Origin of the sequence: Pseudomonas sp. GM80 (assembly GCF_000282515.1) — a bacterium.
GTDB lineage: Bacteria > Pseudomonadota > Gammaproteobacteria > Pseudomonadales > Pseudomonadaceae > Aquipseudomonas.
In genome coordinates, this window is the sequence record NZ_AKJD01000043.1 from 57,672 (window position 1) to 113,466 (window position 55,795).

The 55,795-nt window shown below is 52.3% G+C and carries 55 protein-coding genes (2 of these 55 only partly in view); 29 read left to right on the forward strand and 26 right to left on the reverse strand.

What is annotated here, in order from left to right; all coding sequences use genetic code 11:
* Both PMI37_RS05720 and PMI37_RS05725 read right to left on the reverse strand, forming a co-directional pair.
* Nucleotides 1–90, reverse strand: partial view of a carbonic anhydrase gene (locus tag PMI37_RS05720; RefSeq protein ID WP_008078968.1) — the 5' portion only. The gene continues 561 nt to the left of window position 1, outside the view; 90 of the gene's 651 nt are visible here — the first part of the coding sequence; it begins with the start codon at nt 88–90; the stop codon falls past the left edge of the window.
* A complete protein-coding gene (locus PMI37_RS05725; protein ID WP_008078969.1) occupies nt 56–856 on the reverse strand; it encodes an SDR family NAD(P)-dependent oxidoreductase in 801 nt (266 codons plus the stop codon). The genes PMI37_RS05720 and PMI37_RS05725 overlap by 35 nt, the downstream gene beginning before the upstream one ends.
* A gap of 719 nt (nt 857–1,575) precedes the next feature.
* Between PMI37_RS05725 and PMI37_RS05730 the strand changes: the two genes are divergently transcribed.
* On the forward strand, nt 1,576–2,130 hold the full coding sequence (locus PMI37_RS05730) for a TetR/AcrR family transcriptional regulator (protein WP_008078970.1): 555 nt from the start codon (nt 1,576–1,578) through the stop codon (nt 2,128–2,130).
* Nucleotides 2,131–2,363: 233 nt separating this feature from the next.
* On the opposite strand, the gene PMI37_RS05735 is transcribed toward PMI37_RS05730, so the two are convergent.
* Entirely contained in the window at nt 2,364–2,918 is a 555-nt protein-coding gene (locus PMI37_RS05735; RefSeq protein WP_008078971.1) for a TetR/AcrR family transcriptional regulator, read from the reverse strand.
* Nucleotides 2,919–3,069: 151 nt separating this feature from the next.
* Between PMI37_RS05735 and PMI37_RS05740 the strand changes: the two genes are divergently transcribed.
* From PMI37_RS05740 to PMI37_RS05765, 7 genes are all read left to right on the forward strand, one after another.
* Nucleotides 3,070–3,933, forward strand: a complete 864-nt coding sequence (locus tag PMI37_RS05740; protein WP_008078972.1) for an NmrA family NAD(P)-binding protein — start codon at nt 3,070–3,072, stop codon at nt 3,931–3,933.
* 153 nt (nt 3,934–4,086) lie between these two features.
* Nucleotides 4,087–4,656, forward strand: a complete 570-nt coding sequence (locus tag PMI37_RS31160) for an RBBP9/YdeN family alpha/beta hydrolase (RefSeq protein ID WP_008078973.1) — start codon at nt 4,087–4,089, stop codon at nt 4,654–4,656.
* A 272-nt stretch (nt 4,657–4,928) separates the two neighbouring features.
* Nucleotides 4,929–5,699 (forward strand): SDR family oxidoreductase, encoded by a 771-nt coding sequence (locus PMI37_RS05745; RefSeq protein WP_238552686.1) that lies wholly within the window; start codon nt 4,929–4,931, stop codon nt 5,697–5,699.
* Nucleotides 5,700–5,835: 136 nt separating this feature from the next.
* A complete protein-coding gene (locus PMI37_RS05750; RefSeq protein ID WP_008078975.1) occupies nt 5,836–6,633 on the forward strand; it encodes a carbon-nitrogen hydrolase family protein in 798 nt (265 codons plus the stop codon).
* Between the two features lie 250 nt (nt 6,634–6,883).
* A complete protein-coding gene (locus tag PMI37_RS05755) occupies nt 6,884–7,321 on the forward strand; it encodes a hypothetical protein (protein WP_008078976.1) in 438 nt (145 codons plus the stop codon).
* Nucleotides 7,322–7,362: 41 nt separating this feature from the next.
* On the forward strand, nt 7,363–8,202 hold the full coding sequence (locus tag PMI37_RS05760) for a class I SAM-dependent methyltransferase (protein WP_008078977.1): 840 nt from the start codon (nt 7,363–7,365) through the stop codon (nt 8,200–8,202).
* 80 nt (nt 8,203–8,282) lie between these two features.
* Nucleotides 8,283–8,882, forward strand: a complete 600-nt coding sequence (locus PMI37_RS05765) for a glutathione S-transferase family protein (RefSeq protein ID WP_008078978.1) — start codon at nt 8,283–8,285, stop codon at nt 8,880–8,882.
* A gap of 79 nt (nt 8,883–8,961) precedes the next feature.
* On the opposite strand, the gene PMI37_RS05770 is transcribed toward PMI37_RS05765, so the two are convergent.
* Nucleotides 8,962–10,140: a DUF5710 domain-containing protein gene (locus PMI37_RS05770; protein ID WP_045122999.1), complete on the reverse strand. Its 1,179-nt coding sequence runs from the start codon at nt 10,138–10,140 to the stop codon at nt 8,962–8,964.
* A gap of 278 nt (nt 10,141–10,418) precedes the next feature.
* Nucleotides 10,419–11,339 (reverse strand): PhzF family phenazine biosynthesis protein, encoded by a 921-nt coding sequence (locus PMI37_RS05775; RefSeq protein WP_008078980.1) that lies wholly within the window; start codon nt 11,337–11,339, stop codon nt 10,419–10,421.
* A 374-nt stretch (nt 11,340–11,713) separates the two neighbouring features.
* On the opposite strand from PMI37_RS05775, the gene PMI37_RS05780 reads away from it, so the two are divergent.
* The 5 genes from PMI37_RS05780 to PMI37_RS05800 all read left to right on the forward strand — a co-directional run bounded on the left by PMI37_RS05780 (nt 11,714) and on the right by PMI37_RS05800 (nt 17,203).
* Nucleotides 11,714–12,757 carry a cupin domain-containing protein gene (locus PMI37_RS05780; RefSeq protein ID WP_008078981.1) on the forward strand — a complete coding sequence of 348 codons (1,044 nt, stop codon included), beginning with the start codon at nt 11,714–11,716 and terminating at the stop codon, nt 12,755–12,757.
* A gap of 290 nt (nt 12,758–13,047) precedes the next feature.
* The gene (locus tag PMI37_RS05785; protein WP_008078982.1) at nt 13,048–13,473 is read left to right on the forward strand and encodes a LexA family protein; all 426 of its coding nucleotides are present in this window, start codon (nt 13,048–13,050) and stop codon (nt 13,471–13,473) included.
* Nucleotides 13,466–14,746, forward strand: a complete 1,281-nt coding sequence (umuC, locus tag PMI37_RS05790) for a translesion error-prone DNA polymerase V subunit UmuC (RefSeq protein WP_008078983.1) — start codon at nt 13,466–13,468, stop codon at nt 14,744–14,746. Before PMI37_RS05785 ends, umuC begins: the two co-directional genes overlap by 8 nt.
* A 365-nt stretch (nt 14,747–15,111) precedes the next feature.
* Nucleotides 15,112–15,450 carry a hypothetical protein gene (locus tag PMI37_RS32435; protein ID WP_045123001.1) on the forward strand — a complete coding sequence of 113 codons (339 nt, stop codon included), beginning with the start codon at nt 15,112–15,114 and terminating at the stop codon, nt 15,448–15,450.
* A 130-nt stretch (nt 15,451–15,580) separates the two neighbouring features.
* Nucleotides 15,581–17,203, forward strand: a complete 1,623-nt coding sequence (locus PMI37_RS05800) for an SIR2 family NAD-dependent protein deacylase (protein WP_045123002.1) — start codon at nt 15,581–15,583, stop codon at nt 17,201–17,203.
* 121 nt (nt 17,204–17,324) lie between these two features.
* On the opposite strand, the gene PMI37_RS05805 is transcribed toward PMI37_RS05800, so the two are convergent.
* On the reverse strand, nt 17,325–17,666 hold the full coding sequence (locus PMI37_RS05805) for a carboxymuconolactone decarboxylase family protein (protein ID WP_008078985.1): 342 nt from the start codon (nt 17,664–17,666) through the stop codon (nt 17,325–17,327).
* Nucleotides 17,667–17,776: 110 nt separating this feature from the next.
* Here PMI37_RS05805 and PMI37_RS05810 point away from each other — a divergent pair, with 110 nt between their 5' ends.
* A complete protein-coding gene (locus PMI37_RS05810) occupies nt 17,777–18,682 on the forward strand; it encodes an AraC family transcriptional regulator (RefSeq protein ID WP_008078986.1) in 906 nt (301 codons plus the stop codon).
* A 727-nt stretch (nt 18,683–19,409) separates the two neighbouring features.
* Here PMI37_RS05810 and PMI37_RS30900 read toward each other — a convergent pair.
* The 7 genes from PMI37_RS30900 to PMI37_RS05845 all read right to left on the reverse strand — a co-directional run bounded on the left by PMI37_RS30900 (nt 19,410) and on the right by PMI37_RS05845 (nt 29,851).
* Nucleotides 19,410–20,006 carry a hypothetical protein gene (locus PMI37_RS30900; RefSeq protein WP_008078987.1) on the reverse strand — a complete coding sequence of 199 codons (597 nt, stop codon included), beginning with the start codon at nt 20,004–20,006 and terminating at the stop codon, nt 19,410–19,412.
* 336 nt (nt 20,007–20,342) lie between these two features.
* A complete protein-coding gene (locus PMI37_RS05820) occupies nt 20,343–21,173 on the reverse strand; it encodes an alpha/beta fold hydrolase (RefSeq protein ID WP_008078988.1) in 831 nt (276 codons plus the stop codon).
* A 576-nt stretch (nt 21,174–21,749) separates the two neighbouring features.
* Nucleotides 21,750–22,964, reverse strand: coding sequence for a phospholipase D-like domain-containing protein (locus tag PMI37_RS05825; protein ID WP_008078989.1), 1,215 nt, complete (start codon nt 22,962–22,964; stop codon nt 21,750–21,752).
* Nucleotides 22,965–23,370: 406 nt separating this feature from the next.
* On the reverse strand, nt 23,371–23,799 hold the full coding sequence (locus PMI37_RS05830; protein ID WP_008078990.1) for an RrF2 family transcriptional regulator: 429 nt from the start codon (nt 23,797–23,799) through the stop codon (nt 23,371–23,373).
* A gap of 120 nt (nt 23,800–23,919) precedes the next feature.
* Nucleotides 23,920–25,425 (reverse strand): efflux transporter outer membrane subunit, encoded by a 1,506-nt coding sequence (locus PMI37_RS05835; RefSeq protein ID WP_008078991.1) that lies wholly within the window; start codon nt 25,423–25,425, stop codon nt 23,920–23,922.
* Nucleotide 25,426: 1 nt separating this feature from the next.
* Nucleotides 25,427–28,612, reverse strand: coding sequence for an efflux RND transporter permease subunit (locus tag PMI37_RS05840; RefSeq protein ID WP_008078992.1), 3,186 nt, complete (start codon nt 28,610–28,612; stop codon nt 25,427–25,429).
* Nucleotides 28,613–28,618: 6 nt separating this feature from the next.
* Nucleotides 28,619–29,851, reverse strand: a complete 1,233-nt coding sequence (locus PMI37_RS05845; protein ID WP_008078993.1) for an efflux RND transporter periplasmic adaptor subunit — start codon at nt 29,849–29,851, stop codon at nt 28,619–28,621.
* Between the two features lie 519 nt (nt 29,852–30,370).
* Between PMI37_RS05845 and PMI37_RS05850 the strand changes: the two genes are divergently transcribed.
* Entirely contained in the window at nt 30,371–30,658 is a 288-nt protein-coding gene (locus PMI37_RS05850) for a LysR family transcriptional regulator (protein ID WP_008078994.1), read from the forward strand.
* Between the two features lie 171 nt (nt 30,659–30,829).
* The gene (locus PMI37_RS05855; RefSeq protein WP_008078995.1) at nt 30,830–32,041 is read left to right on the forward strand and encodes a YeeE/YedE family protein; all 1,212 of its coding nucleotides are present in this window, start codon (nt 30,830–30,832) and stop codon (nt 32,039–32,041) included.
* A 219-nt stretch (nt 32,042–32,260) separates the two neighbouring features.
* Here the strand turns inward: PMI37_RS05855 and ahr are convergent, their stop codons facing one another.
* Nucleotides 32,261–33,292: an NADPH-dependent aldehyde reductase Ahr gene (ahr, locus tag PMI37_RS05860; RefSeq protein WP_008078996.1), complete on the reverse strand. Its 1,032-nt coding sequence runs from the start codon at nt 33,290–33,292 to the stop codon at nt 32,261–32,263.
* Between the two features lie 376 nt (nt 33,293–33,668).
* On the opposite strand from ahr, the gene PMI37_RS05865 reads away from it, so the two are divergent.
* Nucleotides 33,669–34,673, forward strand: a complete 1,005-nt coding sequence (locus tag PMI37_RS05865) for a GTPase family protein (RefSeq protein WP_157173072.1) — start codon at nt 33,669–33,671, stop codon at nt 34,671–34,673.
* A 15-nt stretch (nt 34,674–34,688) separates the two neighbouring features.
* Nucleotides 34,689–35,393 carry a GTPase family protein gene (locus PMI37_RS05870; RefSeq protein WP_008078998.1) on the forward strand — a complete coding sequence of 235 codons (705 nt, stop codon included), beginning with the start codon at nt 34,689–34,691 and terminating at the stop codon, nt 35,391–35,393.
* Between the two features lie 80 nt (nt 35,394–35,473).
* On the opposite strand, the gene PMI37_RS05875 is transcribed toward PMI37_RS05870, so the two are convergent.
* Complete coding sequence (locus PMI37_RS05875) at nt 35,474–35,848, reverse strand: hypothetical protein (protein WP_045123003.1); 375 nt, start codon at nt 35,846–35,848, stop codon at nt 35,474–35,476.
* Nucleotides 35,849–35,974: 126 nt separating this feature from the next.
* The gene (locus PMI37_RS05880; protein WP_008079000.1) at nt 35,975–36,889 is read right to left on the reverse strand and encodes a LysR family transcriptional regulator; all 915 of its coding nucleotides are present in this window, start codon (nt 36,887–36,889) and stop codon (nt 35,975–35,977) included.
* A 328-nt stretch (nt 36,890–37,217) separates the two neighbouring features.
* On the opposite strand from PMI37_RS05880, the gene PMI37_RS05885 reads away from it, so the two are divergent.
* Together PMI37_RS05885 and PMI37_RS05890 are read left to right on the forward strand one after the other, a co-directional pair.
* Nucleotides 37,218–38,096 (forward strand): NmrA family NAD(P)-binding protein, encoded by an 879-nt coding sequence (locus tag PMI37_RS05885; protein ID WP_008079001.1) that lies wholly within the window; start codon nt 37,218–37,220, stop codon nt 38,094–38,096.
* Nucleotides 38,097–38,172: 76 nt separating this feature from the next.
* A complete protein-coding gene (locus tag PMI37_RS05890) occupies nt 38,173–38,916 on the forward strand; it encodes an SDR family NAD(P)-dependent oxidoreductase (protein WP_008079002.1) in 744 nt (247 codons plus the stop codon).
* A gap of 81 nt (nt 38,917–38,997) precedes the next feature.
* On the opposite strand, the gene PMI37_RS05895 is transcribed toward PMI37_RS05890, so the two are convergent.
* Nucleotides 38,998–39,588: a TetR/AcrR family transcriptional regulator gene (locus tag PMI37_RS05895; protein ID WP_008079003.1), complete on the reverse strand. Its 591-nt coding sequence runs from the start codon at nt 39,586–39,588 to the stop codon at nt 38,998–39,000.
* Nucleotides 39,589–39,790: 202 nt separating this feature from the next.
* Here PMI37_RS05895 and PMI37_RS05900 point away from each other — a divergent pair, with 202 nt between their 5' ends.
* Nucleotides 39,791–40,609, forward strand: coding sequence for an enoyl-CoA hydratase/isomerase family protein (locus PMI37_RS05900; RefSeq protein ID WP_008079004.1), 819 nt, complete (start codon nt 39,791–39,793; stop codon nt 40,607–40,609).
* 101 nt (nt 40,610–40,710) lie between these two features.
* On the opposite strand, the gene PMI37_RS05905 is transcribed toward PMI37_RS05900, so the two are convergent.
* The gene (locus PMI37_RS05905) at nt 40,711–41,574 is read right to left on the reverse strand and encodes an NmrA family NAD(P)-binding protein (protein ID WP_008079005.1); all 864 of its coding nucleotides are present in this window, start codon (nt 41,572–41,574) and stop codon (nt 40,711–40,713) included.
* Between the two features lie 121 nt (nt 41,575–41,695).
* On the opposite strand from PMI37_RS05905, the gene PMI37_RS05910 reads away from it, so the two are divergent.
* From PMI37_RS05910 to PMI37_RS05920, 3 genes are all read left to right on the forward strand, one after another.
* A complete protein-coding gene (locus PMI37_RS05910; RefSeq protein ID WP_238552687.1) occupies nt 41,696–42,310 on the forward strand; it encodes a TetR/AcrR family transcriptional regulator in 615 nt (204 codons plus the stop codon).
* A 217-nt stretch (nt 42,311–42,527) separates the two neighbouring features.
* Nucleotides 42,528–43,898 carry a pyridoxal phosphate-dependent decarboxylase family protein gene (locus PMI37_RS05915; protein ID WP_008079007.1) on the forward strand — a complete coding sequence of 457 codons (1,371 nt, stop codon included), beginning with the start codon at nt 42,528–42,530 and terminating at the stop codon, nt 43,896–43,898.
* Between the two features lie 148 nt (nt 43,899–44,046).
* Complete coding sequence (locus PMI37_RS05920; protein ID WP_008079009.1) at nt 44,047–44,553, forward strand: cupin domain-containing protein; 507 nt, start codon at nt 44,047–44,049, stop codon at nt 44,551–44,553.
* Between the two features lie 102 nt (nt 44,554–44,655).
* On the opposite strand, the gene PMI37_RS05925 is transcribed toward PMI37_RS05920, so the two are convergent.
* From PMI37_RS05925 to PMI37_RS05940, 5 genes are all read right to left on the reverse strand, one after another.
* Nucleotides 44,656–45,567 (reverse strand): NAD(P)H-binding protein, encoded by a 912-nt coding sequence (locus tag PMI37_RS05925; protein ID WP_008079010.1) that lies wholly within the window; start codon nt 45,565–45,567, stop codon nt 44,656–44,658.
* Nucleotides 45,568–45,694: 127 nt separating this feature from the next.
* The gene (locus PMI37_RS05930) at nt 45,695–46,360 is read right to left on the reverse strand and encodes a glutathione S-transferase family protein (RefSeq protein WP_008079011.1); all 666 of its coding nucleotides are present in this window, start codon (nt 46,358–46,360) and stop codon (nt 45,695–45,697) included.
* 112 nt (nt 46,361–46,472) lie between these two features.
* A complete protein-coding gene (locus PMI37_RS05935; RefSeq protein WP_008079012.1) occupies nt 46,473–47,090 on the reverse strand; it encodes a glutathione S-transferase family protein in 618 nt (205 codons plus the stop codon).
* A gap of 119 nt (nt 47,091–47,209) precedes the next feature.
* Entirely contained in the window at nt 47,210–47,407 is a 198-nt protein-coding gene (locus tag PMI37_RS31805) for a hypothetical protein (protein WP_008079013.1), read from the reverse strand.
* Nucleotides 47,408–47,681: 274 nt separating this feature from the next.
* Nucleotides 47,682–48,452, reverse strand: a complete 771-nt coding sequence (locus tag PMI37_RS05940) for an alpha/beta fold hydrolase (protein WP_008079015.1) — start codon at nt 48,450–48,452, stop codon at nt 47,682–47,684.
* A 166-nt stretch (nt 48,453–48,618) separates the two neighbouring features.
* On the opposite strand from PMI37_RS05940, the gene PMI37_RS05945 reads away from it, so the two are divergent.
* On the forward strand, nt 48,619–49,083 hold the full coding sequence (locus PMI37_RS05945) for a MarR family winged helix-turn-helix transcriptional regulator (RefSeq protein ID WP_008079016.1): 465 nt from the start codon (nt 48,619–48,621) through the stop codon (nt 49,081–49,083).
* Between the two features lie 79 nt (nt 49,084–49,162).
* Here PMI37_RS05945 and PMI37_RS05950 read toward each other — a convergent pair whose 3' ends face one another.
* On the reverse strand, nt 49,163–50,131 hold the full coding sequence (locus PMI37_RS05950) for an AraC family transcriptional regulator (RefSeq protein WP_008079017.1): 969 nt from the start codon (nt 50,129–50,131) through the stop codon (nt 49,163–49,165).
* A gap of 47 nt (nt 50,132–50,178) precedes the next feature.
* Between PMI37_RS05950 and PMI37_RS05955 the strand changes: the two genes are divergently transcribed.
* From PMI37_RS05955 to PMI37_RS05970, 4 genes are all read left to right on the forward strand, one after another.
* On the forward strand, nt 50,179–50,973 hold the full coding sequence (locus tag PMI37_RS05955) for an alpha/beta fold hydrolase (RefSeq protein WP_008079018.1): 795 nt from the start codon (nt 50,179–50,181) through the stop codon (nt 50,971–50,973).
* Between the two features lie 307 nt (nt 50,974–51,280).
* Nucleotides 51,281–52,843, forward strand: a complete 1,563-nt coding sequence (locus PMI37_RS05960) for an MFS transporter (RefSeq protein ID WP_008079019.1) — start codon at nt 51,281–51,283, stop codon at nt 52,841–52,843.
* A 145-nt stretch (nt 52,844–52,988) separates the two neighbouring features.
* Nucleotides 52,989–53,372, forward strand: coding sequence for a MarR family transcriptional regulator (locus tag PMI37_RS05965; protein WP_238552688.1), 384 nt, complete (start codon nt 52,989–52,991; stop codon nt 53,370–53,372).
* Between the two features lie 143 nt (nt 53,373–53,515).
* A complete protein-coding gene (locus PMI37_RS05970; RefSeq protein ID WP_008079021.1) occupies nt 53,516–54,961 on the forward strand; it encodes an aldehyde dehydrogenase family protein in 1,446 nt (481 codons plus the stop codon).
* 57 nt (nt 54,962–55,018) lie between these two features.
* Here PMI37_RS05970 and PMI37_RS05975 read toward each other — a convergent pair whose 3' ends face one another.
* A complete protein-coding gene (locus tag PMI37_RS05975; RefSeq protein ID WP_008079022.1) occupies nt 55,019–55,288 on the reverse strand; it encodes a hypothetical protein in 270 nt (89 codons plus the stop codon).
* Between the two features lie 114 nt (nt 55,289–55,402).
* Nucleotides 55,403–55,795: the 3' portion of an antitoxin Xre/MbcA/ParS toxin-binding domain-containing protein gene (locus PMI37_RS30905; RefSeq protein ID WP_008079029.1), read on the reverse strand. 57 nt of this gene lie beyond the right edge of the window; 393 of the gene's 450 nt are visible here — the last part of the coding sequence; its start codon lies beyond the right edge, outside the window; the stop codon is at nt 55,403–55,405.

Consider the following 55,795-nt stretch of genomic DNA (forward strand, 5'->3'; position numbering starts at 1 on the left):
GAATGGGACTCCAATTTCGCCAGGCACCGCTGGGAAATTGCTCCAAGTTGTGACTTCAACCCTTCGTGTAACGCTCGGCAGGCGTGCCATTCATCATGCTCTTCACAAGCTCTGTACGGGCACTCTGGAAGGCTTCCCACACGGAAACGTCTCCAAGGGATGGCAGCACCCAGCTTTCACCATTGTCTAGACCCACGAGCGCCGCACTGACGAGATCCTCACTTTTCATGACTGCTTTAGCAGGCAGATTCTCAACGTTAAAACCGGCATTCGCCCAGAAAGGGGTGGCGGTCGCTGGTGGGGCGACAACCTGCACCAACACTCCTTTTTCCCCTAAGTCAGCCTGAAGCGATTGAGAAAGCATGACCACATAGGCCTTGGTTGCGTTGTAGACGTTGAATTCAGCCCAAGGCCTGAATGCGAGCACGGAAGCAAAATTGACAATGGTGCCTTTGCCGCGCTCAACAAATCCTGGAGCAACCGCGTGGCTGAGTTGGGTTAAAGCTGTGACGTTGATGGCAATAGTTTGAGCGATGTCATCTGAGCCAAGCTTGATGAAAGGACTGAAGGAAGAGGTGCCGGCAATATTTGCCAAAAGGGAAACACTGCTATCACCACTAAGGCGGGAGGCAAGGGTATTCAGTTCGCCAGCATTCGACAGGTCATGCGCTGCGATATTGACGGTCCGTCCGGAAGACTTACTGATTTTTTCAGCCAGTTCCTTGAGCGCCTTTTCCTGCCTACCAACAAGCAGTAGATCGTATCCTCGGTCAGCCAAACCTTGGGCATAAAGCGCGCCTACGCCGCCAGTAGCTCCAGTTACAACTGCCGTACCGAGATTCGTTGCGTCATTCATCACGTGCTCCTTCCGGAAGGTTAATCGATTGTGTTTTTAAGCCTTTCTTCTAGCTGCTAAGCGATTTGCTTTCAGATAACGCCGACGTTGTGAGCCGGAGTCGTGCTAAGGATCGATTCGCACGGACCTACTATCATCGTCAGTAACTCACCAGCATCTGGTGTGCCCGCTTTTGCTGAGAAAAACCTGCGCCTCTTGAAGGGTTCTTTCTGTTGGCCCATTCATCGATACCGTCGCGTCTGCCGACGGGCGTCGCAAAAATGTGCAATTAGTGCGGTTACAAGAGACCGCATAAGCTGCAACGGCGCCTCATTTATGACGGAGGTGGATAGCCAGGCAGAGGCATATCAATGCGAAAAAAATCAGAGGAGAAGGAGCAGCAGGAGGAGGGTCGAGCGGATAGGACAATAGCCGAAAAGTATGTGTCTTCAGTAATAGCCGCAACGCGGCTTTTTAGACACTTTTCATCGATAAAATCAGCGTTCACTTACGGTGCTCCTCACAGATGTAGGGACCATACGCTGGAAGCTGGAGACAATCGTTTAGGGTAAAAAGCCGGATCCATCGGAGAAAGGATGGTCGCGAATGGAATCTCTTTACCCGCGTTTTCGCCTCGTTAATCTTCCACCGGGCACAACCATTGGTTTTGCCCTGCTTGCGATTTAAGCATGATGGGTGTCATGCTACCTGTCAAGTCCGTCATCAATTGAGTTACCGCTATGAGATATCCAAAATCCGAGACAGCGGAAAAGCACCAACGGATTCTTATTGAGGCTAGTCGACTATTTCGTGAGAAAGGCTTCAATGGTGTGACCGTTAGTCAAATTATGCAGGCCACAGGACTAACGCATGGTCCTTTTTATAACCATTTCAAATCGAAAGAATCCTTGATGGCAGCCTGCATCGAATATGCGGCAAAGGAATCGTTGCAGGAAATGGGCGAGCATTCCGACTCACCTGAGTCGATGGTCGAATATGTTCAACGGTTCCTCAGCATCGAGCATAGAGATTCACCAGGCACGGGCTGCTTGATGAGTGCACTGGGAGGGGAGGTGAGGAACGAAGTGTCAACTCAAAAACACTTCTCACATTATTTGCTAGGTGTCATCGAAATGATGTCCAACCATTTCCCCTGGGCCGCAGAACAAGATGCCCGAGGAGACTCCATCAGAATGCTTTCTTCGATGGTTGGAGCAATGGTCCTTGCCAGGGCAGTTGACGACGATGAACTGTCAGAAGAAATTTTGGGGGAGGTACGATCTGCTTACCGATAACGCGATGACTGCCGGCTTGGTCGAGCAGTAACGTGTAGCAATCCAAGGTAAGGGATTGGAGGTAATGGTACCTCACCACAAATTTTTCAACGGTCACAATTGAGATTATATGTCGGATGACATATCAGCTCGTGATCAGGAAGGAGGACATCAAGGTATCTGGCGGAAGGCGCCTTGCTTCACCTTCCGGGCGAGAAATCCAGTAACGAGTTCAACTCGCTTGAGTGGAAGACTCAGCTCAGTTCAGTACGCACTTCTCGCAGGATCTCTTCAGATAGCTCTGGATCATCTACCGCTCTAGCCAAGATGATCGCGCCGACCATGCTAGAAATCTGATGAATTGCGTGGCGCCGTGAGTTGCGCTTTTTGGCTTTCACAAATGGAGCTGCCATGCTCTCGATTACGCCCTTAAAATGACGCGTGAAGGTAGGGCGCACAGAGGGCTCTCTCGCGACCTCTGAACCCAACGCCGTCATCAGGCAACCGTTCCCCGTATCGTCTCGATGCGACTCGGTAAGGTATTCCTGAATGTACTGCTCCATCAGCTCTATCGACTCTCCAGCATCTTTCAGCGTCGCCAGTGCTTTTGACGATGCATCGCCTAAACTCTTAGCAATCAAGTCGTCCTTCGATTCGAAGTGGTTGTAGAACGCACCGTGAGTCAGGCCTGTTGCTTTCATGACTTCACTGACGCTGACGCCAGAGAAGCCACGCTCACGAAATAAGATGGAAGCCTGCTCCAAAATTCGTCGGTGCTTTTCTGCTGTTTCCTCAGCCGGATAGCGCATAACGGTTCTCAAGATCCAATGAAAAAAATATTTGACGTAGGGGAGTGTACCCATCAAGCTCGGGCAACGGAAGCATGATGATCGTACTGCTTGGACGGATTCACTCCTAATATTCTATTCCTTTTGGTGGTTTTTACTCAGGACTAATCTTGTGAAAACATTTCTAGTAACAGGCTCGACCGGTGCGACAGGTGGTCCAACCGTTCAATTTCTGCTGGAAAAAGGCCACCGTGTACATGCGCTCGTTCACAGGGAAGATGAACGCTCTCAAAAACCCAAAGACATGGGAGCGGAAATCTTCGTCGGCGATTTGCTGAGCCTTAAGCAAGTCCGGCTTGCGATGGCAGGTGTGGACGGTGCGTACTTCGTTTATCCCCTGAGTAGCGGCTTGGTCGAAGCTGCCGCGATTTTCGCGCAAGCAGCACTAGAAAATAACGTTAAGCACGTCGTCAACATGTCGCATAAGCAAGCCCGGCCTGACGCTCATAGCCAAGCTACTTTGAACCACTGGATGGCCGAGCAGGTGTTCACTTGGTCAGGTGTACCCACCACTCATTTGAGAATTACCTTCTTCCAAGAATGGATGCTCTACATAGCCGCGGAGATACGACAAGGTCGCTATTTAACTCCCTTCGACAGAGACAGCCGGTTTGCTCCAATCGCTGCGATAGATATTGCTCGGATTGTCGCCGGAATTCTCGATAAACCTGATGGCCATGCCAATCAGTTTTACCCTTTGCATGGCCCAATTGAATATAGCCACGAAGAACTTGCTGACGTGCTGACGGAGACGTTGGGTCGACCCATTCGATATGAGCAAGTCGATGCTGACACGTTCGTTAAGACGCTTGGCTGGGATGGAGACCCCTCGTTCGCAGTTCACTTCAAAGCAGTGAAAATTGATCAGCAAGAGCGACGGCTTGAGGGGCTTGACACCACAGGGGCTGAAATCATCGGTGGCCCTTTGATGACTCCTGCACAGTTCATTCATAAGCATCGAGACATACTGAGCTAATGCGCGAGGTTGGATGTGCTAGGTGCTCACCCATCTAGCCTTTGAGATCACTCGCGGGTGATGCGCAACGGATATCCAAAACGATTTTAGGAGGCTTGGACAATAGGATAATTCCCACGTGCAACGATGCGGTGCGTCGTTGGAGATGTAGAAATGACTGAGTTGATCATGGTGCCGGGTTTTGGTGGTTCTGGCCAAGCACATTGGCAATCTCGCTGGGAAAAAAACGATCCTTCGATAAGGCGTTTCAAACCGCGCAGTTGGGATGATCCAGAGTTGAGTGATTGGATTGAGGCCCTTGAGCTTATAGTAAGCAAAGCCAGCTCACCTCCTGTGCTGGTTGCCCATAGCCTTGGCTGCCTTCTTGTTGCCTCTTGGCAACAGGTTTCATCTCTCCCCGTGTCGGCAGCGATGTTGGTGGCGGTTCCTGATCCACATACCCCAGGCTTTTCCGATACAGCCCCAAGCTTCAACACCGTCCCAGCAGAACCACTGCGCTTCCCCTCTCTAATCGTGTCGAGCACTAACGATCCGTATGACGCACTCGGCTATTCGAAGGTAAAAGCTCGTCACTGGAAAAGTGACTTTCACTCGCTGGGCCCGCTTGGGCACATCAACGGTGATAGCGGATTAGGCGATTGGCCAGAAGGGATGCATCTGCTGAAAGAACTCGTAAATAGGAAAACCGCTCGGAGTTATAGCATCAATGGACACTCCACCTAGCCTGACCTTGCGGTAGTTGGCATTTTAAAAAATCGGTTTCTCACCCATAGATCCGCAGTACCAGGAGCGCCCAGCCAAGCCTAAGGCGGCTCGACAGCTGAGCCGATGCTCAAGGGATGTTTGTGTAGTTCAGGGGAGAGTGGTTGACTTGAAGCATTATGATCATCATGCTTGGTCGGCAGGAGAAATACCAACAGCGAGGGGCTCAGAGATTGGGCGACTAAATGCGAGGAGCTGAGGCTTCGGCGGCTCGTATTGAAGAAACAGCTGTCATGCAGTGCGAAGAAAACTTAATACAACCGAAGGGCATACAACTGCCCAACAAAACCGCCGGAGGGTGTATGGAAATTCGCGGGCAAGTCGTATTTGTAAGTGGTGCCAATAGAGGGTTAGGCAAGGCTTTTGTTTCCGCAGCTTTGAAGGCAGGGGCTTCGAAGGTCTACGCTGCCGCCCGGAACTTAGCTGACCTGAAAATTTCCGGTTGCCATCCAATTGAACTCGATATCACCGATCCTGAGAGCGTCTTGAAGGCTGCTCAATCGTGTCCTGACGTAGGCATATTGATCAATAACGCGGGCTACCTCAAATACGGTTCTCTGTTAGCTGACGATGCTGTTGATAGCTTGCGAGAGCATTTTGAAGTCAACTCAATCGGCACCTTGCTCATGACACGCGCATTTGCACCTGTATTAGCTAATCAGGGTGGCGGTGCGATCATCAATATCTTGTCCGTTTTGAGCTGGCTCAACATTCAGGAGTCGGGCCCGTACAGTGCATCGAAAGCAGCGCAGTGGTCGCTTACGAATGGTCTAAGAAACGAGCTGCGTGGTCAGAACACCTTCGTGGTAGGCGTGCATCCTGGGTACATCGATACCGACATGGCTGCTGGAGTTGAAGCGCAGAAAACCAGTCCTGAAATGGTCGTTGAGCTTGCCTTCGATGGTCTTGTAGATGGTGTTGAGGAAGTCATCATCGATGATGCGGGTCGCTGGGTTAAATCATCTTTGTCGAGTGAAGAAGCCGCATACCTCTCGCCTAAATGACGTGTATTTCGAGAAGTGCACTCGCTCGATTTGAGCGAGGCGCACTTAGTACATCTCACTTTGATACGGGAACGACACCGCAAATCGGGCAGTAAAACAGTCTCCCCGGCGATTGGTAAATTGAGGGTGCGTCACAATGGGTTCGCTAAGGGTTTCATTCGCACAGTGGCCGGAAGGTTTACGGCCAGGTGATGCGAATTGGGAGGAGATCGTTCGCCTCCTAGGTGAAGATAAACCAGACATTTTGGTAACCAATGAGATGCCGTTCGGTGCGTGGGTTTCGGAGGCTGACACTTATGACCATCAGCTGGCCCAGATGACCATTGCCGATCATGAGCGTGGACTGGATGCGCTGAAGGATTTGCAACTGCCGGCGATTATTTCTTCACGGCCCGTCAGTGCCCATGATCGCTTGGCGAATGAAGCGTTTGCGTTGATTCATGGAGATTACCAATTCCTGCATCAGAAACATTTCTTTCCCAATGAGCCAGGCTTTTATGAGGCGGCATGGTTTGTAACTGCGAAACCTGGCTTCAACGTAATAGACGTCAATGGCGTAAAGGTTGCCGCTCTTTTGTGTACTGAGTTGATGTTCAACGAACACGCGCGGCATTACGGCCGTGCAGGTGCCGAACTGATAGTCGTGCCACGTGCATCTGATCCCGATGTTCATTATTGGGAGATTGCTGCCTCTATGGCCGCTATGGTTTCTGGCGCTTTTGTAGCGACCGCAAACAGGATGGGTAGGGCGCAAGGGGGTGTGGTCTTCGGCGGCCGCGGTATGTTGTTTTCGCCTCACGCTAAGGAGATTGGCTCTCTTGGACCTGTTGACGATCAATCGTTGATTACAACCCTGGACATCGACATCGGGATGGCACAACGAGCGAAGGGCGATTATCCCTGTTATGTCGAGGACCTGGTGGGAGACGGATAAGGTGTCGGGGATTGAATAGTCGCCAGCTGTATGGTCTGCGCAAATAACAAAGAATTTTGCAGGGGAAGGAATCCGATCACTTGGCGTATTAGCCGGCTCTGCCGGAAATTGGCCATGGGAGAAGGTGCGATCTGTGGGGGCAAGCGGTCGTCAGCGTTATTGCTTCTGGTTCCAAAAATTGAACACTCCAGGGGAACGGCCTGAGTGTTCGGATAATTTCTTCACTCATAACGATGCAGGATCTTTTGAAATGACATTCCAACGCAGATCCAACTCAAAACCACGCTTTACAGTAATGCGCTCTTTCGCGATCGCCCTGACTGCGACGCTCACTTTCTCTCTCGCGAACGCAGCGTTTGCGGCACAGCAACTCCCGAAGGTTCCGACGACCAAAATAATTGCTATCGGATCACTCACACCTACCGCCACGCCTGATGCGGTGAGTGCCGTTTTACCAGAAGAGGTGCGTGAGACGGTAAAGCTCAGCCTGGCTGGGAAAATCGAGCAGTGGAACGTACGCACTGACAAGAGTGGCGTGGTGTTTGTTCTTAACGTAACTGACGTGTCAGAGGCGCGCGATATGTTCGCGAAAATGCCTTTGGACAAGGCTGGGCTAATGACGTTTGAGTTCATCCCCGTAGGCCCGCTATCTCCACTCGCACTTTTGCTGGACCAACCTGCGCACTGATATCAGGACATCCTGATACACGCGGCTATTGAGGATATGACGTGAGCGACAAATCAGAAGTAATACGAAAGCATTATGAGGGTGGCTCTGAGGACGTAGACCTTGTCACCCGGGTGAAGCGTTTGCTTGAAGACATTGGTGAGGGTCAAATCACCAGCGAGCAGCTCGCGGGTCTCGATCAATTTCACAGTGGTGGTTTGAAAACTACAGCTGACTTCATTGAGCTTTTGGAGATCCAGCCAGAGTCAAAAGTCCTCGATGCAGGTTCGGGACTGGGAGGTCCATCGCGATACACAGCTGAGGGTTTTGGCTGTCATGTAACCGGTGTTGATCTCACAGAATCGTTCGTCGACGTCGCTAAGCTGCTCGCTGACAGAACGGGACTGAACGGCGCCGTTCAATATCAAGTCGGCAATCTATTGGACTTGGATTTTGCGGACGAGCATTTCGATGTCGTTTACACCCAGCATGTGGTGATGAACATCCGCGATAGGGCTCAGGTGTACAAAGAGATCCACCGCGTCCTTAAACCCGGCGGCGTATTTGGCTCATTCGACGTGCTCGCCGTAGACGGTCAGCAGGATGTCCTCTACCCGGTACCTTGGGCAGAAAGTAGCGAGAACAGTGTGCTACTCACTGAGGCTGAAACGCGCTCGGTGATGGAAAACGCGGGCTTGCAGATCAACCTGTGGGAAGACGTCACGCAGGACATTATCGAATGGTTTGATCGCTTCCAGCTGGCAGCAGTGCAGAGTGGTGCGCAGGGCCCCACGCTTAAGCTTGTGATGGGCGACCGGTTTGGCAAGATGGCTGAAAACTTTGCGCGCAATCTGCGGGAAAACAAGGTTCGCCTAGTGATGGCTCGTAGCGTGCGTAGATAAGCGCCTGCGTGTCCTGTGACATTCGAGGAGGCCGGTGCTTATGAGCCTTCACGATTCCGAAGTTCGCCTGGAGAAATGGGATGCAGCTTTTCATCAATGATTCTTCTCCTTACTCACGGGTAGTGAGAGTCGCCGTTTTAGAAAAAGGACTGCACGATGACATCCAGCTTTTTTGGGCGGATCCTTGGGCTCATAACTCACCGACGATCGAGTTCAATCCAGCAAGTCGGCTACCCGTCCTTGTCACGCCCGAAGGTATTGGTATCAGTGAATCGTTGCTGATCGTTCAGTACCTCGATTCTATGTCTGCGCAGCAACCACTGATGCCAAAGGAGAACCTAGCCCACGCTTTACATTTTGCTGGGTTGGGGCAGGGATTGATGGAGGCTGCCTTCACCTCGGTGATCACCAAGAAGTTCGAACGAAACGTATCGGCAGACTCGTTCCTCGCGCTCCGACGAGACAACGTTATTAAGAGAACGCTGTCGGCCCTGGATGGAGAGGTTGGATCACGCGAGAAGGACCGCTTCACAATTGGTGAAATCATCGTCTGGGTTGCCTTGGCCTACATCGAGTTTCGTCTTCCGGACATCAATTGGAAGGAAAAATGTCCCTCTTTGCATGAGTTTTTCGAGCGCTTTTCCGCGCGGGACAGTTTCACATCGACACCGTTTAAGTGAGTTTGGCCGGAGGCATCATCTCCGGGTTTTCGCCCGTTAGCCTAAAGCTGAGCCTGCCCCAATAGGGGCGTTCTCATGGTCATTTTTTTATCAATTCGGTTTGCAGTGTACGGGAGACCTTTCTGATCCAGCGCTCACGGTTGAATTCCGCCCATACCCACGCCTGCACGATTTTCTTCACTTCCGATTCAACACTGCCGCCTTCAAGCGATAGCTTGATCAGATTCTGAAAAAAAGGCTCAGTCAGTAGCTCAGGTGTTTCTTCCTCTGCCGCTGTTGCCAGCGCTGCATATCTGTCGATCGTCAATTTCGTTTTCACACCGTACTGCTGTGCAATTACCTCCCAAGGCATCCCTTCCGAAAGCATCGCCCGAGCTGAGGACCATTTGACGTAATTATTGACCTTCTTCACCAGGGGCCAACCTTCCTGCTCAAGTTGTCTCGCGATCGCACGGTACATTGTGAAGTCAGCTTTATGTGCATCGATGAATGCTGCGCAAGCTGCTCGATTTGAACGCTCCAGCCTAGAAATGGGGAGGTGCATTTTTTTTGACATTTCTTCAGCACGATCTAACTGTTCGGGAAGCGGGTATTTCACATTATCGGGGGTGTTCTGATCCAGGTAGTCGAGCACCTCAAAAGCCAAGTGGCTATCTTTTGATAATGGTGCATTTGATTCGAGATGTTCGACCAGCTCCTCGCAGGCTAGCGGAAGGTGTATCTCTATCGTCCTACCTGCGATCGTGAGGTGTCCAACGCAGTGGGCGTTATCAGCGGCGGAGTAGACATCGTCATCTTCACCCTTCATCCAAGTGCTCTCTTCAGACCGGAGCGGTCCGTTGTACATCCGGTTTTCCCGCATGTATGCGAAAGCCTCGTTTTGCAGTGACGAGACAAAGCGACAACCTTCTAAATAATTTCCTGCTGCCACGGCTGTTGCTGCTGGAGTGTCCAAATCTGCTCGCCAAAAAGCTCCCCATTTCCCGTCCGGGAGCATCAAAAGCATCCATTCACGAAACTCACAGCTCTGGGCCAATTTTTGTAAATGGATTTTGTCAGATTCACTGGAGGTGAAGGCGGGAAGGGCATGTAATTGATGTAGTTGGGTTGGTTCATAGGGGAGCCAACGAGTAAGACCGTCGCACATTTTGCTCTCTGTGGTCCACCACACTCGTTTTTCGTCGTCCCACTCAACGTCGAACATTTTTGCCTCTTCTTTTTCATCGAAGGGCACCGCGAGATCTATACGCTTGGACATTTTATTAGCTGTCTCGAATTGTATTGGCAGTTGAATAAAAAATAGTGATGTTTTCGGACCAGTCTTTATGAGGCAGCGAGACGAGGGGGCACCGTCACCACGCTTGGGGATTTTCGGCACAGCCGGTCTTGTTCTTGTAAATGTGCTTTCAATTTCGACGTGATTTGAGGACAACCAAATGCAGTGCCTCACAAGAACTGCCGGAGTAGATTGCTCGCATCACCGTTTTCTGGAGGAAGTATTTTTAATAAGCATGAGATTAAAAATGGATCTTCGGACTAAAGATGAAGGGTGCCTTCCATAACGCTAACGCAATGTCCGCCGAGGCGAACGAATACTCCGTGTGTCGTGGTTTGTACGTCTGTGTAAATCAAGCCTGGCCTTCCCATATCTGCTCCTTGACCTACCAAAAGAGAGAGATCAGCTACTCCATCGGCATTTGCAATTAGGGCGCTGGCGGCAGCAGCAGCGCTTCCTGTGGCTGGATCTTCAGTCATTCGCTTGGTAAACATTCGCGCTTCGATGTCGCATGGAGAGGTAGAGCTGCCTACGTCTCTGGTGTACGCGTATACAGACGCTGCTCCATCAAGAGGTAGCAACGCACCGAATCCGACAGGATTAGGTTTACACCGGCGTAAGGCGTCTCTTGTCGTCAGTTCAACAATCAAAAAAGGCAATCCTACGGACGCAATCTGTGGCTCATGGGAGACGGTCCGGACATCGTTGGAATCAACAGAGAGACAGAGCGCAGCGGACGACGCTGAAACTTTTGAATAAATGGAAAAGCTTTCTGGTGTAACCAACTCAGCACCAGTTACGACCGATTTGTCTTTCAGAAAACTAATCGAAACCGGCCCCGCTATTTGCTCAAGCACGATGGTGTCGGGGATGGAAGCGCCACGCCTTGCTACTTCCTTGGCAAGCACAAATGCAGTGCCGATATTTGGATGGCCTGCAAATGGGATTTCGCGTTCAGGCGTGAAAATTCTGACCCTCGCAGTGCTTTCTTGAGCAGACGGCGGAAGCACGAAAGTCGTCTCTGCAAAGCCGAATTCGACTGCAATTTTCTGCATCTGAAGGGAGGAGAGGTCTTCAGCGTCCAGTACGACCGCCAGTGGATTACCCTCAAACCGGGTGTCTGTAAACACGTCTACGGCGGCGTATCGAAGATTCACTTGAATCCCTTCTTGTATTTGCATGATGGCCGTAATCTTATTGGCTTTGCAGTATCCAAATCAATATGAAGCATGATGAGTTGTTAGTTTGGATGAGGCCGAGAATCGCTGGCTCGTACACAAATAACCTTGGATAATTACATCGAAAAACGCCTTGGAAACCGCTGCAATCAAGGGTTGTTCGGAGCTTTGGCATTCTTCGAGCGATGCTGCCACATCATGCGAGAGCGGTGCTCCATCTGACCAGTGGTCATGCCTCGCGCGGGGAAATTTGGCACGCAACGTCACTTCCTTGCGCGCCACGGGTACGTCTTCCCCTGACGATTTCTCCATTGGATCCTGGAAAACAGTTCTAATTCATTTGAGTAATAGTATGATGATCGTCAGGTTTAATTCGAATGTCGCGTCATTACGAAGCTGAACATGGTAACGGCCGCTACCACATGTCTAAACGGTGCAGCAGTCCAGATTTAGCTGGCGCTAATAAATGTGTTCATTGCCGGGGTACGATGATGGATGTGTTAGACGCTTTGCTGAAAATAGCTGCCCCAGAAATTCGATTTGAGGCCTTCCTAGCGTTTGAAGGGGAGTACTCATCGACGCGCAAGATACGTACGAATGACTGCTGCTCGTTCATCTTCGTTTTAGACGGGGGATGTGATGTGGTGTTTGAGGATGACGATTCTGTTTGGATGAGCCCAGGTGATTTTCTGCTCATAAATAATAACGATGAATACTGCGTCGTTTCTCCAGCGCCTGAGCATCAAGCCCAACCTTCAGCAGCAGAAAAACCTGATGATATCGGTATGGTGAAAAGGCCATCAGCTGGCAAGATTTTATGTGCAAGTGTGGTCGGAGGAAATGGCGCAGTCACCGCTTTTTTTAAGCTGCTTCCCGATCGATTGCTGCTGCCCTCCAGCGCGCAATCTTCGGCCTCTCCTTTGATTCGAATGGTGAAAACGCTGCATTCGGAAGTCATTAAAAAAGGAGGGGGGGCGAATCCTATTATGGAGTCTTTCCTGAAATGCGGGTTGGTCCTGGCGTTGCGAGAAATGATCCAGCTTAATTACTCACGTTGCGGGCTTTTGTCCCTGTGTGCACATCCCATGCTTAACCGTTACCTAGGTTCGATAGTGGCAGACCCACGTAGAGGGTGGTCCCTGGGTGCTACCGAAGCAAGCGACCATGAGTTTTCGGAGGTAGAAGTCATAGAGGTTTCGGGATTTTCCGCAGCAACCATCTTATCGTTAATGCGTGTGCTGATTTCCTTCCCATTATTAACCGCAAGCAAAAAAACAATACTGCAAATCGGAGCGATGGTTGGTTACAGCTCAGCTGCGGAGTACAGCAGAATATTCGCCGATTGCATTGGTGGTCCGCCTGAAAACTATCGCATGTCTCGATTCAGCTCCTTTCCCTCTGGCTTTTCACCTGGCGAGTGATCTCCATCAGGTTCTTCAGCTGGATTGGTGTATGTGGCAAACGCTTCGATGCCCATAGCCAGCTCCATTAGGGTCACTTGCCAGCTAGTGCCCACTAGATTTTTGGTGCTGGCCAGGCAAATTCGGTGGTACTCCGCTTCCTGGTCGAGTTGAGTCGGTTGGGCACTGCCAGATTACGTTGGCAGTGTTGATTTCGCCTCCACCGGTCGCAAACTCTGATGTGAAAATTGACCGAAGCGAGACTTCGTCGTTTACTGTACAAAAATACAGTGTTCGCAGAAGGCGTTGATATGAGTTTCACGGTGATAGGCCCTATTGCAGAAGGCGGCGCAAAGCTCCCCAAGGGTTCGTTTCGCGTCCCCGCAGGCTTCCCATCGCCCGCGGCTGATCACATTGAGAAGCACATTTCTCTTGATGAGGTCCTCAATATCCGGGCTCCCCACGTGTACCTTATATCTATCGCAGGCGACAGTATGCAGAGTGCTGGGATCTTTGATGGCGACCTGGCCATCGTCGACCGCGCACTTGAGGCCGGCCATAACGATGTGGTTGTTGCACTGCTGAATAACGAACCCACGTGCAAAAGGCTGTGTGTACGAGGGAAGCAGATGATTCTGCTTTCGGACAACCCCAAATACCCACCGAGATACATTCTTGAGGGTGACGAGCTGGCTATTTGGGGAGTGGTCACGAATACCGTGCGCAGTCATGTTTAATAAGCACGAGCCAGTGTTCGCATTGATTGATTGCAACAGCTTCTATGCCAGTTGCGAGAGGGTGTTTCGCCCCGATCTAGCCAAGGTTCCAATCGTGGTTCTTTCGAACAACGATGGTTGCGTCATTGCGCGCAGCTACGACGCCAAGCCCTTCGTTAAAATGGGCGAGCCGTATTTCCAAATCAAGCACAAGCTGAGGCAGTACGGCATTGTCGCCTTTTCTTCGAACTACGCGTTGTATGGCGACATAAGTGAGCGGGTCATGACCGTGATCGAAGGAATGGTGCCGACGGTCGAGGTGTACAGCATCGACGAAGCATTTGCGGATCTAACGGGTATCGACGGTCTGGACGAGCTTGGTAGACAGATCCGAAGCCAAGTTCTGCGCTTTACCGGCATTCCGGTCGGAGTTGGAATCGCGCGTACCAAGACGTTGGCTAAGCTGGCAAATTTCACCGCGAAGCGTTTGCTAGCCCAGACCGGTGGGGTGGTAAATATTTGCGATCAGGTAAAACGCGACTGGGTGCTGCGCAACACAGATGTGGCTGAGGTTTGGGGTGTCGGGCGCCGCATGAAGGGGCATTTGGATTCGCTCGGAATCAAGACAGCGATGGACTTAGCGAAAGCTGATCCCACGATGTTGCGTAAGAAATTTAGCGTCGTCATTGAGAAAACGGCTAGGGAATTAGCGGGTACTCCTTGTCTTGAGTTGGACGAACCCGATCCTCCGAAGCAAGAAATCTGTTGCAGTAGAATGTTCGGGAGACGTCTAACCGAGCTACCTCTCATCAAGGAAGCTGTCGCAACGTATGTAATGAGAGCCTCTGAAAAGCTCCGTGCGCAAGGTTCACTTTGCAAGAAAATTCGCGTAACCATCCGTACGGGAATGTTTAATCCTGATGAAGCAAAATACGCGAACGGGGTGATCGTTGATCTCCCATATCCGACAGATGATCTTAGGTTACTGACTCAAGCAGCAGTGAATGCTCTCGATTCCCTGTATCGCGCAGGTTTCCGGTATAGCAAGGCCGAGGTTTTACTCCTGAGTTTGTGTAAGCCAGGTGAGTTCACGGAAGATCTTTTTGCTCGCTCGCAGTCGCTAGAGGCAACGAAATTGATGGGCGTGTTAGACAAGATCAATGGTCGTTGGGGTAGGGGAACACTGCGATCTGCAAGTGTGCCGGCGAATCCAGATTGGGCTATGCGGCGGGAGATGATGAGTCAGAGCTACACTACAAAGATCAACGAGCTTTGGACTGTCGGCAGCAGATAGCCAGTAGAACAACGGTTGAAGCCTAGGTCGGAGTTGCCTGCTGGTAGTACATTTCAGGTTCTGATGATATCGCCCCTCTCACGAGGGAAATCGGCCAGCGGTAAGCGCTGTACTGGAGCAGGAGTGTGTAGTTAATCCAAACGTTACGCAGGTGGCGACCACCAAAATTTCGTTTTCCATCGAAGCGGGTGACGAAATTGCTTCCGTAAATTTTTACTGGTTGAAATATGATGTCATCTCCCTACGAAAACGAATGTGATCATGCGCGGCCCGCGTGACAAATATGACTGTACGTCTTACTTCTGCCAACGCAGATGTAGATCGTCGTTCGGGATTCCAAATGTTAGACACAAGGGTGACAATCAATGGCAGTGGAGCTAAGTGAGGAGGAGATGCGCCAAGCGCTATTTGGCCCATCGAAACATGCAGAGTCAGAGCCCACGGTGACGACGCCTCTAGCTGAGCCGCGTCCTGAGTCTGAGGTTCAATTTCGCCCGCCTAGGCGACCTGCATCGAAACCTCTTTCTCCGAAGCTTCGAGTGACACTGCACGTAACGAGAGAGTTCGAAGGGGCGGTGGAAGTCTTGGTCTTTGATGCAAACACACTCAGTACTTTAACCGCTGAGCAAGAAGCCAAAGCTGAGGCGAAGAAGCGCAAGTATAAATATATCGACGTGGTCTCCGTGCTGCCCATTCAGCCCTGATGATCCACGCAGAGCTGCGTGTTAAGTCTGCACATACTTTTTATCCGAACTGAAACGGTTTAACGGAAGCGAAAAATCTATTTTGCGCGCCACATTCTGTTAATTGACGTTTTCCACTGGGGGCGCAAGGATGGCCACGAAGTACCTACAGTTTTTCCCGAAGCCGGTTCTAGACGATCTCGTCTCCGGCCGTTGGCTACCCATTGTAGGGGCCGGGATGTCGTTGAACGCGCATGTGCCTTCCGGCGCGCGGCCCCCACTTTGGGGGGAGCTTGGAAAAATTCTAGAGTCGGATCTCGCGGACTTCAGCTCTACGGGACCGCTTGATGCAATTTCTGCCTATGAGCATGAATTTGGTCGGGCCCGACTGATGGATCGGTTGTCAGAGGTATTACTGCTGCACGAGGCGCAGCCGGGTGAGGCACATCGCAGCTTCTGTTCTATACCGTTCGATATCGTGTGCACCACGAATTTTGATTTTCTTTTGGAACATCAGTATCGATTGGAGCCTCGGGTCGTGTATCCGATTTTGGAGGAAGAGCAACTGTCGCTTAACGCTTCAAAGGCGGGGACCGTTCTTTTAAAGCTGCATGGCGATCTGCATCACCCAAATAGGATGGTGGTCACAGAATCTGACTACGACGGCTTCTTGGCAAATTACCCACTTTTCGCAACATACCTCTCAAATCTACTGATCACGAAAACAGCCGTATTGATTGGCTACAGCCTGGAGGATCCTGACTTTCGCCAGATGTGGCACGTTGTATCCCAGCGCTTGGGACGCATGCGCAGAATGGCTTACACGATCGTCGTAGGAGCCAAGCCGTCCGATGTTGCTAGGTTTGAGCGGCGCGGCGTTAAGGTGATAAATCTTCCGGGGACTCGGGAGCGATATGGTGCCGTATTAGCCGACGCATTTGCCGAGCTGCGAGAGCTTGTCATGGAGAAGGTGATCAGCGTCAGCAAAGTCACAGAAGAAAAGCCGCTCAGAGAGCTTTCGCTGCCTAGAAGCGCAGCAACACGCCTCTGTTTTTTTTCCGTCCAGCTGGACTTGTTACCTTTTTACCGTGAGCGTGTATTTCCTGCGGTAGAAGCCATCGGACTTGTGCCTGTCACTGCGGATGACGTGGTGGCGCCCGGTGACAACATCAGCGCAAAAATCGAAGCACTGATCGATCGCGCCGTAGTCATGGTTATAGAGCTGTCATCGTCATGGACCTTTGCCGAGCTGCGGATGGCACTGGCGCGGCGCAAAAGCAAAGACTCCAAACCATTCACATTGATCCTGGTTGTCAAAGACTATCAACAGATTCCAGCAGACGCTGCCGGGTTGCAGGTACTTCTTCGTCAAGAATCATGGCTAGGCGATTCGGATGAGTTTGTAGATCAGTTGATTCAGGGTTTGCGACGCATCTCTCCTGATGGAGAGCATTCCAGAGGATCAGAAGCGCGGAGATTATTGGAGGCTAAGGAATATAGAGCGGCCGTAATTGCGGCGATGACGCACCTCGAAGCGATGCTGAGGGAGCGAATGCAAAAAAATGCATGGTCCGACGTTCGAAGGCCCATGAGCTTGAAAAATTTGGTCGACCAAGCTGCTGAGCAAAGGCTGATTCCTATCAGTTCAACATCTGAAATCATGAGCTGGGCCCATACGCGCAACGATGTTGTCCATACCCAGGCGCCGGTGACGCCGAAGGTAGCTAAAGCCATCGTGTCAGGGGTTGAGAGGGTAATTCGGGAAGGCGAATAGGAAGCGCTTGGCGATGTGCGCTCTCCACTGGATTGGTGGTTTAAAGCGCGGATAGCACAACATTTAGAGGTAAAAATTCAGGCACATTCGATGTGCCTGAATTAGTGTAAGTGGCGGAATATCATTTCTTCAGCGCGTCGTGAGCTTCCAGTGCTCTCAATGAATAAACGTAGGCAGCGCCAGCATTCAGTGAAATGGCAGTCGCCAGGGCGGCAGCGATTTCTTCACGACTTGCGCCGGCTTTGATCGCCGCGTCCGTGTGAGATGCGATACAGCCGTCACAACGAGTAGTAATGGAAACGGCGAGTGAAATCAGCTCACGGGTTTTTGCATCGAGGACGTTGTTTTCCGCGGATGCTTCTCCAAGAGCCATATAAGCCTTGACCATCTTGGGGTTGGTCTTGCTGAGAGCACCAAAGGCTTTTTGAACGGTAGGCAGCAATTCGGACCAGTTATTGAACATAGCGTTAACTCCCGTACAGGTTAGGTGTAATGTTTCGACAGGGATATTTTTGCTTTTTCTGAGGAGGTGGTTTTGTTCGATCCGCTCAGCTTTTTCAGCGATAAGCTCAAATGAATTCCATCGACAAACTGATCTCACTGGCCAACGTGCGAGGCAGCCTGGATATACGTTGCCAGTTCCAAGGTGATTGGGCGCTAGACCATCAGCAAGAAACTCTGGGGGTGGCGCCATATCACATAGTCCTGGCGGGAGAGTGTCGGGTCGAATTTCCAGACGGGCAGCGATTGCCAATGCGCGCGGGCGACATTTTGTTGCTGCCGTCTGGAGCTGCCCACGTAATTCACAGCCCCGGCAAAACGGTCGAATCAACCAAGCCGCAGGTCATTACAGGTGGTGTGTTGCCGGTACATCGTATCGGTGGAGCCAGCCCCGACCTGGATTTACTATGCGGAAGCTTCCACTACAACAGAGCTTCACTGCTGTTCTCCGCGTTGCCGGCGTATCTGGTGATCCCAAGTGGAGCTTTGCCCGCTAATGGCCCTATAACGGCGCTCGTGGCACTACTGCGTACAGAAGCCAATGATGAGCAGGCGGGAGCGAAGATGATGCTCAACGCGCTTTCGCAGGCTCTATTTACTTTGATACTGCGCGCGCATTTAGCAACTCAAGGCCAGGACAGCGGCACGCTTGCATTACTCGCGGATAAAAGACTGAGCAAAGCCTGGCAAGCGATGCTTGCAGACCCGGCCTTTGAGTGGACCATCGACAGCCTTGCTGAGGTCGCGAGCATGTCCAGGGCCAGTTTTACTCGATCCTTTGTGAGGGTGGCCGGCGCATCGCCTTGGGTCCTGCTAACGCAAGTTCGTATGGAGCAGGCTTTCAGTCTGCTGAATCATTCACACTTGGGACTTAGCGATATTGCCGCGGCGGTGGGATATCAGTCCCAAGCTGCATTTAGCAAAAAATTCAAGGAGGTGTTCGGAGAGGCGCCGGGGAGGGTTCGCAAGGGAATCTGATCTGATAATTTTTTGCGACCCTGCATGTAGTCAGAATAGGGAGCAAATTGTCTGGTTGGTGAAGGGGGCATGACGAGAATGCAGGTGCACTCCATTGTCTCTGTTTTTGAGAGGCATTCGTTGGGGTGACTGCCACAACATCTGGCAGTCGGATCTGGCCAATCTTTGGCTGAGAGCAGGATCAATTACGTGGGTTCTCCGAACGATGAAGTTCTAAGCCTCGTCAGATGGAGTTGATTGGCGGCCCAGGGAAGGCTCGGAGAGATCGAGGCGGGATGGGAAATTGGCGTCTGTGGCGATGGAGCCATACAGAGCAGAGCCTACCCAGACGGGCTTCAAAAAAATGGATCTGAGAACGCTTTATTTGTTTTCAAAAACACTTCAAAAGCATACCCGACGCTTCGCTGTCGGAAGTAGACCAAGAGGGAGGCTGGGTTGACCTCAGGGGCATTGTATTAAGAGTATAGAAATGATGTCAAGTGAAATATGATTAGCTGGCATGATTTATGCTAAAGAAAAAATTGTTAATTAATTCAGAGGTCATTCAGCTTTCAAGATTAAGCGATCGCTCTCGGGATTTTTGTGAATTTCGAGATTATGTGTGCGTCACGGCATAGCCGTTGGACATCCTCGTATCGACTGTTCGTACAGCTTGTTGTTATCAATTTCGCTCCGATCCGAGGCAGAAAAAATGGGCCTCCTGCCCGGATCGAAGCGATCAATCAGCTCAGGCGAGTTCAGCCTTGGCCATCGCAATTTTCGCCCTGACCACCTGTTGCTCGATTTTCGCTTGTTCCTTCGTCAGCTCCGCAACCTTCTTATCGATTGAAGCCTGCTCTTCAGGAGTCATTTTCTCATATTCCTCCTTGCTGACGCCGGTCAGTTGCTCCCTGGCCTTTTCCGCATCAGATTGGTTCATGTAATCCATAAAATTTTCTGTAGCGGACTTTTCAGCTGATGCGGAGTTTTGATAAGGGCTCAAACTCAGGTGATCGTCTGAATTTTCCAGAATTTTATCGTCAGCTATGGTCTCCTTACTATTATCCATATTGATAATTTTTGTGGTCGCTTGAGGACTAACTTCGCCCTCGATCGTATTAGATGTAGCTAATTTTAGATTGACCATCATCTTGGCGAACGCTTCATCGAAGTTCTGGTTGCTGTCGGAGCCAGAACTAGTTGATGTCTCGCTTTTGCTGGACAAAGCTTGGGAGGGAAGGGCTGGCGCTGTTGAGCTGAACAGTGATGCCTCTTTTGCAGCATCCGTATTCACTACGGGCTTATGCCACGTTGCGAGTGGAATCTCGCGGCTACCAATGATCATGTTTCATTCCTTTTGTTGGGGTACCAGAACACTCTAGCAATTACAGTGCCATCTGCGTTTGTTGAGTTAGCATGCCCGTTTTATAAGTGCTTTTGAAAAGTGCTTAGAGTTCTGGAAGGCACGTTTTAACCCTTGAAGGAATAAAGCGGCAAAGTTTGGCCGCTAACATCGGTATACTATCAATGCGATCAATAGATAGATCGTTCGCCGCGTACTGCCCGGGATTAGCGACTGAGGAGTACTACAACATCGGTATCTGATTTTTCCTCTGTTCTCTATGAGTATCAGCAAATGTAGATGCCGCGACGGCACGAAGCTACCGTCACGGCGCTGAGGTCAGCTGCGGATGAATGCCAGCAAATCAGCGTTGATCTGATCGGCGTTGATCGTAGGCATCCCGTGAGGAAAGCCCGGATAGGTTTTGAGCGTGGGATGCTTTAGCAATTTGGCTGAAAGCGGCGCAGAGTCGGCGAACGGCACGATTTGATCATCCTCTCCATGCATGACTAACGTCGGAACCTGAATGGCTTTCAGATCCTCCGTGAAGTCGGTTTCTGAGAATGCCTTGATGCAGTCGTAATGAGCTTTTGCACCACCCATCATTCCTTGTCTCCACCAATTATCGATTACGCCTTGGAGGACCTTGGCGCCAGGTCGATTAAATCCGTAGAAAGGTCCTGAGGGTACATCCTTATAAAACTGGGCACGGTTGGCGACCAATGCTGTTCTCAATCCATCGAATACCTCCAGCGGCAAGCCGCCAGGGTTCTTTTCCGACTTCACCATAATTGGCGGGACCGCGCTGATGAGTACTGCTTTTGCCACGCGTCCAGGTTTAGCCCGGGCTGCATACCTTGCCACTTCACCACCACCGGTCGAATGCCCCACATGGATCGCACCTTTGAGGTCTAGCGCATCAGTCAGTTCGATAACGTCGGCGGTATAGGTATCCATTTCGTTGCCTGACCAGGTTTGTGTCGATCGCCCGTGGCCACGCCGGTCGTGCGCGATCACGCGATAGCCTTTGAGCAAAAAGAACATCATTTGTCCGTCCCAATCGTCCGCACTCAATGGCCAGCCATGATGGAATACTATCGGAGTAGCATTCTTTGGACCCCAATCCTTGTAGAAAATCTGGGTTCCATCTTTTGTCGTAATCGAGTTCATGGCGTTTGCCTCAGCGTGTTCGGGTTTCTGTTGAGATGTAGGCGACTTCTCAGCGGCGTACGTCAACAGAGAAACGCTTGAGAGCGGCACAAGCAAACCTACGGCCAGTACTGCTGAACTTCCCAATACTGCCCGACGCTGGAGATCTATTTCGTGATTGGAGTCTTTCATTGGCGTTCTCTTCGATCATTCAGGTTGCTCGAAGGTTGGAATCTCGAAGCTAATGAGGTTCCACCGATTGATTTCATCTCACCTTTGTCGCTAACAACAGCAGTCAAGGGGAGAGCCAGATTGGCGACAATCATCCGTTTTCCCCTGTGCTGTACCACCTGAGTGCTACAGGAATCCTTACGGGGAACCTCTGGATCGATCACCAGAAAATCACCCAAACGCGTTCTGATTGGCCCATTCCATCAACCTTTATGTTTGCATGTGCAATATCAGGCTGGCTGGAGGCCGAAAATTTAGATTAGTTGAGCGACGTTTAGTCCGCTAGAAATCCCTGATGAGGAATTTCGCGTATGGGGTGTAAGGCGGGACCCTCTCACCATGTCTCGGAAAGAGGTTACGAATGGGTCAATCGTCGTTGCTTTCTTCAGGTAGATCACGCCAGTACAAATAATTGAACAACGCATCCAGCTCAGTGAAATTTGCCAGGGCCAAAGCATCCCTCACATGGCCGGCATGCTGACAATAACGAGCATAGGTCAGGCCATTCACGTTCGTTTTGAAGGGTTGGAGTGGGTAGTCAAGAATTCCCGCCATCCTCATTCCGAAGATTGCGTTCTGGTTCATTACTGGAAAGCGCTTGTTATCGAGAGCGTGCAATATTTCAGTCAGCAGGTTTATACCCGCGCCAGTGATAAGTCTGAAATGGTCGCGGAGCAGTTCAAAGGCATCTTCCGCGGGCAATTCAGGATGGGCGATGATGTCATCTACCGCGGCCACGAATCTGCCTGAAGCATCCGAAATGCGGTTTTTGTGTCGGTGCAGGCCACCTGAATGGAAGAGGGCGATGAGCGATTCGTACTGCGTCTGGAAGGCCCGCCTATCTAGCCCTCGGAATTGGACGGGATTACGTAGCATCCTCCTCGCGTCTTTTCTGTTTCTGTCACGTAGAAGTTGTTGAGATTCAAAGCACTGATCCGTTCGATCTTGCTTCATTAGCTCAAGGATGTGGCGTAGCAAAGCCAGATCCTGAGGAGCCTGAGCGAGATTTTGAGCGCGTCTCTTTGCGACTCTCCGATATCCATCATGGATTACGAATTCGGCGGAGTATTCATCGATCCGCTTTTTGGTTGCGGGTATTAACTCGTTATCTGCCACCATCTCATCAAAGTGCTGACGAATCGATTTTGTCATCTCACCATCCTGGTCAGCTATCAGGGTTGACGCTTCGTAGTTCCCGTAGAAACCTCCATGGGTGAGGTTCGCTGATCCGACTAAAACTGAGTATTCACTGCCGCGCTGAAACGCGTAAATTTTGGGATGGAATGCAGAATCTGAATTACTTAAATAGAGTTCAAGCTCATATTTTCGTGTCAGCTTGAGCAGTTCGGCCAACACCGACGGTTCCGTGATGTGGAAATCCAAACCAATAGCCATCTTAGCGGTTAGCCCTTTCTTCAGCGCATCGGTCAACAGGTCTTTGATGAGCTTGTAAGCAGATTTTTTCGCGAACGCGACCATGCAGATGAGGTGATCCGCTTCGAGCATCAGTCGCTCTATGACATCTCCGTGACCACTCTCGACTTCATTAAGCACCAACTGAACAGCCTTTCCCTTCATCATATTTCTGCACTCCATGCCATATCTGGCATTGGACGTTCCAAGGTTGGGGGATCCCGCACGACTAAACTGGCGATCGCTACAGTAGAGAAATCAGCAAGGTAATCCAAATGGATCTGGTTTGTTTAACCCGTTTTGCTGTGAGATTGGCAGACTAAGAATTGCTTGGAGATGCGTGCAGATTGAAGCCTTGCATAAGGTGTCTCAGTAGGCAGATAAGGTTGCTGAGCTTCCTCCATGCAGCGCAAATGCCACTGGAATTCGCGTCCAATTGCTTTGAGCTAAAGCGTGACTCTCGATGAGCATTTTTTTAGTCAGCTGGATTACTTTGCTAAGGAAGGGGCGGGCACAGGTAATTCAATTCTTGATAGCAATGGTGAACTGATAGCGTGTTGGCTTACAGATATACCTAGGCATCTGCCAGCGAAACGCTAGGCATCAGATCGCGAAGCGTCAACATCTCAAGCTTTTCCTCCACACCCGCCTGCGCCACCTTTAGCACATCATCCATGCGTGTTTTCATGTTGACGCTAACTTCGCAAGCGTCCTCAACAGGGTAGCTGTGAAGCGAAAACACGGGAGAAGCCTCACTCGCGCGATAAATTTCCAGCAAAGTAATTTGCTCCGCTGGCCGTGCAAGCGTGCAAGCGCCGGTAGCTCCACGCGTGGTATTGAGTAGACCGGCTTTCCCTAGTTTTGCGACCGTTTTTCTGACAAAAGTCGGGTGGGCGCAAACGCTCATGGCCAGCTCTTTAGATGTGGCCTGCCCGCGAGGGCAATATGCGAGCACGGACAGAATATGGCACGCGACCGCAAATTGAACGTTACTGACTGACATAATTTGGCCTGCTTTGAGCGAGCTTTAATCTTACTCAAAATTGGATGTTTGTGCTGAGGAGGACCGGAACAGTTCCTTACGTCGATGGGCGCCGTTCACGATCCCTCAATGGCTTTTGGGTCAACGGATGACTAGTGGTGCCGCCATCGGCTGATCAACCTGCTTGGGGTTAGGCTGAACATCCCAACCACCGCCGAGTGCGCGAATCAGCGCTACAGTCGTAACTGCGCGGCTGCCCCGCAGCTGAACTGCACTGCGTTCAACAGTGGTCAGATTTCGTTGGGCTTCAAGCAAGTCCAGATAGCCGGTGCGACCAGCGTCATAAAGCATCTGAGCCAGTTGCTCTGAACGCCTTGCCGACACTACTGCGTCATCTGTCTGTTTCGCCTGATTCGCCAGGATACGTAGGCCTGCCAGGTTATCTTCAACTTCCGCGAACGCCACCAGAACTTGCTGGCGATATGTAGCCACAGACTCTTCCAATGCAGCTTCGCTACGGGTGACGTTGTTTTTGTTTCTGCCGCCATCAATGATCGGCATCGACATTAATGCCCCTAGCACCCACGAGCGACTGCTCCAGTTGAATACATCAGCGAGGCTTGTTCCTAGGCCACCTCCCGCCGCACTGATGTTGAGAGCCGGGAACATTGCAGCTCGTGCCACGCCGATGCGAGCGTTTGACGCTTCCATAGTGCGTTGCGCAATGGTGATGTCAGGACGACGTTGCAGGAGCGTCGATGGCATGCCTGCGGGGATTTGCGGCAGCGACGCAATGTCATTCAGTGGCTTGGGACTGGCAGAAAAGCTCGACGCTGGCTTGCCTAGTAGGACCGCGAGCGCATGTTCGTTGGTAGACCGTTGCTCTTGTAGTGCTATCGCCTCAGCACGCGAAGTCGACAGTTCCGTATTCGCACGTGAGAGGTCGAATTCGCCGATGTCGCCCAGGTCATAACGGCGCTGCGTTACGTGTACGCTTTGCTCACGCAGTCGGACTGTTTCATTCAGCGTTGCCAATTCGGCGTCGGTCTCACGAAGCCTGAAATACGTCTGTGCCACGTCCGCCTGCAACGACAGAAGCACCGAGCGATATGTTGCTTCGCTTGCGGCTGCGTCGGCATTGGCGGCGTCTACGTTAGATGAAACTCGCCCGAAGAGATCGACTTCATAACTGGCCGTCAGGTTGGCCTGATAGATCTTCTGCGGAGACACATCTGTTCCTGAGGGGAGACCTCTGGACAGTGGTGAAGCCTTATTGCGTTCTGCTCCAACATTCACACCGATTTGGGGAATGCGGTCTGCTTCAGCAATGCCGGCAATCGCTCGCGCCTGCTTCAGGCGAGCGGCTGCTTCGGCCAGGTTGTTGTTGTTCTTCGTCGCTTCAAGAATCAACGACGTCAACGTTGAATCATTGAAAGCCAGCCACCACTCACCCCGTGGTTGTCCTTCGGCCGCTTTGGCCGGTTGCCAGCGAGTACCGTCAGAAGCGGTTACAGGTGTGTCGGAAGCCTCTTTGAAGGCCTGGGGGACATCCATGTCCGGCTGCTTAAACTCAGGCGCCGAGCAGGCAGCTAACGCCAAAGCCAAGAACAACGCACTGGTCCTTTTGAGGAATATATTGGCGTTCATATTAGTGAGTCTCTTGCAAATCATGAATAGCAACCGACGGTGTTGTGGCCTTTTTGCGGTCCAAGAACTTAGCCAGTGAGCGCATCAGTACGTAAAAAACTGGAGTCAGGAACAATCCGAAGAAGGTCACGCCTAACATCCCGCCGAAAACAGCGACACCCATCGCGTGGCGCATTTCTGATCCAGGACCGTGGGAGAAAACCAACGGAAGCACACCCATGATGAAGGCAATGGATGTCATCAGGATCGGACGCAGACGCAGGCGGCAGGATTCCAACGCAGCCTCCACGATTGTGCGGCCCTGGTGTTCAAGTTCGCGGGCGAATTCGATGATAAGAATCGCGTTCTTTGAAGCCAATCCGACCAGCACGAACAGCGCGATCTGGGTGAAGACGTTGTTGTCCCCACCAGTCAGCTTGACGCCGAGCAGTGCGCACAAGATCGACAACGGAACGATCAGGATTACCGCCAGTGGCAGCGTCCAGCTTTCGTACTGCGCCGCGAGCACGAGGAACACCAGCAGCACACAGAGCGGGAACACAAAGAACATCGTGTTGCCGGCCAGAATGTCCTGGTAAGCAAGGTCGGTGAACTCGTAGGTGACGCCCTTAGGCAGCACTTCCTTGGCGATGCGTTCGATCGCTGCCTGCGCTTGACCCGATGAGTAGCCAGGAGCAGGGCCACCGTTCAGATCAGCCGAGACGTAGTCGTTATAACGTTGAACACGTTCCGGACCATAGGTGTTAGAGACGCGCATCAGCGACGACAACGGAATCATGTCGCCTTTGGTGCTGCGTACTTTCAGCTTTTTAAGATCGTCGACGTGCGAACGATACTGTTCATCGGCTTGGACGCGCACTTGGTAAGTGCGGTTGAAACGGTTGAAGTCGTTGACGTACACCGAGCCCAGGTTCACTTGCAGGGTCTGGTAGATCGTCGACAGGGGGACGTCCAATTGCTTGGCCTTGTCCCGATCGATATCGGCATACACCTGCGGTACGTTGATCTGGTAACCAGAGAACACACCGGCCAGTTCGGGTGCTTTGCGGGCTCTGGCTTGCAGTTCCAGGGTTGCCTTGTTCAGCGCGTCGTAACCTACGTTGCCACGGTCTTCGATCATCAGCTTGAAGCCGCCCAGAGTACCCAGGCCAGCTACCGGTGCCGGTGGGACAACCAGAATGAACGAGTCTTCAATCGAGCCCATGCGCTTGTTCAGTTCGACGGCGAGGGCGTTTGCACTCAGGTCTTTGGATTCGCGCTGGTCGAAGTCTTTCAAGTCACTGAATTGGATACCGGCACTCGACGACGCTGTGAAGTCGTTTACCGACAGACCCGGGAATTGCACGGCGTGGAGCACGCCTGGGGTAGCAGTGGCGATGGCGCCCATACGTTGAATGATGCCGTCAGTGCGGTCCAGCGATGCGCCGGTGGGCAGCTGTGCGATGCCAATCAGGTAACCCTTGTCTTGCAGCGGCACGAAACCGGCCGGCACGAGTTTGAACATCAGGCCTGCGCATGCGGCTAGCAGCACGTAGATCGCGATGGAACTGGTCTTGCGTTTCAACGTGCCTTTGACGCCGCGCTCGTAGCGTTCCGACGAGCGTCCAAAGAAGCGGTTGAAGGCGGCGAAGAAGCGGCCGAATAGCTTGTCCATCAGGCGCGTCAACGCGTCCTTCGGTGCGCCGTGGGCCTGTAGCAGGCTTGCGGCCAGCGCCGGTGCCAGGGTCAGCGAGCTAAACGCCGAGATCACGGTGGAGATGGCGATGGTCAGGGCAAACTGCCTATAGAACTCGCCGGACAAGCCGGGCACGAATGCGATGGGCACGAACACGGCGCACAACACCAGCGCAATGGCGATGATCGGACCACTCACTTCTTTCATGGCCTGGACTGTTGCGTCACGCGGGGACAAACCGCTGGCAATATTGCGTTCTACGTTCTCGACCACCACGATCGCATCATCGACCACGATCCCGATGGCCAACACCAGCCCGAACAATGAAAGTGTGTTGATCGAGAAGCCAAAGCCGAGCATCACTGCGAAGGTGCCGACGACCGAGACGGGCACCGCTAGCAACGGAATCAGCGAAGCGCGCCAAGATTGCAGGAACACGATTACGACCAGCACCACGAGGGCAATGGCTTCAAGCAGGGTATGGATTACCGCGTTAATTGAATCCTGCACGAAGCGGGTGGTGTCGTAGACGATGTTGTATTCAAGACCCGGCGGAAAATCGCCCTTCAATTGCTCCATGCGAGCGCGAACGTCGTTGGCCATCTGCAACGCGTTGGCGTTAGGGGCTTCGAAAATGACGATCGCGACCGCTGGTTGGTTATCGAGCCGGGCACGCAGGTTATACGCGTTGGCGCCCAACTCGACACGAGCGACATCACGTAGGCGGGTCAGGGCGCCATCGGCACCGGTGCGCACGATGATGTTGCCGAACTCTTCAGGCGTTTGCAGGCGGCCTTGGGTTTTCACCGACAGTTGGAAGTCACTGCCTTTGGAGGGCGACTGGCCGATTGTGCCGCCAGCCACTTGAACGTTCTGCTCGCGAATGGCGTCGGTGACATCAATGGTCGTCATGTCGCGGGCGGCGATCTTCACCGGGTCGAGCCAGATACGCATCGCGTAGTCGCCGGAACCGTTCAACTGCACCTGGCCGATACCGCCAATGCGGTCGAGCTGGTCTTTGATATTGATCGTGGCGTAGTTACGCAGGTATTGGTCGTCATAGCGACCATCGGGCGAGGTCAGGTGCACCACCATTGTCAGGCTCGGCGACGACTTGATGGTCGTCACGCCGATCTGGCGTACTTCTTCAGGCAGATGCGGCAGCGCACGCTGAACGCGGTTTTCCACGTCCGTTTCGGCTTGCGAAACATTGGTACCGATCTTGAAGGTGACCGTCAGCAGCAAGTTACCATCGGCCGTCGACTGTGACGACATGTACAGGATATTGTCGACGCCGTTGACTTCCTGCTCCAGTGGTGTGGCCACTGTTTCGGCAATGACTTTGGCGTCAGCACCAGGATATTGGGCCCGGATTTGCACGGACGGAGGGACCACGTTGGGATATTCCGCCACCGGCAACGTGAACAGGGCAATCAACCCAGCTACGAAGATGATGATGGACAAGACTGCCGCGAAGATCGGCTTGTCGATAAAAAATCTTGAGAACTTCATGAGTGTTTACCCCTTCGCTTTAGCGTCTGGTTTAGCGTCGGGATCTGTAGCAGCAACCGGGGCATCTGGGTCGAAATCCATCGATACCATATGCGGAGCCAATGGCGCGCCAGGCATAACACGCGGCAAACCGTTAACAACGACTTTGTCGCCGGTATTAAGGCCAGTGCGCACTACGCGCAAGCCGTCAATGACAGGACCCAGAGTGACCATGCGGTACTCGGCCTTGCCCTGACCGTCGACGACGAAGACGAATTTTCGGTCTTGGTCAGTGCTGACTGCGCGCTCGTTGATCAACAGCGTCTTCGTTGCATTGCCGCCGTCGGTGCCTCCGTGCAACTGGACACGAGCGAATAGCCCCGGCGCCAGTGTCTTGTCGGTATTAGTGAAGATTGCACGCATACGCACGCCGCCCGTCTGCGGGTCGAGTTGGTTGTCCACGAATTCGAGCTTACCTTCGTGTGGGAAACCCTTCTCGTTCGCCAAACCAACCTTGACTACGACGTCTTTGCCGTTCTGGTGGGCAGCAGCGACACGCAGGTAGGTGTCTTCGTCGCCGTCGAAGCTGGCGTAGATTTTGTCGACAGAAACGACTTTGGTAAGAACTGCGGACGTGTCGACTAGGTTGCCCAGCGTGATATCCGCTTTACCGACGCGGCCGTTGATCGGTGATGTCACGCGTGTGTAGCTCAAATTGAGCTTTGCATTTTCATACTGTGCTTCGGCTGCACGGGCGCTAGCGTCAAGCTCTTTAAAGTTCGAGGTGTCTTCATCCAGTTCGCGCTGGGCAATGGCTTTCTCTGCGAACAATTTCACCGAACGGTTTAGCTCGATCTTGGCCAATTCGACTTTGGCGCGTGCTGCGGCAGCAGCAGCCTCAGTCCGGTTAGCTTCAGCCTGGTATGGACGCTGATCGATCACGAACAGCACGTCACCTTTTTTAACGATCGTGCCTGGATCAATGTTGACACTGGTGATGAAGCCGTTGACGCGAGCGCGGATGTCAACACGCTCGATGGCTTCCATGCGACCGGAAAATTCCTGAGTCTCAATGACTGCCTTTTCGACAACAGTTGCCGCAGACACGACCGCACCGGGAGTAGCTGTGGCCGATTCCGCCGCCTTACCGTTAGCGCTGTCGCAGCCAGACAGATTTGCGGCCAGCAAGCCCGCCATTGCCATCGCCACAGCACCGACGATTGGACGGGTGTGGGTTTTCAAGTAATGAACAGTTTTCATAATTTTCTTTCGAAAGTGAGTTGATTGGCTAGGGGAGGCTGGCACTGCGCGCTCAGAAGCTAAGCGTCCCAAGGGCGCTGGCGGTAGCTGGCAGGAAAACGTCCGATCTAGGTTGCTGCTATGTGTGTGCTAACATTATAGTCATCATGCTTGAAATGCAATTGTAGAAATTGCAATTCGAGCAATTCGCACGAGATCGACAGTCCCACCGTGCGTTCGGAGTGCTAAAAATGGGCAGGGTCAATGTGGCTTATGACGAGAATTCGGACTTAACCGATGAGAAAGGCGCCGCTGAAATGAAGCTCTAGGCCGGGTGTGTTGGAGGGTTCGATGGGTGAGTCAGTAATGTCGCGGTCAGTTGAAGCGGCGTGCCGGTGGCGATTTCCGTGATTCGACGAGTGGCTAATGGCGAACATCGTCCTTTCCACATTCCTGAGACTCAGGTCACGCACAGAACCATGGCTATCTGTCTATTAGCGGAAGGAGAGCATCAATGAATTTCAAATTTTTGGCAGGGTAATGAAATTGGACGAGAAAGCTCTGAAGTCGGTCGACCTGAACCTGCTAAGGGTCTTCATGATGGTTTATAGCGAGATGAGTGTGTCTCGCGCCGCCGAGCAGTTAAATCTGGGGCAGCCAGCAGTGAGCAGCGCACTGGGTCGGCTGCGTAGGCGTTTCAATGATGTCTTGTTCGTTAAGAGTGGCAAGGGAGTTAGACCGACGATGAGGGCGGTTGAAATCGCTGAAGCTTTGCTTCCTGCGATCAATATCATCGACTCAGTGGTTGCTGAATACATAAAGGGGTAACGCTCTATCTCTAGGTAGAGCTGATTACTGCGGGCAATTTTTGGTAGGCCCCGGATCAGCACGTAATCACAGATGAAAAATCCGAACCTGCATCGAGAAGATGGGATGCCTGTATAGGTTTATGCTCGGCGTCTTCAAAATTAAACAGAATCAAACGAACTGAGATACCTCATGAACAATTCTCTCCCCATGACGACTGCGCCTAAGCCGCTCGCGCCGCTTGCGGCTTTTGCCTTCCTGATGTGCGGCGCCGCATTTTTACAAAACAACGTTGGCTTTCGTCAAATGCTGCTGCTGATAGTCGGTGCGGCGTTGGGTTTGACGCTATATCACGCAGCCTTTGGTTTCACATCCGCTTGGCGGGTATTCATCAAGGATCGGCGTGGCGCAGGTTTGCGTGCTCAAATGGTGATGCTGGCAGTCGCTGTAGTGCTGTTCTTTCCCGCGCTTGGTGCAGGCAGTTTGTTCGGTCAGCCTGTAGTCGGATTAGTAGCGCCTGCTGGGGTCTCGGTGGTTTTCGGCGCATTTATTTTCGGCATCGGAATGCAGTTGGGGGGAGGGTGCGCCTCAGGCACCTTATTCACCGTGGGTGGCGGCAATGCGCGAATGCTGGTGACCTTGTTCTTCTTCATTTGCGGTTCTTTGATCGCCACCCACCACGTTGACTGGTGGTTTTCGTTGCCTTCGTTTCCGGCGATTTCCATCGTCAAAAGTTTCGGTGTGGTCCCGGCGTTGTTAGCTAGTTTGGCCGTCTTTGGAATCATTGCGATTGTGACCGTCCGCTTGGAAAAGGGTCGACATGGGCAGCTCGAAGAAGGGGTGACTAGCGAGCACCGAGGTCTGCGCCGTTTCTTACGCGGACCGTGGCCTTTGGTATGGGGTGCGATTGGGCTGGCCTTGCTCAACTATGCCACTCTCGCTCTGGCCGGTCGGCCCTGGGGTATTACGTCGGCGTTTGCGCTGTGGGGCGCAAAGGTCGCCAATGGGCTGGGCGTTGATGTCGGCAGTTGGGTGTTTTGGCAGATTCCAGGTAATGCTAAAGCGTTGGCGTCGCCAGTTTGGGAGGACGTTACTAGTGTCATGGACGTTGGCATCATCCTGGGGGCGCTGTTGGCCGCTGGTTTGGCCGGTCGTTTCTCGCCTAGCCTGAAAATCCCAGCACGCTCATTGGTAGCGGCGGTGATCGGTGGGCTGTTGCTTGGCTATGGTTCGCGTCTGGCCTACGGCTGCAACATCGGCGCGTACTTCAGTGGAATTGCTTCGGGAAGCCTGCACGGCTGGGTCTGGTTGGTGGCTGCGTTTATCGGTAATAACGTGGGTGTGCGTCTGCGTCCATTTTTCTTCGCCGGCGAGCGCCCGCAATTGACGTTGAGCGGTTGCTGAAATTTCAACATGTAACGCAAGCGGCTGCGGTAACACGCCGCATTCCTTTGTCCCCGTGATCTTCGGTGCGGACAGCTTGGTGCTGCCAAACCTGTTAAGGGGCGCAGTTCCGTAGGCGGCAAGTCAGTAAACCGATCCAGCTGTAAGTAGCGCTAGGATAGTTGTGGGGACTTGAGCCGTTGGTGACGCCTTGTACGGCGTCACCAGGAGCATCCGTGGTCACTTATTTGCGTTCAGCACTACGCGGTAGCGCGCCTTGCCACTGCGTACGTGATCAATAGCCTCGTTGATCCTACTCATGGGAAATTGCTCCACCTGCGGAAGGATTTGGTGGCGTGCGCAAAACTCCAACATAGTCGCTGTAGTACTTGGTGACCCTACAGGGGAGCCTGACAGCGACTTCTGCTGGGGAATCAGATCAAATACGCTGACTGGAATAGCGCCAGGCACGATCCCGACAAAATGTAAGCGACCTTTGCCTCGTAAAGTGCCAAGCATTGCCGACCAGTCCAGGTCTGCATTGGCTGTAACCAAGAGAAAGTCCAACGTTCCCGCAATTGCCTTAAGCGAACCGGAATCGTTCGAGGCGACAACGTTATGAGCGCCCAAACGCTCTGCTTCATCCTGCTTACTTAAGGATGATGTGAAGGCTGTCACTTTGCAGCCCCATGCATTGAGAAACTGTAGGGCGAGGTGGCCAAGGCCGCCGATTCCTACCACGCCAACTCGGTCGGTGGGCTTGATATCAAATTGCACGAGTGGGTTGAACACCGTTGATCCTGCGCAGAAAAGGGGGCCTGCTGCGGCAGGATCCAAGGCTCTTGGTATTACTGAAGCCCACGCCCAGTGGGTCCGCAGGCGATCAGCGAAGCCTCCGTTGCTGCCAATTATCGTGGGTTTTACGGTGCCGCAGAGATGGTGCGAACCGGACATACAAGAAGAGCAGTGCATGCAACTGCCTTTGTACCAGCCAACGCCTACCAGTTGTCCCAATTCCAAGCCGCGCACCTGCGAACCCATGCGTACGATGCTGCCTACTACTTCGTGACCAGGGACGAAAGGGTAACTACTTGCGCCCCATTCATTATCGATCATCGACAAATCCGAGTGGCAAATGCCGCAATACTCCACGGCGATTTCTACTTCTTCGTCTCCTAATGGACCAGGGTCATAGCTATACCGCTCCAGCGGAGCGTTGGGCGCAGTCGCAGCCCAGCCGTTGAAAGCAGTAGGTTCGTTGTTCTCGCTCATTGGGATACCTCCAGATCAGGAGACAAAGGCTTGGGCGGCTCGACTGCCGCGGCAATGCCAGGGAGTTTTGCGTGTCATGTACCGCTAAGGCTGCACTCAAAATTTGATTTTGAACTGGAGCATCGATAATAGAAATAAGCCCATTAAAACCAAGCAGAGTGGACGCTTCTGCTTTGTCGCCGCTGAAGCCACTGAGACGCAGATGACTGCGTAACCATCGCCTCGGGCATGTGAGTGTAGCAGTAGGGTCGTAATGCAACCGAACGGCTCGATGCTCTCTGATAGTCGGTTCGTGAACCGTAGGCGTATGGAGTTAAAGCCGGGCGCCGCAGCGCCGATACAGCTTCATAACTCCCACAGCGGTATGGACACCATCATGATCGGCAAGCACTTTCTCGACGATTTGATCAGCGCTATTCAGAAGGACGCAACCTTGAGTGAAGACGCCAAGGCGTCTGTCTTTCGCAATTTCGCAAAACTCAAGGATACGAAGGTCAACATCTTGATCACGGGGGCGACTGGCTGCGGCAAGTCCTCAACGATCAATGCCTTGTTCAATACAGACAAGGCGAAGGTTGGCCAAGGAGTCGATCCTGAAACCATGGAGATCGCCAAGTACGAGTTCGACAATATTGTTTTGTTCGACTCGCCCGGTCTTGGAGATACGGAGGAAGCGGATAAACGTCACGCCAAACAAATCGTCGCCAAGCTCCACGAGACTAACCCGATCGGCGAACCTCTGATCGATCTGGTACTGGTGATTTTGGATGGTGGCAGCCGGGACTTGGGCACGTCCTTTGAATTGATCAACAAAATCATAATTCCAAATTTGGGAGAGGATAAAAGTCGATTGCTCGTAGCAATCAATCAAGCTGACATGGCTATGAAAGGCAAAAACTGGAATAGGGAACAGAACCGTCCAGATCCGGTTTTAACGCAGTTTTTGAACGAGAAGGTCGAGTCCACACAGCGCCGAATCAAGGAGGCAACCGGCGTGGATGTCGAGCCGATTTACTATGCAGCTGGATACAAAGATGGTGACGAAGCACAGAATCCTTTCAACCTTTCCAAGCTGCTTCTTCAAATTCTCTTACGCACAAGAGAGGAGAAACGAGCTGTATTTGCTCAAGATCTGAACGCTGATGCTGAGATGTGGAAGGACGATGACAAACAGGACGACTATCGCGGGAAAATCGAAAAAAATCTTTTGGAATCGCTGTTTGTCTCAGCTTCCAAAGGAGCCGATTTTGGCGGAAAAATCGGAAGTAGTATTGGCCGAGCAGTCGGAGGCGAGCGGGGACAGGCGGCGGGAGAAGCCTTAGGCAAAGTGCTTGGGGCCATTGGTGGTGCTATCGGCGGGCTGTTCAGCATTTTCTCCTAGGCGAGCAGCACAAAGATGAAGCGTTATCGATACGAAGACATTGAAAATGAAGTCAACGCCGCCGGACTTCTGTACCCACTGGATGTATTGCTAGTCGGCGGCACAGGTGCAGGCAAAACCTCCACGCTGAACGCGTTGCTCGGCGATACAGTGGCTAGGGTTGGGATAGGTGTTGAGCCAGAGACACAGCAGCTCTCTTCTTACGAACTGAACAAATATCTGCGTTTTCACGACTCTGCGGGTTTAGGTGATGGGGGAGAGGCTGATCATCGGCACCGGCAGGTTTTGTCGGAGATCCTACAACGGCGCATAACTGTTGGCCCCTCTAACATCCTTAGCGACAATGCCTCTTGTTATCTCATTGACCTAGCCTTGGTTGTCCTAGATGGGGGCTCCAGGGACTTAGGAACGGCTCTCCATTTGCTAGAGACCGTAATTTTGAAGTCGATAGAACCTGAAAGAGTAGCCATTGCAATCAATCAGGCTGACCTCGCTATGAAAGGACGGTATTGGAGCGAAGCGTATAAAACACCAGAAGCGGAGCTGAGGGAATTTCTCGATGAAAAAGCAGCCTCTGTGCAACGACGCATTTTTGAATCAGTGGGAGTGGAGGTTGCTACACCTGTATATTTCAGCGCCTTTCATCGCTATAACTTGAACACTCTTGTTGATCACATCATCGACCACATACCTGCCGAAAGACGAGCAGCCGGACAATGAGTAGGTTTTCATCTAGGCATGAGATGACTGGGTGGGCAACGGCACGACAGCCTCTCTGAGAAGATTCGCCCTATCGCTAATCAAGCATCTCTAGTTTTGGGCTCATGAAGATCTTTCCCGACCTCGCAAACTCCGCGAGTCGCATCATCAGTCAACTCAATGTGCCCGTCGGGAGAACGATAAGCCCCCATCAGGTTATTTTTTTCGACGGTAGCCACGTCAAGCGCCATCCGCCGGCTCCTTCCAAACTGTGACGCGATTTTTTCAATGGCATTACTGAATCTTTGAGAGGCTTCTTTTCGCTCACATTCCGTCATTGCAGCAGTACTTGACCGCCAGCTCGCTCTTACTGCGTCCATTCGCTTATGGTTAGCTGCCTTTCTCTCGACTAATTCGTCAAAGGTCAAATCCGATCCGGTATACGGTGCCCTGTTTTCATTGCTGGGCTCAGTCATTTTTTTCTCCTGGATTGCTGTGCTCGAAGGGCAGGGTAGAAGAGACGTTGATTGAATTCGATCTGATTCTCGGCCCGTATCTGATCACTATCCCCTGCATGGCCATTAGGGCTGCGTCACCTACGACTACTCCGGTGCTCCGAAATGCCGTGGATCGCTGCTCAGAACGGTCGAAAGAAAATCGACGAAAGCACGCGCGGCCATTCGTGTCGTTCGGCCCATAGGAAAATATGCATGCACGGGTAGCTCAGCCATTTTCCAATCTGGTAGCACCTGTATTAGAGCGCCACTTTCTAGTTCGAGGCGGGATGCCCAAGATGTCGTGGAGGTTATGCCAAGGCCGCCTGATGCCGCTGCCAACGCTCCAGCAGTATCGTTTGTGGATACCTGGGGGTGGAGATTGATGGATGTCTCTTCACCATCTCGAAAGAATTTCCATGACGATATATGCGAGCCAGCCGGGCCACCGACAACCCGATGATTTTCGATGTCGGCGGGATTAGCTGGCGTACCGTGGCGAGCGAGGTAGTCAGGCGAAGCGACAATGACGCGTCTCATGGTTCCAATTTGTCTTGCGGTGCCCGCAAGGTCCGGCAGACTGCCGACACGTATGCCCACATCGATAGCCTCCTTAACCATGTCCTGCCATTGATCCTCTAGCAACAGCTCAATGTGAAGCAGGGGATGGCGCTCTGTGAATGCCGCGAGTCTGGGGAGGACAACACGTATACCCATCGTTGACGGCATCCCGATGCGAAGCAGACCACTTAGCTCACCATTTTCCCGAACACTATTTTCGGCATCATCGAGTGCTGCAATGATCGGCTCAACGCGGGTCAAGAACTCGATACCAGCTTCGGTCAACGCCACTGCTCGGGTAGTGCGTGAAAGCAGCCTTGCGCCAAGACTCGCTTCTAGCTCTGCGATCATTCGAGATACCTGGGACTGAGCGAGTCCGCATTCACGAGCGGCTGCCGAGAAGCTTCCTAAGTGTGCGACCCGGGCGTACAGCTTCAATGAAGCAATGTCTTTCAGTGCCATGTTCTTTCCTGATCGGGGGGAGAGGCGCCAACCCCCTGAGGTTGCCGACAGAGCGAGTGCTTACCCCCCATAGATCGAGGGAATAATTACGTTGCTCCTTGAGAATTGAGGGGCTGCGAAGTGTTCATGTGAACAGGAGAAAGCGTGCTCTCCAGCTCTGATGATCATTCATGCTGATTTAGGATAAATCTTAGACTAATTCGATGGCTACCGGACGTTTTAGGAACAGCCCATATTTGATCCATCGGAGACGAAGCGCAAATGCACTTCCCCGAAATGATATGCGGCGCCATCCAGCCGTTAACCTTTATCTTTAGGATCTTATCTCATGTCCAAGAAAATTCTGATCACAGGTGCAACTGGCGACACAGGTCGCGCCGCAGTTCGTGAATCCATCGCTCTGGGTCTGGACGTACGCGCCATGGTCCACAAGCTGGACGAACGCTCCGACGCTCTGAAAGCACTGGGTGCAGAAGTAGTTGTTGGTGACCTGCTGGAGATCAACACCGTACGTGATGCCATGCAAGGTGTCGAAGCTGCTTACCTGGTTTGGCCGGTCCAACCTGGCCTGATCAACGCCACTGTGAACTTCGCCCAAGCGGCCAAGGAAACCGGCGTTAAGACGGTCATTAACCTCTCGCAGCGTTCGGCCAACCGTGAGTCGACTAGCGATTCGTGCCGCGACACTTTCATCGCTGAAGAGATTCTGAACTGGTCTGGCGTACCCGTGATTCACCTGCGCCCTACCTACTTCCTGGAATGGTTGCTCTACCCTTGGCAGCTTCCGTTCCTCCAGAACGGGATCCTGCGCATGCCAGTTGGTAAAGGTCGTCACTCGCCGATCGCTGCCGATGACCAAGGTCGCGCCATTGCCGCACTGCTGAAAAACCCAGAAGGTCATATCGGCACCACCATCGCGCTGTCTGGTCCGGTTGAAATGGATCATGAGCAAATGGCTGCTGAGTTGTCGGAAGCGCTGGGCCGCAAAATTGTTTTCCAAGATCTGCCAATCGAAGAGTACACCCAGTCGATCGCTGAAATGGGCGTACCTGCCTACATCGTTCAGCACTTGGGTGGTGCCATGTTGGATTACCACAACGGTCGCATGGCCGGTGCAGACAACAACGTAGAGAAGCTTACTGGTCGTCGCTCGATGACTGTTGGCGAATTCGCCCGCCTGCACGCTGACAAGCTCAACGGTAAGTGACATCAGGTACACCGGCTCGTGTAAAGCGAGCCGGTGTTCACTGCTCTTTCTCCCATCGAATTCTTAGGATATACCCATGAAAATTGCAGAATCTGTTGCGCTCGTTACTGGCGCCAACCGCGGCATCGGCCGTGTTTTTGTAGAAGAACTTCTCAAGCGCGGCGTAGCAAAAATCTATGTAGCTGCTCGTGATACTGCTTCGCTTTCCGACTTGCTGAAGAATGGCGACCGTCGCCTGGTTCCACTGCCTCTCGACGTAACCGATTTGGATCAAGTTGCAGCCGCGGCTAGTGTTGCAAACGACGTTACGCTGCTGATCAACAACGCAGGCTACGCTGCCTTTGACGGTGCTATCTCTGCACCGAATATGGACGACGCTCGTCTCGAAATGGAAGTGAACTACTTCGGCCCATTGGCGATGACTCGTGCTTTCGCACCAGTGCTGGCTAAGTCTGGCGGCGCTGTTCTCAACATGCTGTCCATGCTGTCGCTCATCAGTCTGCCGATGGCAGCTACTTACTCGGCATCCAAGGCTGCCGGCCTGTCGCTGAATCGCAGTCTTCGGGCGGAGCTGGGTGCGCAGGGTACGCAGGTAGTCGGTATCCTCGCTGTTCAAACTGAAACCGCAATGGGAGCCAAGCTTCCTGAGCCTCGCCTCAGCCCACTCGAAGTGGTCACTGATGCTCTGGACGCTATTGAAGCTGGTACCAACGACGAAGTCGTTGCAGGTGCCCAGTCTCGTGGTATTCACCAGGCATTTACTGCCGATCCCCAGAAAGTGCAGGGCATGATGTTGACTCGTTTGCCAAAGCGCGCTTGATGTAACCTTTCGCATTGGTTTGAACGGTACCCCGAAAGCCTCCTCTCAAAACCGAGAGGAGGCTTTTTGGTTTTAGATTTTCTATTTTGGCCAGCAGAGGAGTGAGTGATTGGCCAGTTTCAGCAAATCTTTTGGCCCCGCACCGTCGCGTGCTTGTACGGACATGCCTTGCAGAACCATGACGTAGAAGCTTGCAAGATCGACCGAGTTGACTGTGTCTGGCACGTCTCCTTCCTGAATACCCCTCTCGACTCGCTTCTCGATCATCTTCAATACGATCTTGCGCAGTTGGATAACGTCCTTTTCCATCGAAGATTCAGCGGGTGTACTGACCCTTGCACTCATCAACATGCAGCCACGAGGCTGACCCGGGCGAGTCTGTTGTTTCGAGGCACTGGTCAGCATGTTCTTTACCGCATCGAAAGCAGTTGGACTACGATCCAGCAGCAGTTCTAGATCGAGGCCCGGTCGGTGCATGTATCTATCAAGCGCCTCTAGATACAGCCTTTGTTTGTCGCCAAACGCGGTATATAGGCTGGGGGGAGTGATCCCCATAGCGGTCGTGAGGATGCTAACTGAGGCTCCCTCGTATCCATATCGCCAGAAGGCATCCATAGCCACATCCAGTGCCACGCTTCGGTCAAAAGATAAAGGGCGGCCAGTTTTTCGCATGCGTACAAATCCCTAATTACGTAGTAATCGCTATTAAATGCTCTTGACCGACCATTCGTAAAGCGCGTATTAGTTTCATATCGACCGCTACGGAACCTTCGATATCGGGATCTCAAGCGTCGAGAAATGAACACTCCAATACGGCCTTTGATTGGTGCGAAACACCTAATCGAAATAACAAAAACTGGTAAGGGGGTACGCAATGTCGGAGCTAACGCAGTTCACCGTCACCGAGCACACCGCGAGCTATTGGTGCGTGACGTTTAATAACCCACCCCTCAATTTGGTCAATCCGGAAACCATCCTTGAGCTGCAAAAGATTGTTGGTCGGATTGAAGCCGCTCACGATTTGATTGTGGTGGTGTTTGACAGTGCGCACCCGGACTTTTTCATGGCTCGTTATGACCTTACCAGGGCAGCTGACACTCCCACTGCTCCTGGGCCCACCGGCCTTCCCACGTGGATTGATTTGACCACTCGCCTGGAACAGACCCGCGTTATCAGTATTGCGTCCGTGCGTGGCAGAGCGAGAGGAGTTGGTAGTGAGTTTTGTCTTGCGTGTGATCTGCGGTTTGCCAGTATCGAGAAAGCATTTTTCGGTCAGCCCGAGGTAGGTGCTGGGGTGATACCTGGTGGTGGAGGTATTGAGCGTCTGACCGCATTGGCTGGCAGGGCAAGAGCCTTGGAAATCGTCATTGGTGGGGAGGATTTTGACGCAGAAACAGCTGAGCGCTACGGATGGATTAATCGCGCAGTTCCTGATGAGGCCCTTGACGATTTTGTTGATCGATTTGCACGTCGAATTGCCGCTTTTGATTTGCATGCAATTGCTGAAACCAAGCGGTTACTGAATCGAACGACGCTACCGAAGTCTGAACATCTGTTAGAGAGTCAGTCATCATTTTTGAAAGCAACACAGCGGCCTGAGCTGCGTGTGCGTGGGGGAAGGGCGCGACAGATTGCTATTGAAGCTGGTGCGGATTTTGAGCTACGTCTTGGACATTACCTGGGTCAGGTCTAATCACGCCGTCGTATTCACTAATACGTGAATAGCCCTGACTTTCGGAACGCGTCGAGCTGAAATGGTCTGGCGGACTTTTCAGCTCGATTTTAGCGTAAGTATCAGCTCAACAAATCGCGATGTTCTGCGATGAATTCAGCTGGTGTTTGCAGTGGGCCGCCGATGATTTCTGCACCGGTGGTATCCAGGCCTTCCAGACGCTTCTCTTGCTGGTCAATTTTCACCGCGGTGAAGTGAATGGCGTAGGAAGGGTCAGCGTCCCAGCCCAAAGTCTTAACAAACTCTTCTGGTGAAACCTGTTCAAAACGAACGTCTTTGCCCAGGGTGGCGCTCAGAACACCAGCCAATTCTTTGTGGCTGTATTCGATTGGGCCGTGCAGCGGGTAAACCTTGTTCGCGTGAGCCTCAGGATTAGTCAGGACACCCACAACAACTTTTGCAATATCGCTGGCCGCGATCGGAGCAAAACGGCTGTCAGCGTCGAATGGGGTCAGGTAACGGCCCTCACGGATCAGAGCGGCAGTGTAGAGCATCCACTGAGCGAAGAACGTAACGCGCAGGTGTGTGGTAGGCACGCCAGACCAGTTGAATACCTGCTCCGACAGCCAGTGGTTGAGCGTTGCTTGGCTGCGTGCATCAGGGCGCGATTGCTTGTGCGACATGTTCACAATGATCTTAACGTCTTCTTCTTTCGCAGCTTGGGCAAAAATGGCAGCTGCTTCAACCAGACCATTGGTCAGCGGATAGACGAAGTAGGCACCATCAACGCCTTTCATTGCTGGGCGCAGCTCTTTCAGTTTCAGCGCATCGCCAACGAAAATGCTTGCACCCATGTCTTTCAGCTTCTGCGAGCGTTCATCTTCACGATGAACGAAAGCGTTTACACGGTGGCCTTTCTCAAGCAGGTACTTAACAGCAGGAGCGCCGGTAGCGCCGGTGGCACCAGTTACCAGATACGTTTTCATGAATTTCTCCAAAAGCATTAGACAAAAGGTTGATGGTTACGAGGATTTCGGCGCATGCATGATGATTGTCATGTTATGCTGCGATGAAGCAGTACGTTGGTAATGCTTGATGTGAGTAAGCATGATGATCGTACTGCTTGATGTCAACCCTTTCTTTTGGCCATTTATCGAGAAGATTTGTATGCGTTATCCAGCAGAGGAAACCGCAGTGAAGCACCAGCGAATTTTGCAGGTGGCATCAGTTCTATTTCGAGAGCGCGGTTTTCACAGCGTCAGTGTCAATGACGTCATGAAAGCTAGCGGAATGACAAAAGGGGCGTTTTACCACCACTTTGAATCTAAAGAGCATCTCATTGCGGAATGTCTTCGTGATGCGTCGTCGAAGGCTCTAGCCAGGATGGCGACGGCGGAGCATTCATCAGAAGCGATGGCTGAACACATTCAAGACTATGTTAGTGATTGGCATCGAGACGAGCGAGGTGAGGGCTGTCTTATAGCTGCGCTGGGATCAGAAGCGGCTCGTGAGGAGTATGTTCGCCCGTTGTTCACGCAGCATGTAGAAGGAGTTTTGACCAGTTTAATGGCCCCCAAGGCCGGTGCAGAAGATCCGAGTAATCGACGGAACGCGATTCGAACACTTTCCGAGATGGTAGGTGCAATTGTGCTGGCGCGAGCGGTTGATGAACTAGGCTTATCCGAGGAGATTTTGCGCGAGGTAAGGTCTTCGTTCGAGTAGGGATGCCCGCTTATCTGATCGCCATGAACTCAATGTGTGTCCGACGGCCAGGCGCTAATTGATCGTGTGCTCGAATCCCACCGTCAATCAGATCGAGACAGCGATCGGTGGCTGGCGATTAGCATTTTCCCGTAACGCAGAAGCATCGCACTCACGCGATGCAAAATTAACCGGCCTCTCATCCCCCTGAAGGGCCCTGGCATCCCGGAATCTCGACATGAAAAACAGCGAATCAGAGTTGGTGCAAGACGCTGACGCCCGTGCGTTGACCTATCTAGAAGGCATCAATTACCGCCGAGTCTTCCCAAACCAGGACGCTATCGATTCTTTATCCACCTTCAATGAATCATTGGCGGATGAAGGAAGGCCTGGATCAGAAACGTTGGCGATGCTCGACGATGTGGGTTCAGCTGCGACTGTTGCTACTAATGGGCCCAGATACTTTGGTTTTGTAGTGGGCGCCGCTTTACCCATCGCTGCCGCGGCCGAGAGGCTTATGCTCGCTTGGGACAATGGGTCTGCTCTATACGTTACGTCTCCCACATGCGCCACGTTGGAAGAAATAGCAGGCAGGTGGATGCTTGATATCCTAGATCTGCCCAAACAAAGCGCGGTTGGTTTCGGGACTTCTGCAACGGCTTGCAGTCTGACGTGTCTGACAGCAGCGCGACGCGCTTTGCTGATTCGAGCAGGTTGGAACCCTGATGAGGATGGGCTCTATGGCGCACCCGAAATCCGGGTGGTTGTTTCGGAAAAGACCCACATCACTATTCTAAAGGCTCTGAGAATTCTCGGTTTCGGATCCTCGCGGCTGTTGGTGGCACCCGTTGATGAACATGGCCGGATCGATCCCGCGCGGATGCCTGCACTGGACGATAAAACCATCGTTTGCTTGCAGGCCGGCGAGGTAAACACAGGGGAGTTTGATCCATTCAACGAGATTATTCCCAAAGCGCGTGAAGCCGGTGCCTGGATCCATATCGATGGTGCATTTGGATTATGGGCGCGAGCCTCTGGAAAGCTCCGTCATTACACCGACGGTGTTGAAGGTGCCGACAGTTGGACTGTCGATGGTCACAAGTGGTTGAACACTCCATATGACTGCGCCATGGCGATCTGCAAGGATCCTTCTCTGCTCGCAGCGGCAATGAACAGTGATGCTGCATATGCCGCGGGGACAGCAAAAGCGCAAAAAAATCTGACGATCGAATTCTCACGTAGGGCGCGGGGAGTACCTGTGTGGGCAATCCTGAGGACGCTCGGTCGTCAGGGTGTCGCAGAAATGGTCGAAAGACACTGTTCTCAGGCGACCCATTTAGCTGATTCACTGAGGGATGCAGGATTTGATGTCATCAATCGTGTTGTTCTGAATCAGGTGATCGTAAGAGGGCAGAGCGACGCCGAAACTCAGGCCATTCAGAACGCTGCACATGAGTCCGGGGAGGTTTGGTTTGGCATGTCTTCTTGGGGTGGCAAAGCCGCGTTTCGACTCAGTATTTCTTCGTGGCGGACGACTGATGACGATATTGAGCGTTTGATTAAGGTACTGATCGTTGCAAGAAGCTCCTATCAACTTCAACAGGACTGATCGATGACGACGGCTCACGTGGCCATTCAGCTTCAGAAGCTCAGCTTGTCATTCGATGGGTTGGGCATGCAAAACGATAAATCTGCATCACCGCATGGTGGTCTAGGGCTTAAGAATACTGGTCGTGCACAAATGAATGAGGTGGATTATGCATCCTGCAATTATTAATTTGGATCAAGCCGATCTCGAACCACTGCCTCAGAGCATTGGTCCCGCAGGCGGCACTGCTCAGCGCTACAAACAGCGCTCGGCACGCATCGGTAAACAACTCGGTGCTCGAAAATTAGGTTATCGATTAATAGCATTAGAGCCGGGGATGCAATCATGCCCATTTCATAGCCATCGAGTGAACGAAGAAATGTTTCATGTCCTGGTCGGGACCGGAGAAATTCGTATCGGAGAAGGCAGGTTTCCAATTCGTGCGGGGGATATTATCGCCTGCCCACCTGGTGGTCCTGAAACCGCGCACCAGATCGTAAATAGCAGCATGGGAGAATTGCGCTATTTAGCAATCAGCACCCAAGAATCACCAGACATATGTGAGTATCCCGATTCGGATAAATTCATGGTGTTCGATGATGCCAATGAAGCTGCTCCACGCTTTTATACGGTTGGCAAAAAGGTAGATGCAGTGGATTACTGGGACGGTGAATAAATTTTAAAGCGCGCTAGGTCGTTGAATTTAGAGGGCAAACACGGATGCCCTGTGACATACGGATAGATCTGGTCGCATTCGAAATTCAACAAATTTAAGCTCTTAACGTCTGTCATAGCTGGCTAGATGATCCTCTATAAATTGTTTCACTGTTATGGGCTTCCTTCCTGTCAGCTTTTCGAAATCATCAGTCATGCGAGCGTACCTCCCTGCACGGTGGAGATTACCCATCGTGGTTAGGTGGTCAAGAACGTGTTCTGAGAGACCGGCACCTTGCATTGCGCTTCGCCATTGTTCGACCGAAACGTCAACGTACTGGATGGAGCGTCCGAGCACGTCAGTGAATTGCTGAGCATAGAAATACATATTTTCTGAGTCGGGCCCGGTCAGGTGGTAGGTCGATCCGATGTGCGGTGCGGGATCGCCGAGAATTTTTGCGAATGCCGCAGCTACATCTGTTGCCGCAATGGGCGACGTTTTCCCATCGCCAAAAGGAACACGTATTTCATTTTGATTCTTGATCGTCTCTGCTGAAAATTTTAGAAAAAAGCCGTCCATAAAGACAGTAGGGCGGACATGGACAACTGGTAAGCCTGACCAGTTGAGTAGTTGCTCTGCCAGCCAGTGAAATTTTTGCTGAGGGCTCTCGGTCGTTTTCGTAATGCTCATCTGAGCAACAGTCATCTGAGACATGTTCACGAAGGCCTTGACGTTGTGATGTTTGGCCACTGCTGCAACGTTGACGGTTGCGGCCAGATAATCATCGGATACCGACATGCTGAAATAGACTGTGTCGCACCCCTCGATTATCCGATGCATATCCTCAAGGTCGAGAAGGTCCCCTACGACGACCTCCGCTCCCTTGTCTCGCAATGCTTGAGCACGTTCGTCTTCGCGATGGACCATTGCCCTAACTTTTCTACCCTGCTTCAACAATAATGAGGTGATGGTATTACCGACAGCACCGATGCTCCCCGCCGCACCCGTGATAAGAATTGGTTTTTGCTTGTCCATTTTTCAGCTCCGATCAGAGGCACCGATGGCATCAGGGGGTAAGGTCCATCCTTCGAGGAAGTAGATATCCACTAATTCGGAGAACGAGATTTATCACAGGGAGCGAGCCGTTAAGTGGTCTTCGGCATCATGTTTTCCAGTGAGGAGGGTAAGCTGCTTCATAACCTGGCAGTGCCTCCAGTCTCATTAGCCATGCAGAGATCGCGGGATGCGTTGTTGGGAGACTGTCGAATCCGAGCTTCAGGTTGAGTGAGTCCGGATACCTTCCGACCCGAGCTAGCATTTGAAAAATGGGCATTGCTGCAATGTCAGCTGCGGTCGGTGAACTTCCTGCAAGGAAGGGCTGCTGACCGAGAATTTCCTCAATCCAAATCAAGCTTTCATTTACCGCAGAGGCTGCGGTTCGAAGCAATTCGGGTTGAGTACTGGCCTCACCCCTAAAGAGAGGAAAAATCAGACCTTCTTCAATCGGATAGCGGTTGTAATTCATCGTCTCCAGGATGCGTTGCCAAATGAGCCCGGTCTCCGCAGCTGATTCGCCAAATAGCGCTGGTGTGGGATGCTCGCATTCCAGAAAGGCCATGATGGCTAACGACTCATGGATTACGGTGTCACCGCTCTTAAGCGTGGGGACTTTACCCCGCGGATTCATCGCTAGATATGCTGGACTTTTGTGTTCCTTTTTACTCGCATCAAGACGGTGGGAGTTGTAGGGAATGCCCTTGTACTCAAGTGTCAGCATGACACGCCAGACGTTGGTGCTACCGCTGATCCAGTAAAAATCATACGCCATGATCGAGACTCACCTTAGGCTGATGAACCGTTCCAAACTCGGGCAAGTCAGGCCCGAGTGCCGTTGTGCCGCCTGCTGAAATACTTCATTGGGCGCGTTTAAATTTGGAAACCTATTCCTGAAACGCTCGCAATCCGATCCTTACGCCAGGTCGCTCACTCATGACTTCAAACCACCTTTTCATGCGAGGGAGCTGTTTCCAGGGCAGTTGCTTCTTCACAGACAGAGCCCAAGTGAAAGCGGCGATATCTGCCATTGAAAAAGCATCTCCCGCCATGAAGTCGCCTTCGAGAAACGCTTCGGCGCGCTTCATATTTTCCAAAGCGCGCTCATCCAATGGTCGGGCGGCTTCGTTGAGATCGAGTTGGTGAAGAAAAAATCCAGCGTGGCTGGTGGCAATTACATCCGTGACAAAGTAGAAAAATCGGTCGTATACCCTTAGACGCGTTGGCCCGGGTTCACTTGGCATCAAGTGGTTAGGCACTTTGGCATCGGCGTAATGGATGATGGCGTTAGACTGATTGATGATCAGGGGAGGGGAGTACGTATTGTCTACCAAGGTAGGGACTTTCCCTGCTGGATTCAGCTTCAGGTAATCGGGTTGATTTTGATCACCTGCTCGCAAATCCAGCCGGCGAACGAAAAAGGGAACACCCGCTTCTGCAAGGCTTATGGCGGCTCTTAAGCTATTACCTGTGTTCGCTCCATAAAGCTCTATGCATTCGATCATTGCTCAGTCCTTGGACAAGCATGGCTACCCGGAAGTGGGACACCTTCGCTGGTTGGATTCGGCAAAGCCGGCGTTCTCGACAAAGGGTCACCGAATCCACCAACGTACTTAACGGCATCTCATCTAAATTCCCGGCCAACCGGAGTCAAATTTTCCCACTCTCTGTCGATTTCCGGCAGCACCGTTTCAGATAACAGCGTGGCCAAGGAAAGCGCCGGTCGAGTGGAGGCATCGTCACTGGTACGAGAATTCCCAGCGAAATCAGGTTTATGTCCGGGGGGAGCATTAGTTTTGTTAAGCCGCTTTTTGGAGCCCATACCTTACCTCCATCATCATCGATTAGAGTTTAGTCATGAGTACGTACGCGTAAAGCCGGCTTTGCCGGAAAGCGACCATGGGTATGTTTCACATCGGCAATGCTTACCCAAACTGGCTAGAGAGCAATTTATTCGATAAAGAGCAGTCGGTCTTGAGAGCGCTGGTGTAGTGGCTTGTGCACTTATATCGACGGTTTTGAATGGGGCTTTCGAGAGCGGATTCTCGAAATCAAAAGCTGCCAATCGATCGAGCCGTTTGGCAGCTTTTGGAAGATTACTCAGCAGCTTTTTCGATCAACGCAGCAACTGCTTTTGGATTGGAAACCATGATGACATGGGAGCCACCTTTGACGACGACCGTTTGTTTCGAGTGGGCGCGCTCAGCCATGAATGCTAGGGCCTTAGGTGGAATGTTTTTGTCGGCGTCGCCGTAAACAAACCACGAAGGTATGGTTTTCCAAGCTGGCTCAGTTGCCGCTTCGTTTAATGCTGCGACGGTTACCGGGCGCTGGCCGGCAGCCATCAGGCGGGCGTCTGCCGCAGGCACATCGGCAGCAAACTGATCGTGGAATTTTTCCTGTTGGATGTACAAATCTTTGCCTCCATCCGCGAGGTCTACAGGCGCTGCCAATGCTGAGGCCAACGTTCCACCTGGAAAGCGACCTGACAATTCTGCCGCTGTTTCGCCTACCTCAGGAGCAAACGCTGCTACGTACACCAGGCTCTTCACATTCTGATTTCCATATGCTGCTTCGCTGATGACGGGGCCACCGTAGGAATGGCCAACCAGTATCACCGGTGTTTTTACGCTTTTGACTATGCTGGCCACAAATTGGGCGTCGCTCGCCACTCCACGCAACGGATTCGCCGCAGCTATCACTGGAAAACCGTCTTTTTCCAAGATTTTTACAACGCCGTTCCAGCTGGAAGAGTCTGCGAACGCACCGTGAACCAAGATCACAGTAGGTTTAACGTCCGCTGCGTTCGCGAAGGTCGCCGTAGCGAGGGCAGTGGCTAATGCCAGGCCTGAGAAAATCTTTTTCATTTGGATCTCTACCAGTGATGGCCTCTTAAGGCCGAAGAATATGTAATTAGTGCGCTAATGAATCGTTATGGGACTAATCGTGCAGCAGGTAAAATTACCTGTCAATAGCTTGCGATTGAATCGTGCACGTAATAATTTGGCTTCAATTACTGATGGGGAGGTCTAGGTGTCTAATTCAGAGATAAGCAGCGATGAAGATTTCGCGCCGTTGAGTGAGTTTTTGTGTTTCTCGATCTACTCAGCCGGCCATGCGTTGACTCAGTTTTACCGGCCGATATTGGAGGCTATTGGTCTGACGTACCCCCAGTACCTGCTCATGGTGGCGTTGTGGGCAAAGGATGATCAGATCATTAAAGATCTCGGCAGCGCGCTTTTCCTAGAGTCCAGCACGCTCACGCCGCTGGTGAAACGGCTTGAAGCCGCAGGATTTGTTTCGCGTAGACGTGATCAGCAAGATGAGCGTCAGGTACGGGTAAAACTGACTGACGAGGGGAGAGCGTTGAAATCCCAAGCGCTGGAAGTGCCGAAATGTATTCAAGCGGCTGTAGGGTTAAGCAAAGACAGCGTGATGGAAATCCAAGCAGCCGTAGCAGGCATCCGCGATCAATTGGTCAAGATCAAAGAAGACTAGGCTGATGCCCTACAGTCCCCGAGAGTCGTTTTATGCGATGACCACGTTACGGTCTAGATGCAAAGAGGCGGTGGCAGCATCAGCCACGTGGCGATGCATCACGGGGTGAGTGACCGAAGCAAGATTTATAGGCACGGCTGAACGCAGCATCTGACGCATAACCGACACGGTGTGCCACGTCGCTGACTCTCATTGAGCCACCACTCAGCATTTCTGCGGCTAGGTGAAGCCGCCAGCGGGTCAAGTAGTGAAGCGGGGCTTGGCCTACGGTCGCTGAAAATCGGTCCGCGAAGCTGGAGCGGGACATGGTGGCAATTGCCGCCAGTTCGGATACGGTCCAGGCCTTGTACGGAGCAGCGTGAATAGCTGCAAGGGCTTGCGCAATGCGAGTATCGCTCAGGCCTGTGATAAAACCCAATCTTCCTGGGGCGGTTGCGGACCAGGTTCTCAATGCACGAATGACCAGCAAATCTATCAGCCTCGACACCATCAGTTCGGCGCCAGGTTGAGTCTGACCCGACTCGTGAAGAAGAAAGTGGGAGATCGCTTGTAACCAAGCCGGTGTCCCACTCGGACCCGCGGGTACATGAATGAGAGACGGAAGTGCAGCAAGAATTGGCGGTAATTTCCCACCGTCAAAACGAAACAACCCACCAATGTAGCGAGTCTCTCGATCAGCCTCTGCTACCTGCCTTGCCCGTGCTTCATCCATCTTGGACATTCGGTCTTCTGTTGCCGCAAAGGTAGCATTGTGAATGGTGTGCGCATGTCCGTGTGCGAGCAATACGAGATCACCTTCTTCGACATCGAGAGCGGGTTCGCTGGAACCCTCAATTTTTACCAATAGTTTTCCAGACTCGACAAAGTAGAAGCGTGATGCTCCTTCGACTACGTGTACTGGGGTGCTATCAAGCGCATTAGTGAAAATCGTTTCACCCTTGAGGCGCACGAGAGCGAGCACTTGAGAAAGGACGTCGACTTTCGGTGTCGATTCATGATGTCTGGAGTCCAGGGCAAGACTCGCGGTGTTCAGATCATTCTCACTCATCAGGTTGGGTTCTATCGTGGGCGCACATTTTCTCAACCGAGTTCATTATGAAAAAGTTAGCTGCTCTCTTAGCTTTATCCGGCGTTGCTGCCTTTGGCACCGTACATGCCGATACCAAGCCTACCATCGCACTGGTTCATGGCGCATTTGAAAACGCGGGCATTTGGCAAGGCGTTGAAGCCGGCCTTAAAGCCGATGGTTACCAGGTTATCGTGCCAACGCTCCCGGGTCGCGAAGGTAATCCCGCTTCTCCTGACAAAGTTAGCTTGAGCCTGTACCGCGACACCGTATTGAGCGCAATCAGCGGCGTCAAAACGCCAGTCGTATTGGTCGGCCATAGCTTCGGCGGTATTGTCATCTCCGATGTGGCAGAGGCAAAACCAGCAAAAATTCGCGGTCTTGTTTACCTCGCTGCTTACCTGCCTAAAAACGGTGACTCTCTGTTGTCGCTGGCTACAAGCGATATCGATGCCAAAATCGGCCCTCATCTGAACGTCGACAAAGTGCATGGGATGGCCAGCGTTGAGCAAAGCGCTCGTGCAGATCTGTTTGCAAACGATGGCCCTGAACAATTGCGCAAGGTCATACCTGGACTGATTCTGGATGAGCCACTTGGCCCGCTCGCCACACCTGTGAGCTTGACCGAGAAAGCATTTGGATCAGTACCCAAGTTTTACGTCCATACAACCCGTGATCAGGTCGTTAGTCCGTGGCTGCAAGCAGGAATGATCAAATCGACCCCGGTCAAATCAGAAGTCACCCTAGACACCGGCCACACTCCTTTCCTCACTGATGTGAACGGCGTTGTAAAAGCGATTGAGAAGGCCGCAAGCGCGAAGTAAGGCGCGATGGTCTTGAGCCCCCACGCTTAATAAAACGCGTGGGGGCTGTCCACGAGGGCATGATCAATACTCCCCCAAACCAGTGGTCTGATGCGAGTAATCGTAGCTAGACCGACATGAGATGATTGTGTATAACTGCATATACATCGTTGTATGTGCATCGACTGCCATGGGCTGCGTGAATTGGAGTTGAGTTAATCAATGCCGACATGCGCGTTCTCAACCTTTTCGATAGCAATGCGACCTCATTTCAAATGGCACGACCTTGCGTCGTGCCGTTTTTATTCATTGAGAGCAGGGCACTATCGTGAACGACGCCTCAGCGGCACCGAATAATCAAAGGGTGATCTTGATCGTCATCGCTTTGGTGTCTTCCCTCGTTATGCTCGACTCAAACGTGGTCGCGGTAGCGCTTCCTACGATCGCCAGCTCATTGAATGCCGACTTTGCGGACGTCCAGTGGGTCATCACAGCCTACGTACTTCCATTTGCCGCGCTGTTGCTCGCCGCTGGCTCTTTCGGCGACAAAGTCGGCCGGCGCTTCTCGGCAATTTTAGGAATGATTATTTTCGGGCTCGCATCGCTTTCTTGCGGCCTGGCCATCTCTCCATTGATGCTCAATATTTCTAGAGCAGTCCAAGGGGTAGGTGCAGCTTTACTGCTCACCGCGTCCCTCGCGGTCATCAATCACACTTTTCAAGGCGCAGAACGTGCAAAAGCTTACGCCTTTTGGGGGGCGAGCTTGGGAGTGGCCATAACCTGCGGTCCTATAATCGGCGGCGTAATTTCGAGTGCCTTTGGTTGGACCTGGGCGTTTCTTATAAATGTTCCGATCTGCACCATCTTGGTTGTCGCCACCATCAAAGTAATCCCCGAGTCCCGTGATCCTGATGCAAAAGGGCTGGACTACCTTGGTATTCTTACCTTCAGCAGCGGTCTTTTTTTACTGACTTGGGCGGTGATTGATGGCAATGCACTAGGCTGGATGGCGCCGGCAGTGGTTTGGCGGGTGCTCGGTGGTGTAGTGCTTCTAACGCTCTTCGTTTTTGTAGAAAAGCGCCAAGCAGACCCGATGGTAGATTTCGAGATATTTAGATCGAGGAATTTTGGAGGAACGGCTTTCGCTATGGTGGGCTACGCAGCGGGCGCCCAGGTAATGATCTTTTATCTGCCGCTATACCTGCAAAACGCTTTCGGTTTTTCTCCGGTAATTGCAGGCATCTCAATGCTCCCGTTTGCGTTACCAATGTTTTTGATCCCTCGCCTTGGCGCAAGACTCACTTGGGCGCCGCGCTCGATCATTTCTTTGGGCCTATGCATCACTGCTGGCGGCAATATCGTCATGGCGCTTTTGTCTGGTGCCGATGCCTCGTATTACGAGTTCGCAGCGGCAATGATAATCGCGGGCACCGGTGCGGGGATCTTAAATGGTGAAACAGCCAAAGCCATGCAAGGTGCGCTTCCAGCGAATCGCTCCGGCGTTGCGTCAGGAATTGCTTCCACTACTCGCTTCACGGCGCTGCTTTTTGGGGTGGCGGCGCTCGGTGCAATTCTTGGAACGACAATGATTAAAAAATTTATGCCAATCGCCCAAACCATTGGGCTGGCCCCCAGCGATGCAGTTGAAATTGCCAAGCGGTTCTCAGCTGGAGATGCAGCGCTGGTCCTTTCGAAATTGCCTCTCGATTTACAGAAAAGCGTTGCAGCATCGCTGCGCACTGCTTTCGAAGCAGGATTCGGAGGTGCAACCTGGACGGCAGCAGGCGTCGCAATTGTCTCTTTGGTAATGACTCAATTATTGATGTCAAAATCAAATCCGCAGCTCCCGAGTAAACAGGAGTCGGAAGCTTCATTCGTCGCGGGTGAGTAGGAATTGGTGGAGCATCATTTCCAGTACGAAAATGATGAATGAACTGCTGAGTCAACGATGCTTCTGCATCGTGTAGATGAAATTCATGGGATATAAAATGGCAACCAAATGTTTATGCACCAGCGTACGTCAGTTAGCACGACGCATGACTGCAATTTACGAAGCGCACCTCGCACCCTATGGCGTGACATCGCCGCAGTTTTCGATGCTTCAGCGGATGCATCGATTAGGGCCGATCGCCAATATTGAGTTCGCAGTCGAGATGGGCATGGACCGAAGCACGTTGAGCAGGGGACTCAAGCCGCTAATAGCCGCTGGCTGGATTGAAACCGTGGACATGCCTGACGGGGTAGTTATCGACAAGCGATCTTTTGGGCTGCAACTAACGGTAAGCGGGGTCCAGAAATACAAAGCTGCGTACGACGCTTGGTGTTCGGCTCAGGCGGAAACGCAGGTGAAGCTCGGCCCTGAATTGTCCTTTCAATTGCTATCGACCACCGCAGAAGTCTACGAAAGATTAGCGTCGTAAACCCTTGTGACTGAGCTGTAGACATAGGATTGACTTGAGCTACAGGTACCATTCGCTAGCCGTTTGCGTTTATAGGAAGCGTCGACGGTCAGCATTCCCAAGCAGTCGCGGCAAATACGCGGCCATGTTCCTCGGAGAATTTCATGTCTGACCCAATCTTCTTCAAAAACTACATCGGTGGTGAGTGGGTAAGCGGCGCGAGCAATTCGATCAACGTCAATCCCTCAGACCTTTCCGACATCGTTGGCCATTATGCTGAGGCCGACGTGGCTCAGGTAAACGCCGCGATTGATGCTGCGCGAACTGCATTCCCGGCTTGGTCAATCTCAAGCATCCAAGCCCGTAGCGATTCTCTAGATAAGGTTGGTACCGAAATTCTCGCTCGACGCGAGGAGCTAGGAACATTGCTGGCGCGTGAAGAGGGTAAAACGCTCCCTGACGCGATTGGTGAAGTGACCAGGGCTGGTAACATCTTCAAATTCTTTGCGGGTGAATGCCTACGGTTGTCGGGAGACTACATTCCTTCTGTCCGCCCGGGCGTCAACATCGAGGTTACGCGCGAGCCTCTCGGTGTGGTTGGGTTGATCACTCCTTGGAACTTTCCCATCGCTATTCCGGCATGGAAAACGGCCCCGGCTTTGGCTTACGGTAATTGCGTCGTGCTTAAACCCGCAGAATTGGTGCCGGGTTGCTCTTGGGCGATTGCTGAAATTATCTCTAGGGCTGGCTTTCCACCAGGTGTTTTCAACCTGGTGATGGGAAGCGGTCGTGTTGTTGGTGACGTTTTGGTTAAAAGCCGAAAAGTCGACGGCATCAGTTTCACCGGCTCAGTGGGTGTGGGTCGCCAAATTGCTGTTGAGTGCATTGCGCGCCAGGCCAAGGTACAGCTGGAAATGGGTGGTAAGAACCCGCAGGTTATTCTCGACGATGCTGATCTCGCACAAGCAGTTGAGTTATCTGTTCAGAGTGCGTTCTATTCGACTGGCCAACGCTGCACTGCATCGAGTCGTTTCATTGTGACGGCGGGAATTCATGATCGGTACGTAGCCGCCATGGCCGAGCGTATGCGCTCAATTCGAGTTGGTCATGCGTTGCAATCGGGTATCGACATCGGTCCAGTTGTGTCCAAAGCACAATTGGATCAGGACATCAGTTACGTGAATATTGCCCAAGAGGAGGGCGCGCGACTGGTCACCGGCGGTGAGCTAGTCACCTGCGACACCGAAGGTTACTTCCTTGCCCCGACATTGTTCTCAGACAGCACTGCCGAGATGCGAATTAGCAAGGAAGAAGTATTCGGCCCAGTGGCGAACATCGTTCGTGTAGCCGATTACGAAGCTGCGCTGCACATGGCCAATGACACCGAGTTCGGTCTGTCAGCTGGTATCGCGACTACATCACTGAAGTACGCCAATCACTTCAAGCGCCACTCGCAAGCGGGCATGGTGATGGTCAACCTGGCCACCGCCGGCGTTGATTATCACGTTCCCTTTGGTGGCCGCAAAGGCTCGTCCTATGGGTCTCGTGAGCAGGGTCGATACGCGCAAGAGTTTTACACCGTTGTGAAAACTAGCTACATCGGATCTTAACGTTTGACTAAAAGGGCTCAGGTGAGCCCCTTCAGTTCATTCTGGCAGCAGCTCGATTTATGCGATCGATGCTGCTGGCTGCTTGTATTTGAGGTGCAGGATCAGGCCAGCAGTTGCCAGAGTTACGAACGTGACAAGTGCACATCCCAGGATGTAGGGCAGCGCATGCGAAATTCCGATTTCCTGGGTGATGGAAAAGGTGGCTAGGATCAGATCCCAGTCCTTATCCGCCATCCGTTGCCAGCAGAACGGAAAGACGGCGAAAAGAGCATAGGTTTGAGGCGTCTGGTTCCTCAAAATTCTGAACAATTTCTTGATTTTATGCATTGCTTCACTCCGGTTTTAGGGGAGTTTTCAGCGTCCCATGAATCAGATTGCCGCGCACTCCAAAACCATGTCACTTTTTTCAACTGTAATTTTTCCGGTGTTTTCGGCTAATGGTTAGGCGGTCACACCGTGCTCAATCCGCCATATGAAAGCTTCTACGAGATCGATACCAACGAAGGTCGAGAGTAGTTCAGCGGGAGTCTTGTGCCCTAAAGCCGCGGCGGGGCTAGTGAGCCATTCGCAAGTGGCCAAGCGGTTACCTTCAAAAAGCCCAAGTGCATTGTTTAGAGCAATCGCTTGCCGGTATAGGTAATCGCCGTCTGTTGGGTTCAGGAAGCCCGCCTTGTCCCAACGCAGACGCTTGGACGCTTTTATTTTCAGCAGCCTGCCAAGCGCTGCTGGAGACAGTCCCACTAGGAGACCCAGTTCATCGAAAAACGACGAGGGTATTCCCTCGCGAATGAGCGTCGAAATAGTCAACCAATCGGAGCGAGCGTCGAGCATGCT

What these genes read in the sequence shown, in the direction of transcription:
- PMI37_RS05830 (WP_008078990.1), bottom strand. Translation starts at nt 23,799, where the DNA reads ATGTCAGTCAGTAACGTTCAATTTGCGGTCGCGTGCCATATTCTGTCC.
- PMI37_RS05975 (WP_008079022.1), bottom strand. Translation starts at nt 55,288, where the DNA reads ATGCATAAAATCAAGAAATTGTTCAGAATTTTGAGGAACCAGACGCCT.
- umuC (WP_008078983.1), top strand. Translation starts at nt 13,466, where the DNA reads ATGTTTAATAAGCACGAGCCAGTGTTCGCATTGATTGATTGCAACAGC.
- PMI37_RS05880 (WP_008079000.1), bottom strand. Translation starts at nt 36,889, where the DNA reads ATGGCACTGAAAGACATTGCTTCATTGAAGCTGTACGCCCGGGTCGCA.
- PMI37_RS05850 (WP_008078994.1), top strand. Translation starts at nt 30,371, where the DNA reads ATGAAATTGGACGAGAAAGCTCTGAAGTCGGTCGACCTGAACCTGCTA.
- PMI37_RS31805 (WP_008079013.1), bottom strand. Translation starts at nt 47,407, where the DNA reads ATGGGCTCCAAAAAGCGGCTTAACAAAACTAATGCTCCCCCCGGACAT.
- PMI37_RS05870 (WP_008078998.1), top strand. Translation starts at nt 34,689, where the DNA reads ATGAAGCGTTATCGATACGAAGACATTGAAAATGAAGTCAACGCCGCC.
- PMI37_RS05750 (WP_008078975.1), top strand. Translation starts at nt 5,836, where the DNA reads ATGGGTTCGCTAAGGGTTTCATTCGCACAGTGGCCGGAAGGTTTACGG.
- PMI37_RS05745 (WP_238552686.1), top strand. Translation starts at nt 4,929, where the DNA reads ATGCAGTGCGAAGAAAACTTAATACAACCGAAGGGCATACAACTGCCC.
- PMI37_RS05895 (WP_008079003.1), bottom strand. Translation starts at nt 39,588, where the DNA reads ATGCGAAAAACTGGCCGCCCTTTATCTTTTGACCGAAGCGTGGCACTG.
- PMI37_RS05810 (WP_008078986.1), top strand. Translation starts at nt 17,777, where the DNA reads ATGAATTCCATCGACAAACTGATCTCACTGGCCAACGTGCGAGGCAGC.
- PMI37_RS05950 (WP_008079017.1), bottom strand. Translation starts at nt 50,131, where the DNA reads ATGAGTGAGAATGATCTGAACACCGCGAGTCTTGCCCTGGACTCCAGA.
- PMI37_RS30900 (WP_008078987.1), bottom strand. Translation starts at nt 20,006, where the DNA reads ATGATCATTGGTAGCCGCGAGATTCCACTCGCAACGTGGCATAAGCCC.
- PMI37_RS05970 (WP_008079021.1), top strand. Translation starts at nt 53,516, where the DNA reads ATGTCTGACCCAATCTTCTTCAAAAACTACATCGGTGGTGAGTGGGTA.
- PMI37_RS05730 (WP_008078970.1), top strand. Translation starts at nt 1,576, where the DNA reads ATGAGATATCCAAAATCCGAGACAGCGGAAAAGCACCAACGGATTCTT.
- PMI37_RS05910 (WP_238552687.1), top strand. Translation starts at nt 41,696, where the DNA reads ATGATGATCGTACTGCTTGATGTCAACCCTTTCTTTTGGCCATTTATC.
- PMI37_RS32435 (WP_045123001.1), top strand. Translation starts at nt 15,112, where the DNA reads ATGGCAGTGGAGCTAAGTGAGGAGGAGATGCGCCAAGCGCTATTTGGC.
- PMI37_RS05940 (WP_008079015.1), bottom strand. Translation starts at nt 48,452, where the DNA reads ATGAAAAAGATTTTCTCAGGCCTGGCATTAGCCACTGCCCTCGCTACG.
- PMI37_RS05770 (WP_045122999.1), bottom strand. Translation starts at nt 10,140, where the DNA reads ATGTCCAAGCGTATAGATCTCGCGGTGCCCTTCGATGAAAAAGAAGAG.
- PMI37_RS05920 (WP_008079009.1), top strand. Translation starts at nt 44,047, where the DNA reads ATGCATCCTGCAATTATTAATTTGGATCAAGCCGATCTCGAACCACTG.
- PMI37_RS05845 (WP_008078993.1), bottom strand. Translation starts at nt 29,851, where the DNA reads ATGAAAACTGTTCATTACTTGAAAACCCACACCCGTCCAATCGTCGGT.
- PMI37_RS05925 (WP_008079010.1), bottom strand. Translation starts at nt 45,567, where the DNA reads ATGGACAAGCAAAAACCAATTCTTATCACGGGTGCGGCGGGGAGCATC.
- ahr (WP_008078996.1), bottom strand. Translation starts at nt 33,292, where the DNA reads ATGAGCGAGAACAACGAACCTACTGCTTTCAACGGCTGGGCTGCGACT.
- PMI37_RS05755 (WP_008078976.1), top strand. Translation starts at nt 6,884, where the DNA reads ATGACATTCCAACGCAGATCCAACTCAAAACCACGCTTTACAGTAATG.
- PMI37_RS05900 (WP_008079004.1), top strand. Translation starts at nt 39,791, where the DNA reads ATGTCGGAGCTAACGCAGTTCACCGTCACCGAGCACACCGCGAGCTAT.
- PMI37_RS05825 (WP_008078989.1), bottom strand. Translation starts at nt 22,964, where the DNA reads ATGATGAAGGGAAAGGCTGTTCAGTTGGTGCTTAATGAAGTCGAGAGT.
- PMI37_RS05965 (WP_238552688.1), top strand. Translation starts at nt 52,989, where the DNA reads ATGACTGCAATTTACGAAGCGCACCTCGCACCCTATGGCGTGACATCG.
- PMI37_RS05775 (WP_008078980.1), bottom strand. Translation starts at nt 11,339, where the DNA reads ATGCAAATACAAGAAGGGATTCAAGTGAATCTTCGATACGCCGCCGTA.
- PMI37_RS05820 (WP_008078988.1), bottom strand. Translation starts at nt 21,173, where the DNA reads ATGAACTCGATTACGACAAAAGATGGAACCCAGATTTTCTACAAGGAT.
- PMI37_RS05905 (WP_008079005.1), bottom strand. Translation starts at nt 41,574, where the DNA reads ATGAAAACGTATCTGGTAACTGGTGCCACCGGCGCTACCGGCGCTCCT.
- PMI37_RS05955 (WP_008079018.1), top strand. Translation starts at nt 50,179, where the DNA reads ATGAAAAAGTTAGCTGCTCTCTTAGCTTTATCCGGCGTTGCTGCCTTT.
- PMI37_RS05765 (WP_008078978.1), top strand. Translation starts at nt 8,283, where the DNA reads ATGCAGCTTTTCATCAATGATTCTTCTCCTTACTCACGGGTAGTGAGA.
- PMI37_RS05875 (WP_045123003.1), bottom strand. Translation starts at nt 35,848, where the DNA reads ATGACTGAGCCCAGCAATGAAAACAGGGCACCGTATACCGGATCGGAT.
- PMI37_RS05835 (WP_008078991.1), bottom strand. Translation starts at nt 25,425, where the DNA reads ATGAACGCCAATATATTCCTCAAAAGGACCAGTGCGTTGTTCTTGGCT.
- PMI37_RS05935 (WP_008079012.1), bottom strand. Translation starts at nt 47,090, where the DNA reads ATGATCGAATGCATAGAGCTTTATGGAGCGAACACAGGTAATAGCTTA.
- PMI37_RS05780 (WP_008078981.1), top strand. Translation starts at nt 11,714, where the DNA reads ATGTCGCGTCATTACGAAGCTGAACATGGTAACGGCCGCTACCACATG.
- PMI37_RS05915 (WP_008079007.1), top strand. Translation starts at nt 42,528, where the DNA reads ATGAAAAACAGCGAATCAGAGTTGGTGCAAGACGCTGACGCCCGTGCG.
- PMI37_RS05855 (WP_008078995.1), top strand. Translation starts at nt 30,830, where the DNA reads ATGAACAATTCTCTCCCCATGACGACTGCGCCTAAGCCGCTCGCGCCG.
- PMI37_RS31160 (WP_008078973.1), top strand. Translation starts at nt 4,087, where the DNA reads ATGACTGAGTTGATCATGGTGCCGGGTTTTGGTGGTTCTGGCCAAGCA.
- PMI37_RS05725 (WP_008078969.1), bottom strand. Translation starts at nt 856, where the DNA reads ATGAATGACGCAACGAATCTCGGTACGGCAGTTGTAACTGGAGCTACT.
- PMI37_RS05885 (WP_008079001.1), top strand. Translation starts at nt 37,218, where the DNA reads ATGTCCAAGAAAATTCTGATCACAGGTGCAACTGGCGACACAGGTCGC.
- PMI37_RS05805 (WP_008078985.1), bottom strand. Translation starts at nt 17,666, where the DNA reads ATGTTCAATAACTGGTCCGAATTGCTGCCTACCGTTCAAAAAGCCTTT.
- PMI37_RS05840 (WP_008078992.1), bottom strand. Translation starts at nt 28,612, where the DNA reads ATGAAGTTCTCAAGATTTTTTATCGACAAGCCGATCTTCGCGGCAGTC.
- PMI37_RS05735 (WP_008078971.1), bottom strand. Translation starts at nt 2,918, where the DNA reads ATGCGCTATCCGGCTGAGGAAACAGCAGAAAAGCACCGACGAATTTTG.
- PMI37_RS05865 (WP_157173072.1), top strand. Translation starts at nt 33,669, where the DNA reads ATGATCGGCAAGCACTTTCTCGACGATTTGATCAGCGCTATTCAGAAG.
- PMI37_RS05785 (WP_008078982.1), top strand. Translation starts at nt 13,048, where the DNA reads ATGAGTTTCACGGTGATAGGCCCTATTGCAGAAGGCGGCGCAAAGCTC.
- PMI37_RS05930 (WP_008079011.1), bottom strand. Translation starts at nt 46,360, where the DNA reads ATGGCGTATGATTTTTACTGGATCAGCGGTAGCACCAACGTCTGGCGT.
- PMI37_RS05800 (WP_045123002.1), top strand. Translation starts at nt 15,581, where the DNA reads ATGGCCACGAAGTACCTACAGTTTTTCCCGAAGCCGGTTCTAGACGAT.
- PMI37_RS05890 (WP_008079002.1), top strand. Translation starts at nt 38,173, where the DNA reads ATGAAAATTGCAGAATCTGTTGCGCTCGTTACTGGCGCCAACCGCGGC.